This window comes from Microlunatus spumicola, from assembly GCF_039536445.1.
Taxonomy (GTDB): Bacteria; Actinomycetota; Actinomycetes; order Propionibacteriales; family Propionibacteriaceae; genus Microlunatus; species Microlunatus spumicola.
Genome location: NZ_BAAAYR010000002.1, coordinates 587,051 through 642,913 on the forward strand (window position 1 = coordinate 587,051; position 55,863 = coordinate 642,913).

The following is a 55,863-nucleotide window of genomic DNA, read 5'->3' on the forward strand; positions in this document are numbered from 1 at the left end:
GAGCTGGGCGTGCGCGACCAGCTCGCCCTCGGGGTAGACGGCCGTCCGACGGAACCCGACGACGTCGACGAGGAAGTCGATCATGGCGTGGGCGTCGTCGGCCTGGAACGCCGGCCAGACGGTCGGGGCGGGGGTCCGGGTGGTGGTGCCGTTCGTCTGCGTGGTCATGGCTCAAGCCTCACCGTTGCGGTGGCCGCCGGCTTGAACGTTCCGGAGCTCTTCGGCCAGCCACCCGGTGGGGCTCGTGCCGAGGTGCGCGCGGAACTCGCGGTCGAGGTGCGACTGGTCCGCATAGCCGGCCTCCGTGGCGAGGGCGGCGAACGTGACCGGGCGCCCGGTCCGGACCGACGCCGTCAGGCGCCCCATCGCCGCGTCGAAGCGGACCAGCCGCGCGACCCGCTTGGGGGAGAGCCCGAGCTCGGTGGAGAACAGGGTGCCGAGGTGGCGGTGGCTCAGCGCGACGTGCCGGGCGAGCCCGTCCAGGCGCTCCCGGCCCCCGGTGCGCCGCAGCCAGCGCCACGCCTCCGCGAGCTCGGGGCGGACCGAGGCCGAGGCGGGCGCGCGCTCCACCCGGTCGCGGACGTACGCCTCGAGCACGACGAACCGCTCGGGCCAGGTCGGCGTCTCGACCAGGCGCTGCCGCAGGGCCTCGACCTGCGGCCCGAGCACGTCGACGCCGGAGACGCGACCCTGGTCGAGCTCGGACGTCCGCACGCCCAGCAGCCGGCGCGCGGCCAGCGGGTGCACGGTCAGCTGGATGCCCGCCTGCCGCCGCGGCATCCGGACGAACGCCGCCCGGGTGTGCAGCGGCCCGAGGACCACGTCCTCGCGGCGCTCGGCCGCCGTGCCCAGGTCCGCCTCGTCCTCCGACCACACCACCGGACCGTCGAGGCTGAGGATGAACGTCAGCCACGGCGCCGGGACGCCGCGGTGCAGCGCCTCCTCCGACGCCGTGCTCGCGTAGCCGACCGTGCTCCCCAGGACGCCGGGGAGCAGGTCGGCGTGCGCGTACGACGAGGTGCCGACCGCCTCCGCGCTCACTCCCTCATCGTCGTGGCTGAGGAGCGTTCTGACTAGGCGGACAGCTCCTTCACCAGCGCCTCGCCGAAGGCGGGGATGTCGTCGGGCTTGCGGCTGGTGATGAGGACGAAGGGGTCCATCGGGCAGCGGAACACCTCTTCGTCGCGCCAGTCGCCGCCCGCGTTGGCGATGTCGGTGTGCAGCGACGGCCAGCTCGTCAGCGTCTTGCCGCGCACGACGCCCGCCTCGACGAGCGTCCACGGGCCGTGGCAGATCGCGCCGACCGGCTTGCCGCTCTCGGCGAAGCGCCTCACGAACCCGACCGCGTCCTGGTCCAGGCGCAGCTTGTCGGGGTTCGTCGTCCCGCCGGGCAGCACCAGCAGGTCGTAGTCGGCCGGGTCGGCGTCGCTCACCGCGAGGTCCGCGTCGAACGTGTCGCCCTTCTCGACGTCGTTGTTGAACGCCTGGATGATGTCCTTCTCGGGGGCCAGCAGCACGACCCGGGCGCCGGCCTCGATCAGCGCGTCGCGCGGCCCGGTCAGCTCGACCTGCTCCACGCCCGCGTTCGCCATCAGGAACGCCACCGTGCGTCCGCTCAGCTCGTCCGCCATGTTCGTCGGTCCTCTCGTCGATGGAAGTGCTCTCGAGGTGGGTTACCCAGATCGGCGCGCAGCCCGCCGGAACTGTCAGAGGTCGTCGCCAGACTGGGTGGGTGAGCACCACGACCGCACCACCGCTGCTCGACGTCCGGCGGATCTACGCCGAGCCGGCAGCCCTGGCCTCCCCGCGCGGCCAGCAGGTCGTCGGCCGCTGGCCGGGCGCCGAGCTCGTGGAGGTCGCCAGCCACTGGCAGATCCCCGAGCTGCACGGCGACGAGGCCAACGTGCGGCGCTGGGTCCGGATCAAGCGCGAGGCGCTCGTCCTGGGCGTCCTCAAGTCGCTGCGGGCGCGGCCGAACGGGCGCTCGGCCGACTTCATCGCGCCGTCGACGAGCAACGGCTGCGCGATGGCCTGCGCCTACTGCTACGTCCCGCGGCACAAGGGCTACAGCAACCCGGTCACGGTCTTCACGAACATCGAGCAGATCACCGGCTACCTCGCCCGCCACGTCCGGCGGCAGGGGCCGAAGACCGAGCCCAACCAGTGCGACCCGACCGCCTGGGTCTACGACCTCGGCGAGAACAGCGACTGCAGCGTCGACGCGCTGATCAGCGACAACGTGGCCGACCTCGTGGCCACGTTCCGCGGGCTGCCGGACGCCAAGGCGTCCTTCGCGACCAAGTACGTGAACCGCGACCTCCTGACCTGGGACCCGCAGGGGCGGACGCGGGTGCGCTTCTCGCTGATGCCGGAGGCGACGGCGAAGCTGCTCGACATCCGCACCAGCCCGGTGGCGGAGCGGCTGGCCGCGATCGACGACTTCGTCGAGGCGGGCTACGAGGTGCACGTGAACTTCTCGCCGGTCGTGGTCGAGGACGGCTGGCTGGCCCGCTGGGCCGACCTGCTCGACGCGCTCGGCGACGCGACCTCCGAGGCCACCAAGGCCCAGCTGGCCTGCGAGGTCATCTTCCTCACGCACAACGAGCAGCTGCACGAGGTCAACCTCGGCTGGCACCCCAAGGCCGAGGACCTGCTCTGGCAGCCGGCGATCCAGGAGCCGAAGCGCTCCCAGAACGGCGCCGTGAACGTCCGGTACGCCTGGCGCGACAAGCAGCGCCACGTCGAGCAGCTGCTGGCGCTGATCGCCGAGCGGGCGCCCTGGTGCACCGTCCGCTACGCCTTCTGAGCCCGCCCCTTAGCCTGAGCCGGTGACCGACGACGTCCAACGGTTCCGGGCCGCGCACGTCGTCACCCCGGGCGGGGTGCTCGACGACGCCGTCGTGGAGGTCCGGGGCGACCGCGTCGCCGCGGTCTACCCGAACAACGGCGACGAGCGCGCCGAGCGCCTGGGCGGCTGGGTCGTCCCCGGCTTCGTCGACCCGCACGTGCACGGCGGGGGCGGCCACGACTACGCGTCGGGCGACGCCGAGGAGATCCTCGTGGCGCGCGACTTCCACGCCGCCCACGGCACGACCACGACCTTCGCGAGCCTCGTCGCCGCCCCGCTCGAGGACCTCGAGGCCCAGCTCGGCGTGCTCGCCGACCTCGTCGAGGACGGGCAGCTGGCCGGGATCCACCTCGAGGGCCCGTTCCTCTCGCCCGACCAGGCGGGGGCCCACGAACCGGCCTTCCTCCGTCCGCCGCACCCCGCGGCGGTCGAGCGCCTGCTCGACGCGGGCCGCGGGCACCTCCGCATGGTCACCCTCGCACCCGAGCTGGACGGCGGGATCGACGCCGTACGCCGCCTCGTCGCCGCGGGCGTGCACGTCGCGGTCGGCCACACGACCGCCGACGACGACCTGGTGGCCCGCGCGCTCGACGCGGGCGCCGACGTCGGCACCCACGTCTTCAACGCCATGCGGCCCGTCCACCACCGTCGTCCCGGACCGGTCCCGCGGCTGCTGACCGACCCGCGGGTCGCGGCCGAGCTCATCGCCGACGGCTTCCACGTGGTCGAGGAGGTGCTCCGGATGGCGCTCGCCGCGGCCGGGCCGGACGGCGTCGTGCTCGTCACCGACGCGATGGTCGCGGCCGGGATGCCCGACGGTCCGTACCGCCTCGGCAGCCTCGACGTCCGCGTCGTCGACGGCCAGGCGCGCCTCGTCACCGAGGACGGGACGCCCGGCTCGATCGCCGGCTCCACGCTGACCACGGCGCAGGCCTTCGCGCGGGTCGTCGCCATCACCGGCGACCTGGCGGCGGCCGCCCGCGCCGCCTCCACGAACGCCGCCCGGCACTTCGGGCTCGACGCCGGCACGGTCGAGGCGGGCGGGCCCGCCGACCTCTGCCTGGTCGACGACGACGGCGGCCTGCAGCGCGTGATGCGCCGGGGCCGCTGGCTGGAGACCGCGTGACCGGCCCGGTCGAGGTCGACGTCCGCGCAGCGCTGGCGGCCGGAGACCTGCCGCAGCGGGTGGACGCGCTCGGCTTCAGCGCCGAGGACGCCGCCGAGGTCCGGGCGGCCGCCGCCCGCGTCCTCGACCGCCCGGACGACCTCGCCGCCGTGGAGCAGGCGGCCGGACGACTCGTCGCCGGCGTCGGCGTCCTGCCCCCGCGGGACGGAACGGCCGTGTGGCAGGGGCTGCCGGCCGACGACCAGGGCGTGCTGCCGTTGCTCGCGCTGCTGGCGACGGCCCCGGTCGTGGCCCGCTTCCACGCGAGCCGGGGCGTCCCGGCCGACGTCTCGGCGGCGACGCTCGCCGACCTGGGCCAGCAGACCCGCGTGCACCGGCTCGTGCACGGCGGCTTCGGGCTCGGGACCCACGCGTGGGAGGCGGGCTACGTCTGGTCGGGCGCGCTCTACCGGCTCGGGCGGCTGCAGTTCGACCTCGAGCGGCAGGCCACCGTCGACGGGACGGACCAGGAGTGGGTGCTGTCCACCCACATCCCGCGCGGCGAGCGGCTGCGGCCCGCGGACGTCGACGCCTCGCTCGCCGCGGCCCTCCCGTTCTTCGCCGCGCACTTCGCGGAGGTCCCGGCCCAGGACGTCCACTGCCGCAGCTGGATGCTCGACGCCCGCATCCCCGACCTGCTGCCCGGGTCCAACCTGGCGGCGTTCCAGCAGCGCTGGCGGACGTACGGGATGCCCGGCCTCGGCGACGAGGACGCGCTGTTCTTCGGCTTCGCCCGCCGGGACGCACCCGACCTCCAGACGGTGCCGGCCGAGACGTCGCTGCAGCGGGCCATCGCGTCGGTCTGGCGTTCCGGGAACCACTGGCTCGTGGTCGACGGACGGCTCGCTCGATGACGACGCCGACGAGCACCGGGGTCGACGTGCTGCCCACGCTGCTGCCCGGCTTCTCCGGCACCACGCTCCCGGACTGGGTCCGGCGCCGGCTACGGGAGGGCCTCGGCGGCGTGTGCCTGTTCGCACGGAACATCACGGACCACGACCAGCTCGCTGCCCTGAACGCGGAGATCCTCGCGGCCAACCCGCGCGCCGTCGTCGCCCTCGACGAGGAGGGCGGTGACGTCACCCGGCTCTTCGCCGACGTCGGCTCGCCCTACCCCGGCAACGCGGTGCTCGGCCGCCTCGACGACCTGGCGGCGACCGAGGCCGTCGCGGCGGAGGTCGGGCGGGCGCTGCGGCGTACGGGCTGCACGCTCACCTTCGCGCCCGACGTTGACGTGAACAACGACCCCGACAACCCGGTCATCGGCGTCCGCAGCTTCGGCGACGACGCCGTCCTCGTCGCCCGGCACGGTGCCGCGTGGACGCGCGGGGTCCAGGCCACCGGGATCGGGGCGACGGCCAAGCACTTCCCGGGCCACGGCGACACCGCCACCGACTCGCACCTGTCGCTGCCGGTCGTGGACCGGTCGCTCGACGAGCTGCGGGAACGCGAGCTCGTGCCGTTCGCGGCGGCGGTCCGGGCCGGGACGGTCGCGGTGATGACCTCCCACATCCTCCTGCCGCAGGTCGACCCGGACGTGCCGGCGACCTTCAGCCGCGCGGTGGCGACGGGGCTGCTGCGCGAGGAGCTCGGGTTCACGGGGGTGCTGGTCACCGACGCCCTCGACATGGCCGGCGCCTCGAGCCCTGGGGGCACCCCGGAGAGCGCGGTGCGCGCGCTTGCCGCCGGCTGCGACCTGCTCTGCCTGGGCAACGACAACACCGACGCGCAGGTCGAGGCGATCGTGCGGGCCGTACGCGCGGCGGTGGCCGACGGGAGCCTGGACGCCGGCCGCGTCGCCGAGGCGGTCGGGCGGGTGCACGCGATGGCCGACACCCTGACCGCGGCGCGGGCCGCGCGGCCCGAGCCGCCGGCGGTCGCCGACGAGGTCGCCGACGACCGGCTCGCCGCGACCTTCGACGTGTCCCCGTCGGCGGTCGCCTGGCGGGACCGTGCGGGTGGCCGGTTCGGCGTGGTGCGGCTCGAGGAGCAGCCGAACATCGCGGTCGGCGTGCTGCCCTGGGGCCCCGACCTCGCCGACCACGACGAGGTCGTGCTGCGTCCCGGCGACGTCCTCGACCCCGGTGCGCTCGTGGACGGTCCCGTGCTCGTCCTTGGCCGCGACGTCCACCGGCACCCCGAGGCGCGGGCGACGGTCGACCGGCTGCGGTCGGTCCGCGACGTCCTCGTCGTCGACCTCGGCTGGCCCTCGCCCGACCGCGCGTACGCCGACGTCGCCACCTTCGGCGCCTCCCGACGCGTCGGCCGGGCGCTGCTGGCCTGGTTGCGGGAGGGCTGAGCCGCTCAGCCGGCGGCCAGGACCCGCGCCTCGGCCCGGCGCCAGGCCAGCGGCCCGGTGCCGTACACGCGCTTGAACGCCGTGCTGAACGTGAAGGGGCTCGTGTAGCCGACGGCCCTGCTGACCGCGGCCACGGTCTCGTCGGTGTCGCGCAGCCGGTCGGCGGCGACGGCGAGGCGCCAGCCGGTCAGGTAGCCCATCGGGGGCTCGCCGACGGCGTCCGCGAACCGCCGGGCGAGGGCCGCCCGGGACAGGCCGACGGCGCCGGCCAGGGACGCGACCGTCCAGGGCCGCGCCGGCTCCTCGTGGAGCAGGGCCAGCGCCGCCCGGACGAGCGGGTCGTCGCCGCCCAGCCACGCCGGGACCCCGGCGGTCGAGGCCGACCACTCCCGGCAGGCCGCGACGACGAGCGCGTCGAGGAGCCGGTCGAGCAGCCCGGCCTGGCCCGGCTCCTCGGCGACGACCTCGGTCGCCAGCACGTCGACCAGGGCGGTGAGCAGCGGTGAGCGGTCCGGTCCGGGGCGCAGCAGGACCGTCGACGGCAGCGCGCCCAGCAGCCGTGCCCCGACCTCCCCGGCCCGCTCGTACGTGCCCACGAGCATCGTGTCGGGACCGTCGCCGGCGTTGCCCCACGAGCGCACGCCCTGCCGCATCGGCAGCTCCAGGCTCGTCCCGTCCGGCGTCTCGCACCGCCCGCCGGGGTGGATGAGCGCCTGCGGCTCCGTCCCGGCCCGGTCCGCGACGACGTACGGCCCGGGACCGCGGACGAGCACCACGTCGCCGGCCATGAGGTCGAGCGCCGGACCGCCGTCGGGGGTCAGCGTCGCCGCGCCGCCCGTCAGCGCCAGCACGGTCAGCGGCGCCTCGTCCTGCACCCGGACCGACCAGGGCGGGGCCATGACGACCCGCAGCAGGAACGCGTCCAGCGCCCGCGGGGCGCGGACGAGGTCGGTGAGCGGGTCCACGGACCGAGCGTAGACGCAGACGAAGGAAAATGAGTGCCCAGAGCATGGATCGTCTCGTGGAACTCGGGCTTGATGGTTCCCATGACGACACCCACCGCTCCTGTCCTCCTCCTCGGCGGCACCGGCCGCACCGGCCGACGCGTCGCGGACCGCCTCCGGGCGCACGGCCGCCCGGTCCGCACCGGCTCCCGCCGCGGCGACCCGCCGTTCGCCTGGGACGAGCCCGGGGGCTGGGACGCGCTGCTCGCCGGGACGCAGGCCGCGTACGTGGCCTACGCGCCGGACCTCGCCCTGCCGGAGGCGGAGGGGCAGCTGCGGCGGCTGGGTGCCGCGGCGGCCGACGCCGGCCTCGAGCGGCTCGTGCTGCTGTCCGGTCGCGGAGAGCCCGCGGCCGCCCGCAGCGAGGCGGCCCTGCGCGAGGGCGGGTGCCCGGTCGCGGTGGTGCGGTCGAGCTGGTTCGCGCAGGACTTCAGCGAGCACTTCCTCCTCGGCCCCGTCCTCGAGGGCGTCGTCGCGCTGCCGACGGCCGGACGCCCGGAGGTCGCCGAGGGGTTCGTCGACGTCGACGACGTGGCGGACGTGGTGACCGCGCTGCTGCTGCGGCCCGACCCGTCCGCGGAGACCGTCGAGCTCTCCGGGCCCGCGCTCGTGACCTTCGCGGAGGCGGCGACCCTGATCGCCCGGGCGACCGGGCGTCCGCTCGCGTACGTGCCCCTCGACGTCGACGGCTTCGTGGCCGGCGCCGTGGCAGGCGGCGTCCCGCCCGAGGAGGCCCGACCGCTCGGGCAGCTCTTCGCGGAGGTGCTCGACGGGCGCAACGAGCACCTGACCGACGGCGTCGCGCGGGTGCTCGGCCGGCCGCCCCGGGCCTTCGCCGACGTCGTCCGCGACCTCGCGGCGACCGGCGTGTGGGACCTCGACGGCACGGCGGTGGCGTCGTGACGACCGGGGCCGGGACCCTGCTCGCCGCGCTGGCCGCCCTCGGAGCGGCTCTCGTCGCCGGCGTGCTGCTCGCCTTCTCCGCCTTCGTCATGCGGGCCCTGGACGCGCTGGCACCCGCCGACGCCGTCCGGGCCATGCAGGAGATCAACCGGCTCGCGCCCGGGCCCGGCCTGCTCGTGCCGCTGATGGGGACGGCCCTGCTCTGCGTGGCGCTCACGGTCCTCGCGGTGCTGTCGCTCGCCACCGGCCCCTCGGCCCGCGGCTGGCTGGTGCTGGTCGGCTGCGTGCTCTACCTCGTGGCCTTCGCGATCACCGCCGGCTACCACGTCCCGGCCAACGACGCCCTGGCCCTGGTCGACCCCGCCGCCGGGGGGACGAGGGAGGTCTGGCGGGCGTACGCGAGGCCGTGGGTGCTGCTGAACCACGTCCGGACCGCCGCGGCCGCCCTCGGCGCCGCGGCCCTGCTCGCGAGCCTCGTCGACCGGTGACGGGTGGGCCGCGCTGCGGTCCCCGCAGCGGGCCCACTAGGGTCGGCAGCGCGATGGAAGTGGTGATCATGCCCTCGGGCACCGAGGTCGGCCTGCTGGCGGCCCGGAAGATCACGCGTCTCGTGGGCGCGCGCCCGGACGCGGTGCTGGGGCTGGCGACCGGGTCGTCGCCGCTCGCGATCTACGCCGCGCTCGCCGCGCACGTCCGCGAGGGCACGCTCGACACGAGCCGGGTCTCCGCCTTCGCGCTCGACGAGTACGTCGGCATCCCGGCCGACCACCCCGAGTCGTACGCCTCCGTCATCGACCGCGAGGTCACCGTCCCGCTGCACCTCGACCCCGAGCGCGTCCAGGTCCCCGACGGCCGGGCGACCGACCTGGAGGCGGCCGGCCGGCGCTACGAGGAGGCGATCCGGGCCGCCGGCGGCGTCGACCTGCAGATCCTGGGCATCGGCGCGAACGGGCACGTGGGGTTCAACGAGCCGACGTCGTCCTTCGCCTCGCGGACGCGCATCAAGACCCTCACCGAGCGCACCCGCGCCGACAACGCGCGCTTCTTCGCCTCCCCGGACGAGGTCCCCACGCACTGCCTGACGCAGGGGCTGGGCACGATCATGGACGCCCGCTCGCTGCTGCTCGTGGCCCAGGGGTCGCAGAAGGCGGCGGCCGTCGCGGCGGCGGTCGAGGGCCCGGTGACGAGCATGTGCCCGGCCTCGATCCTGCAGCACCACCCGCACGCCACGGTCATGGTCGACGAGGCGGCGGCCGCCGACCTGCAGCTCGCCGACTACTACCGCTGGACCTACGCGCACAAGCCGGCCTGGCAGCAGTTCTGAGGCTCCGGCCGGGACCCCGGCTCAGGACGCGAGGGCGCCGACCGGGTCGAGCAGCACGCGCTGCCACACGGTCTCGGCGGCGCCGAGCAGCACCGCGTCGTCCCCGAGCTCGGGCAGGACGACCCTGACCTGCTCGGCCGGGGCCGCGAGGGCGCCGTCCAGCAGGGCGCGCTGCACCCGCGTCGATACCCGGGGGTAGACCTCGCGCAGCAGCCCGCCGAGCACGATGAGGCGGGGGTTGAAGACGTTCACGACGGTCGCGAGGCCGGCGCCGAGGTGCCGGGCGACCCGGTCGAGGCGGGCGGTCACCTCGGGGCCGGGCGCGTGCAGCGCCTCGACCAGCGCCGCGCGCGAGGCGCCCAGGTCCAGGCCGAGCGCCCGCGCGACGGCGTGCCGGCCGATCTCGGTCTCCCAGCAGCCGTGCGAACCGCAGCGGCAGAGCCGGCCGGCGGGGCCCGCCACGGCCATGTGTCCGAGCTCGCCCGCGTAGCCGCCGGCGCCGGCCAGCGGGCGGCCGTCGATGATCACGCCGCTGCCGACCCCGACCTCGCCCTCGACGAAGACCACGTCGGCGCAGCCCCGCGCGACCCCGCGCAGGTGCTCGGCGAGCGCGCCCGCGTCGCCGTCGTTGACGACCTGCACGCGCGTCCCGGGCAGCCGGGACGCCAGCAGCTCGCCGAGGGCGACGTCGCGCCAGCTGAGGTTCGGGGCAAAGCGGACAGCGCCGTCGTCGTGCCGGGTGACGCCGGGGACGGCGACCCCGAGACCGAGGACCCGGCCGGGCGCCGTGGCCACGAGCTCGGCCACGGTCTCCGCGAGGAGGTCGGCCGCGGCCTCGGGCCCGCGGTCGGGCAGCGGCCGGCTGTCGCGGCGGAGGACGGTGCCGCCGAGCCCGACGAGCGCGACCTCGACCTGGTCGATCCGCACCTCGGCGGCGAGCACCTGGACGCCGAGGGGGCAGGGACGCACGACGGGGGAGGGCCGGCCGCGGCTGGCGGGGACGGCGGGGGCGCCGGTGGTGGACTGCTCCACGACCCCGAGCCGGCCGAGCTCGCCGACGAGGCCGGCGACGGTGCTGCGGGTGAGCCCCAGACGCTCGGTCAGCTCGGCCCGGCGCATCGGCCCGTCGAGGTGCAGGTGGCGGAGCAGGACGGCGAGGTTGGTGCGCCGTACGTCGGGGGAGCCGGCGAGGGTCTCGCGGGCGTTCATCGGAGACCCTCGGGGCGGTGCGTCGGGCGGTGCCCGGAGGTCGGGAGCCCGCCGGACCCTGACCGGCTGCGTGCCGACCAGGGTCCGGCAGGCACGGCTATCTCCCGGACGCCGCGGCTCGTCGGCGCGAGATCGCGTCGACGCTCGCCGCGAGCAGCAGGACCAGCCCGGTGACGATGAACTGGATCTCCGCCCGCTGGGTGATCAGGGGCAGGCCGTTCTGGATGACCGCGATCACCAGGCCGCCGATGATGGCGTCGATGATGCGGCCCTTGCCGCCGAAGAGCGACGTGCCGCCGATGACGGCCGCGCCGACCGCGAGCAGCAGCGTCGAGGCGCCACCCGTCGAGGGCGAGACCGAGTTGGCCCGCGAGGCCAGCAGCACGCCGCCGAACGCCGCCAGCGTCGAGCTGATCATGAAGCAGGCGATCTTGATCCGGTTGACGTTGATGCCGGAGCGGCGGGCCGCCTCGGCGTTGCCGCCGACGGCGTACACGTGCTGGCCGAACCGCGTGCGCTTGAGCACGAAGCTCAGCACGACCACGAACACGATGGCGATCGGGACGATCAGGGGCACGCCCTTGAGCGACTTGATCGCCGGGTTGACCGCACGCTCGAGGTTGAAGAGGAAGACCAGCAGGCCCAGGAGCACGGCGAGCACGGCGATCCGCAGCGCGGGCAGCGCCACCGAGGGCGACGGCAGTCCGGCCTTGCTCCGACGCGCACGGCCGAGCACCTCGACGAGCGCGTAGCCCACGACGACCACGAACCACATCACCCAGCCGACGACGGGCGAGAGGTTCTCGTTCATCAGCGACAGGATGAACGGGTCGCGCAGCGGGACGGTGCCACCGGTGCCGATGACGGTCAGCAGCACGCCCTGCAGCGCCAGGAAGGCGGACAGCGTGACGACGAAGGACGGGATGCCCAGCCTCGCCACCAGCAACCCGATCAGCAGGCCGATCACCAGCCCGACGACCAGGGCCGCGAGGAGCGCGGCCGGCCACGGCCAGCCCTTGAGGGTCAGCAGGACGGCCAGGGTGCCGGCGCCGACGCCCGCGGTGTAGCCGGCCGACAGGTCGATCTCGCCGAGGAGCAGCACGAACACCAGGCCCATGGCGATGAAGATGACCGCCGCGCTCTGGTTGAGCAGGTTCGCCCAGTTGAGCTTGGTGGCGAAGGTGTCGGGCCGCAGGATCGTGAAGAGCACGACGAGGAAGACGAAGCCGGCGATGGCCGGCAGCGAGCCGACGTCGCCGCCGCGGACGCGGGTGAGGTAGTCGCGGGCCGCGCTGCCGAGGGTCGCGCGCTCCGGGACGTCCTCCGTCGACGCGGCCGGCTGGGTGGTGGTGCTCATCGCAGCACCTCTCTGTCGGCGGCGAGACCGAGCTCGCCGCTGCGTCCGGTGGTGATGAGCTCGACGATCTGGCCGGTCGTGACGTCGTCGGCGCGGACCGTCGCGGCCAGCTGGCCGAGGTAGAGCGCGGCGACGGTGTCGGCGACCTGCTTGACGTCGTTCATGTTGTGCGAGATCAGGATCACGGCGAGGCCGCTGTCGGCCAGCCGGCGCACCAGGTTGAGCACCTGCTCGGTCTGGGCGACGCCCAGCGCGGCGGTCGGCTCGTCGAGGATGACCAGCTTGCTGTTCCACAGCACGGCCCGCGCGATGGCGACGGTCTGCCGCTGGCCGCCGGAGAGCCGGGACACGGAGGTCCGGACCGACTTCAGCGTGCGGACGGAGAGGCCCTTCAGCGTCTCCTGCGCCCGCCGCTCCATCGTGGTCTCGTCCATGACGATCCCGTTGACCTCCTCGCGGCCGAGGAACATGTTGTGGACCACGTCGAGGTTGTCGCAGAGCGCGAGGTCCTGGTAGACGACCTCGATGCCGAGGTCGCTCGCCGCCTTGGGCGAGTTCACGTTCACCTCGCGGCCCTCGAAGAGGTACGTGCCGCCGTCGAAGGTGTAGGTGCCGGCGATGCCCTTGACCAGGGTCGACTTGCCGGCGCCGTTGTCACCGACGAGCGCGGTGACCTGGCCGAGGTAGCAGTCGAGGTCGACGCCCTTGAGGACGTCCACCGCCCCGAAGCTCTTGGTGATGCCCCGCAGGCTGAGCAGCGGCTGCTGGCCGTCGCCCGACGGGCTGACGGTTCCGGTCGTCATCGGTCCTCCAGAAGATGGGTGGTTCGGGCACGGCCCCGGGGCGTGTCTCCCGACTCCAACGGGCACAGGCGTGGCCCCGCATCCCGACCGGCGGCGGCGGAGTCGCTCAGCGCAGCCCGCTGCGCTTTCGCTCCTCCGTCTTGCCGGACCGGGCGCGGATGCCGCGCCTGCGCCTGCTGGAGATCGGGAGACACGCCCCGGCCGCCCCGCCTCACGAGGAGGCGGGACGACCAGGGCCGGTGGTGTGCTGGGTCAGGAGATGCCCGCGGTGGAGCACGCCTTCTTCAGCTCGGCGGTGGTGCAGACCTTGGCGGCGGTGGTGAAGCCGTCGTCGATGACCGCCTTGACGTTGTCCTTGGTGATCGCCTGCGGGTCGAGCAGGATCGCCTTCTTGCTGGCGCCGGCCTTCGGGTCGTCGAAGGTCTGCGTCGCGAGCGCGTCGGCGCCGGCCACGTCGCCCTTGGCGAGCGCGATGCCGAGCTTGGCGGCCGCGTCGGCCTCCTTGTTCACGGCCTTGTAGACGGTGTTGCACTGGGTGCCGAGCAGGATGCGCTGCAGGCCCTCGTCGGTGGCGTCCTGGCCGCTGACCGGGACCTTGCCGGCGAGGCCGTTGCGGTTGAGGACCGAGATCACGGCACCCGCGAGGCCGTCGTTCGCCGCGGCGACCGCGTCGACCTTGCCGTCCTGCTTCGTGTAGAGCTGCTCGAAGAGCCGGCCGCCCTCCTCGTTGCTCCACTCCGGCACGGCCTGCTCGGCCACGACGTCGTAGCCGGCGTCCTTGATGACCTTGTCGTAGCCCTGCTTGAACAGCGTGGCGTTGTTGTCGGTGGGCGAGCCGTCGAGCTCGACGACCTTGGCCGCGGGCTTGTTGTCGGCCTTGATGCAGCTGACGAGACCCTCGCCGATGGCCGTGCCGACCTTGACGTTGTCGAAGGAGACGTAGTACTTCGCGCCGCCGCCGAGGTTCGCGCGGTCGTAGTCGATGACCGGGATGCCCGCGTCGGTCGCCTTCTTGATGACGGCGGTGCCCGAGTCGGGGTCGAGGCTCGTGATGATGAGCGCCTTGACGCCCGCGCTGATCATGCCGTCGGCGATGGTCTGGAACTGGGTGGCGTCACCCTGCGCGTTCTGGATGTCGGACTGGACGCCCGCGTCGGCGAAGGCCTTGGTGAAGAACGGCCGGTCGGCGGTCTCCCAGCGGGCCGAGGACTCGGTGTCGGGCAGGATCACGCCGATCTTGCCGGTGACGGCCGCGGACGCGCCGCCGGAGGCTGCGGGCTGACCCGCGTCGGAACCGCCGCCGCAGCCGGCGAGGGTGAGGGCCGCGGCCGCGGCGAGCGTGCCGATGCCGAGCAGGTGCTTCTTCATAGATCAAGGACCTTTCGCGGCCAGCCGTCGGCTGACCCAGAGGGCGCGCACCCGATCGGGTGTGCTGGACGTGCCCGTCTGTCCTCGCGAGCGCCGGTCGTGCCGGGAGCTCGTGGCTCCTGGTCGGGTGGCGCGGACCGCATCGACGTTGACGGGTTTATGTAGTGAGCGAGAACTTAACAGCCCTGCGCACCGGATCGGTGGGCTCGGAGCGTCACGTCTTGATAACTGTTGCCGAAAGGTTTCGCCGCGCCTCTGGCGTCGCTGCCCCTCGATGGGATATGTCGCCGGGGAGCCGATTCTGGCCGGGGTGCGGCCGCGGTCAGGCCGACTCGGCCAGGAACCTCAGCCGCCCGTTGACCGCGTCGGGCTCCAGGGCCCGGGCGACCGCCAGCAGGGCGGCGCCGGTGGCCCCGCTGCGCTCGTCCGCGCGTCCCTCGACGACCTGCAGGTCGTTGGTGGCGAGCGGCGACGAGTACGAGTAGACCGACTCCCGCACGCCCGTCAGCAGGTGCTGGCCGGTCAGGCGTCCGCCGACCACGACGACGCTCGGGTTGAGCATGCTCACCGCGTACGCGATCGCCCGTCCGAGCGTGCGGCCGGCGGCGCGGAGCAGGTTCACGGCCTCCGGCGTGCCGGCCTGGACGAGGTCCATCGCATCGCGGGTCGTCGACACGTCGAAGCCCGCGGCCCGCAGGTCCCGGACGATGCTCCAGCCCGCCGCGAGGGACTCGACGCACCCGGTGGCGCCGCAGCGGCAGAGCGGGCCGTCGTCCGGGCGGAGGCGGACGTGCCCGATGTCGCCGGCCGCGCCCTGCGCCCCGCGGAAGAGCGTGCCCGAGCTGATGACCGCGCTGCCGATGCCGGTGCCGGCCTTGACGTAGAGGACGTCGTCGTAGGAGCGCCAGTCGCGGAGGTGCTCGGCGTAGCCGAGGGCGTTCACGTCGTTCTCGACCACCGTGGGCACGTCCAGCCTCGCGCGCACGAGCTTCTCGATGTCGTGGCCGTCCCAGCCCTCCATCACCGACGGCGAGGTCACCCGGCCCCGCGCGTGGTCGACCAGGGCCGGCACCGAGAGCCCCACGCCGAGCAGGTCGTCGGGCGCGCGGCCGGTGTCGGCCAGCAGCTCAAGCCCGGTCGCGGTGACCCAGCCGAGCACGGCGGGCGCACCCGCGCTGACCGGCATCGAGCCCAGGCGCTCGGCCACGACCGCGCCCGTGAGGTCGGTGAGCAGCACGCGGACGTGGTCCTCGCCGACGTCCGCGGCCAGCACGGCGTAGCGGCCGGTGTCGAGGGCGAGGACGCGGGAGGGCCGCCCGCCCGACGGCTTGGCCAGCTCGCCCTCGCGGATGAGCCCGGCCCGGAAGAGGACCTCCAGGCGCTCGGACATCGTGGCGCGCGACAGCCCCGTACGACGGGTCAGGGCGCCCCGCGTCCGGGCCTCGCCCGAGGCGATGTAGCCGAGCACCTCGCCGACGCTGGTCCCCACGCTCAGGCGGGCCATGCTGTCTCCATCCGCCCGTTCCTACCCCACCGCGGGGCTCGGCCCCGGGTCGTCGAGGCTCACGACGAGCGTGGCCCTCGTCCGCGTCGACGCGACCAGCTCGGCGTTGCGGCCGTCGCTGCCGGTCGACCGCTCCCACGCCTCCTCGGCGCTCCGGCCGAACCGCCGGTGCCGGGCCACGAGCCGCTCCAGCCGGACGTCCTCGCCGGGCTCGAGGAACCAGCACTGGTCGAGCAGCGGCCGGACCTGGGCCCAGTCGCCGTCCTCGGCGAGGAGGTAGTTGCCCTCGGTCACGACCAGCGGGACCTCCGCGGGGACGGGGAAGGCGGAGCCGATCGACTCCTCCAGCCCGCGGTCGAACACGGGGGCGTAGACCACCGCGTCCGTACGGTCGCGCAGCCGCCGGAGCAGGTGCAGGTAGCCGGCGACGTCGAAGGTGTCGATCGCCCCCTTGCGCTCGCGCCGGCCGAGCCGGGTCAGCTCGTCGTCGCGGAGGTGGAAGCCGTCCATGCTCACGAGGACGGCGTCGTCGCCGAGGGCCGCGACCACCGCCTCGGCGAGGGTCGACTTGCCGGCGCCGGGAGCGCCGGTGACGCCGAGGAAGGCGCGGCGGCCCGGCGTCACCAGGCTGCGGGCGAGGGCGACGAGCTGCTCCGTGGTGCGCCGCTCGACGGTGGGGGTCGCCATCGACCCTCCTTCCTGCTTAGGGCGGCTACTAGACATAAGTCCCGCCGGGCTGTAGGAATACCGACTAAACACCACCTGGAGGTTCTTGTGCAACGACGCCTGTTCCCTCGCCACCCCGCTCTCGTGCCGCTCGCGCTCGCCGCGGCGGCCACCCTCGCCCTGGCCGGCTGCGGCGGTTCGTCCGCCACGCCGGACGCGGGCTCCAGCTCGGGCGGGGGCGGCGACAAGCCCGTCTCCGTCACCCTGATCACGAAGGACTCGATCAACCCGTTCTGGATCGCCATGCAGAACGGCGCCAAGCAGGCGTCCGAGTCCAACAACGTCAAGCTGACGATCGCCGCGGGCAAGGAGGACGGTGACGAGGCCGGCCAGGTGGAGGCCATCGAGGCGGCCGTCACGCGCGGCGACCAGGGCATCCTGATCACCCCGAACGGCCCCGGCATCAACACGGCGATCAACAACGCCCGCCAGCAGGGGCTCTACGTGATCGCGCTCGACACGCCCCCGGACCCCGCGGACACCGTCGACATCACCTTCGCCACGGACAACTTCAAGGCCGGCGAGGCGATCGGCAAGTGGACCGCCGCGCAGCTCGACGGCAAGAAGGCCACGATCGCGCTGCTCGACGCCTTCAACGACAAGGTCATTTCGGTCGACTACAACCGTGACCAGGGTTTCCTGACCGGCATGGGCATCGACGTCAAGGACCCGAAGAAGAACGGCGACGAGGACAAGACCGGCAGCTACACGGGCGGCAAGGGCGGCGAGTACCAGATCGTCTGCAACGAGCCCACCAAGGGCGCGCAGGACGGCGGCAAGTCGGCGATGGAGGCCTGCCTCTCCAAGAGCAGCGACATCAACGTCGTCTACACGCTGAACGAGCCCGGTGCCGCCGGTGCGGCCGACGCGCTCAAGGCGGCCAACAAGACCGGGACGCTGATCGTCTCCGTCGACGGTGGCTGCCAGGGCGTGGAGAACGTGCAGAACGGCACGATCGGCGCCACCTCGCAGCAGTACCCGCTGAAGATGGCCCAGCTCGGCGTGGAGGCGATCGCCAAGATCGCCCGCGGCGGCGAGAAGCCGGCCGTGACGCCGGGCCTCGACTTCTACGACACGGGCGTCAAGCTCGTGACCGACAAGAAGGTCGACGGCCTCGACAGCATCGACACCACCGAGGGCCTGAGCCTCTGCTGGGGCGAGAAGTAGGACCCACCTGAGAGGGCGGGGACGGGCGCGAGCCCGTCCCCGCCCTCTCGGCGTCCCGGGCGGCGGTCAGCGGTGCCGGCCGGCCTGGCCCGCCTGGCCGAAGACGCGCATCCGCTCCGCCACCATCTCCTGCATCGCCACCCGGCCGCGCCGCTCGTAGAGCGCCGGGTCGACGTTCAGCCCGTCCTCGGCGAGCTGGCTGCGGACCGCGGCCGAGAAGGCCATGTGCGAGTCCATGCCCTGGTTGATCTTGCGGACCCCCAGCTGAGTGGACCGGGCCTTCTCGGCCTCGGGCACGCCCCACGACTCGGGCAGCGTGCCGCCGTGGGCGTTGATCACCTCGCGGAGGTCGGCCGGCAGCGACGACGAGCCGTGCATGACCAGGTGGGTGCCGGGCACGCGGGCCGCGATCTCGCTGATCAGGTCCATGTGGAGCACGGTGCCGTCGGGCGGCGACGTGAACTTGTACGCCCCGTGCGAGGTGCCGATGGCCACCGCCAGCGCGTCCACGTGGGTGCGGCGCACGAACTCCTCCGCCTCGTCCGGGTCGGCCAGCACGATCGCCTTGTGCTCGCCGCCGTCCTCGGAACCGCCGATGGTCCCGAGCTCGCCCTCGACCGACACGCCGCGCGCGGCCGCGTACGCCTGCACCTTCGCCGTCACCGCGACGTTCTCCTCGAACGTCGCGTGGGTGACCCGGTCCTCGGCCAGGCTGCCGTCGATCATGACGCTGGTGAAGCCCGCGTCGATGGCGCGTACGCAGTCGTCGTAGGTGGGCCCGTGGTCGAGGTGGAGGACGACCGGGACGTCGGGGTAGCGGCCGACCGCCGTCTGCATGGCGGCCCAGAAGAGCTCGTCCGTGCCGTGGGCCGAGGCGCCGACGATGGTCTGCACGATGACGGGGGAGTCCGTCTCGCGCGCCGCCTCCAGCACCGCCTCGACCTGGACCAGGTCGGTGACGTTGAAGGCGCCGACGCCGTAGCCGCCGTCCTTCGCCGCGTCGAGCGCCGCGCGCAGGGTGATCAGTGCCATCTCGTCCGTCCGTCCTGCCGCAGACCGGAGGGCCAGCCATTCTGACGTCCGTTGTCTGACAACGAAGGACAGACTAGAGGACGGCGCTGCTAGGGTCCCCGGGTGACCCCGGTTCCGCAGACCCTGCTGGGTCTCGACCTGGGCACGTCCGCGCTCAAGGCCACGCTGGTCGGGCTGGACGGCAGCCGGGTGGCGGGCGGCTCGGTCCGCTCGCCGTTCGCGCCGACCCCGACGACCACCCCGACCCCGTCGGCGGGGACGACCGGGACGCGCGTCGACGACCTGCTCACGTCCGTGGACGCGCTGCTCGCCGACCTGGCGCCCTGGCTGCCCGGGGTCGTCGGGGTCGGGGTGGCCGGGCTCGGGGAGTCGGGCGGCTGGGTCGGCCCGGACGGGGTCGCCGACGTCCCGATGCTGGTCTGGCACGACCGCTACGGCCGGGCCACGGCCGACCTGCTCGTCGCCACGCTCGGCCAGGAGGAGCTGGTGCGGCGCACCGGCCGGCGCGCCCGGTCCTGGACGACGCTGAGCAAGATCGGCTGGCTGGCCGACCGGGGCGTCCGCCCGACGGGACGCTGGACCGGCGCGGCGGGCCTGGTCGTGTGGGCGCTGACCGGGGAGGTCGCGCAGGAACCGTCGCTGGCCGCCACCAGCGGCGCCTTCGACCCGACCACCGGCCGCTACGACGACGACCTGCTCGCGCTGGTCGGGGTGACCGTCGACTGGGCGCCGGTCGTCCGCGCCGGCACCCGCGTCGGCGTCGTCACCGCGGCCGCCGCGGGGCGCACGGGCCTGCCGGACGGCGTGCCGGTGACGATCGCCGGGCACGACCACCCGGTCGGCGTCGTGGGGGCCGGTGCGCGGCCGGAGATGGTGACGGACTCGATGGGCACCGGCGAGCCGCTCCTCGTGGGCTGGGACGCCGCGAGGCCGGTCCCGGCCCTGGACGACCTGCCGGGCCACCTCACGCTCACCGGCTGGCCCGGGCGGTCGGCGCTGATGCTGCTCTGGGAGCACCTGCGCCCGGGCCGCGGGCTGGAGGGCCTGGCCGGGCTGCTGGAGCTCCCGCGCGCGGAGCTCGAGCGGCGGGCGGAGGACCGGCCCGCGCGCCGACCGCTCGACGCCGCCGTCCTCCTCGGGCTCGAGGACGGCCTGCTCGGGCCCGACGACCTGCCCCGGCACCTCCTCGACGACCCGGGCCAGGCCTGGGCCGACGCCCTGGACGGCTACGCCGAGCAGGCGGCGGTCGGAGAGGCGCGGCTGCGGGACCTCGGCGGGGCGGACGGGCCCACCCTGCTCACCGGGGGCGGCACCCGGTCGCCGCGCTGGGTCCGGGCGAAGCGTGAGCGGTCGACCCACGGCCTCGTGGTGGTCGACGACCCCGAGTCCGTCGCGCGCGGTGCCGCCCTGCTGGCCGGGGTCGCCGCGGGCTGCTGGACCGCGGACCACCTCCCGACGCCTCCGGGTGGTCGTCCGTGACCGGACCGGGCCGCGACCGGCCGCCCGTCGAGCGGGCCGGCCTGCGGCGCCCACCGCGGCTCCTCGACGTCGCCGCGCACGCGGGCGTCTCGGCCAAGACGGTGTCGCGCGTGCTGAACGACGAGGCGTACGTGAAGGCGGACATGCGCGAGCGGGTGCTCGCCTCCGTCCGCGCGCTCGGCTACGTCGGCGACGCGGCGGCGATCGGGCTGCGGACGCGACGGTCGGGCTTCGTCGGGCTGATCATCCCGGACGTCCGCAACGGCTTCTTCGGCCTGCTGACCCGCGCGATCGAGGAGCGGTTGACGGAGGCCAGCCCGGCGCTGCTGCTCGGGGACTCCGACGAGGACGTGGACCAGGAGGAGCGCTACCTGCGGCTGTTCCGCCAGCAGCGGGTGGACGGGCTGATCGTGCTGCCGTGCGGTGCCCCGAGCCTGCCCGACGCGGTCTCGGAGATCCCGACGGTCGTCCTCGACCGGACCGTGCCGAGCGTCCGCGGGATCGCCGACCACGTCCTCCCCGCGAACCGCAGGGCCGCCGAGGCGCTCGTGTCGCACATGGTCCAGCACCACCGCCTGGAGCGGGTCGCGCTCGTGGCGGGGGACCGGTCGCTGTCGAACGTCCGCGACCGGCAGGACGGCTACCGCCGGGTGCTGCGCGCCGCCGGCCTGGCGACGCACGTGAGCGACGGCCACACCACCCCCGACGACGCGGCGGCCGGCGCGTACGCGCTCTTCTCCACCCTGGAGCCGCCGTTCGGGGTGTTCACGACGAACAACCGGATGTTCTGGGGGGCCCTCGCGGCGATCGAGCGGCTGGGCCTGACCATCCCGCGCGACGTCGTCGTGACGACCATCGACTCGATCGGCGAGGCGACCGTGACGGGCCTGCGGCCCACGCAGGCCGTGGTGCCGGTGGCGACGGTCGCCGCCCGGACGATGCAGCTGCTCGCGGAACGCACCCGGGACCCGTCCCTGCCGCCCCGCCGCGTCACGGTCGACCTCGACCTCGAGCACGGGACGACCTGCGGCTGCGTGCCGCTGACCGGCTCGCCGCTGATGGTCGGGTCGATGCCGCCCGGACCGGCCTAGACCGGCGCGGGCGCGGCGGCGAGCACCTGGTCGCGCAGCCGGACGAAGGTCGCCGCGTCGACCGTCGCCCCGGTGTGGCGCAGGGCCAGCACGGCGGCGCCGACCAGGCCGTCCGGCACGGCGACGACGGGGGCGCCCCCGGCCGGGGGCACGAGGTCGCGGGCGAGCGACGCGGGTGCGGCGAGGATGCCCCGGACCACCACGCTGCCGCCGACGACCACCGGGCCCTCGAGCTCGGGCACCCGGACGGCGTCGACGAGGTCGGCGAGCGCCCGGGACGCGGCCACGACGATCGCCCGCGCCGTCGGGTCGTCGGGGACGGCGAAGGCGAGCGGTGCGAGCTCGGCCAGCGCGACGGGGCGTCGGGCGTACACGGCGGACACGACCTGCCGGATCGCCGACGCCCGTCCGGCGGCGCCGTCCGGGTCGGCGCTGCCGGTGCCGACGCCGAGGGCGTCCAGCACGAGCGGGGTGAGGGCGGTCGGCCCGGTCTGGCCGTCCAGCGCGGCGACCACGGCCCGCGCGACCTCGCGGCCGATCCAGAAGCCGCCGCCGGCGTCACCGAGCAACCAGCCGCGGCCGCCGACCACGCGGTCGAGCTCGCCGTCCACGACCCGCGCCGCGACCGTCCCCGTGCCGGCGATCAGGGCGTAGCCGTCGGGCGACGGCGTCCCCGAGCAGAAGAGCGCCAGCAGGTCGTGGTCGAGCACGACCCGCCGCACCCCGTACGCGGCCAGCCGCGCGGTCACCTCCTCGCGGAACGTCTCGGTCTGCTCGCCGGCCATCGCGACGACGGCGACGTCGGCCGACCCGGCCACGGCCAGGGCCGCTCCCGCGGCACCCCCGATCGCGTCCGCGGCCGGCACGATGCCCGCCGCCGTCGGGTTGCCCGCCGGTCCGCGCCCGTAGCCGAGGACCTCCCCGGCGCCGGTCACGGCGACCGCCCGGGTGCTGGTGCCCCCGGCGTCGAGGGCGAGCAGCGTCATCGGACGTCCGCCTGGAGCTTCATGCGGCGATTCTCTCCGGTCGCCACCGCCCGGCTCCCGCGCGGCCGCCCGTTAGCGTCGCCGGATGCCTCTCGCTCCGCTGGCCCTGGTCCCCCGTCCCACGTCGGTCCGGCGGGAGGACGGCGCGTACGTGCTCCCGTCCGACCTCGCCGTCGCCGGCACGCCGGCCTGGGCCGCCGTCGTCCGCCGGCTGCTCGCGCCCGGGACCGGTCTCGACCTGCCGCTGTCCGAGCAGGGGGCCCTGCGGCTGGTGCGCGACCCGGGGCTCGCCGAGGAGGCCTACCGGCTGCGGGTCGCCGAGGACGGCATCACCCTCACCGCGGCCACGGAGCGCGGCCTCAACTGGGCCGTGCAGACGCTGCGCCAGCTGCTGCCGCCCAGCGTGCTGCTCCCGGCCCCGACCGGCGAGCGGCTGAGCGTGCCGTTCGTGGTCGTCGAGGACGGGCCGCGCTTCGGGTGGCGCGGGGTGATGCTCGACGTCGGCCGCCACTTCTTCGCGCTGCCCGACCTGTTCCGCGTCGTCGACCTGCTGGCGCTGCACAAGCACAACGTCCTCCACCTGCACCTCACCGAGGACCAGGGCTGGCGCTTCCCCGTCCCGGGCCTGCCGCGGCTCACCGAGGTCGGCGGCTGGCGCGCCGAGACGCGGCGGCCGCACGACGCCGAGGGGGACGGCACCCCGCACGGCGGCTCCTACACGGCCGACCAGCTGCGCGCGCTCGTCGCGTACGCCGGCCAGCGCGGCATCACGGTCGTCCCCGAGATCGACCTGCCCGGGCACGCGCTGGCGCTCCTGGCCGCCTACCCGGAGCTGGGCAACGACCCGGCGGCGGGCTACCGGACCGCCACGACCTTCGGGGTCTTCGACGAGGTGCTGAACGTCAGCGACGAGACGCTGGACCGCGTCCTGGAGGTCTACGCCGCGCTGCTGGACGTCTTCCCCGGCCCGTACGTCCACGTCGGCGGCGACGAGTGCCCCCGGACCGAGTGGCTGGCCAGCCCGGCGGCGCGGGCCCTGGCCGCCGAGCGCGGGCTCGCCGACGTGACCCACCTGCAGCGGTGGTTCACCGAGCGGCTGCGCGACTGGCTCGCCGCCCGCGGGCGCCGGCTCGTGGGCTGGGACGAGATCTGCGACGAGGGCCCGCTCGAGGGCGCCGTGGCGATGGCCTGGCGCGGCGCCGAGCACGGTGTGGCCGCCGCCGCGGCGGGCATGGGCGTCGTGATGGCTCCGTACTCGCACACGTACCTCGACTTCTACCCCGGTGCCGGGGCGGAGGAGCCGTACGCGATCGGCGGCCTCACCACGACCGAGACCGTCTACGGCTTCGAGCCGCTGGCCGGCGTGCCGCCGGAGAGCGCGGACCGGGTCCTCGGCACCCAGTGCCAGCTGTGGACCGAGTACGTGCCGAGCCTGCGGCGCGCGGAGTACCAGCTCTTCCCCCGGGCGTCCGCGCACGCCGAGGTGGCCTGGTCGGCGCCCGAGGGCCGGTCGTGGCCCGAGTTCGCGGAACGGCTCGACGTCCACCTCGGCCGGCTCGACGCGCTCGGCGTGAACTTCCGGCCCGAGGCGGGCCCGCACCCCTGGCAGCAGGGCGGTTCGGGGAGCCTGCGCCGTCCGATCGATCCGGTCGATCCGGCGGCGACGGCGGCGACGGCATGACAGTCCGGGAGGCGGTCCCCGTGGTCGTCCTCTCCGTGCAGGTCGGCGGGCCCAGGGCCTACCCCTGGCTCGGCCGCCCGATCGTCACGAGCATCGTCAAGCACCCCGTCGCGGGTCGGGTCCGGGTCCACGCCCACCACCTGGAGGGCGACGAGCAGGCCGACCCGAACGCCCACGGCGGGGCCGACAAGGCCGTCCACGCGTACGCCCGCGAGGACCTGGACTGGTGGGCGGCCGAGCTCGGGCACCCGCTGGCGAACGGGACGTTCGGCGAGAACCTGACCACCTCCGGGCTGGACCTGACCCACGCCGTCATCGGCCAGACGTGGCGGGTGGGGACGGCGGTCCTGCAGGTCACCGAGCCGCGCACCCCCTGCTGGAAGCTCGGCTTCCGGATGGGGGACCCCGGCTTCCCGCGGCGGATGGCAGCCGCTCGCCGCCCGGGGGTGCTGCTGCGCGTCCTCGAGGAGGGCGCGCTCGGCCCGGGCGACGCGGTCACCCTCGAACGACCACCGGCGCACGGGATCACGGCCGCCGACATCACCCGGGTCTACCTCCGCGAGTCCCGCGACCTCTCGGTGATCGACGCCGCGCCGGAGCTGGCCGCGCACTGGCGGACCTGGGCCGGCCACCGCACGGTCTGGCACGAGGAGGACGAGCGGCGCGGCAGGACCCGCCCCGCGACCTCCGAGGGCTGACGCCCGTCGCGGGGCAGAATTTCAGCGAACGTTCATCCCCACTGATGTTTCGGTTCTGTTGCGTTCTGCGGTCTATCGGGCCCAGGTGCTTGCCGACCGCTCGGCCCACGCTCTAACGTGAGAGCGAATTTCAGTCCGAGCGGAAGTTGGCGATAGTCATTCTCACGTCCGAGCGTGCCGCGCAGACGCGCGAGCAGTCGCCCGCGGTCGCCGACCGCATCCGGGCGCTGCACTCGGACATGCCCGCGGCCCTCGCCCGCGTCGCCGACTACCTCCTGCTGCACCCGCAGGCGCCGCTCACCCTGTCGATCGGCGAGCTGGCCGAGCAGGCCGGGACCTCCGCCGCCTCGGTCACGCGCTTTTGCCGGATGGTCGGCTACGCCGGCTACGTCGAGATGCGGGTCGGCATCGCGACGGACGTCGGCCGGAGCACGGCGCGGGAGTCGTGGGCCACGGAGATCGGCCGCGAGTTCGGCCCGGACGACACGCCGGAGCTGCTGCTCGCGCGCCTGATCGGCAGCCACACGAAGTCGCTGCGGGAGGCCACGTCCGCGATCGACCTCGAGGTGATGAGCGAGGTCTCCGGACGGATCGCGCGCAGCGGCCAGGTCGACGTCTACGGCGTGGGCGGCAGCGCGATGCTGGCCGCCGAGCTCCAGGGCCGGCTCTACCGGATCGGCGTGCCGGCCTTCGCCTGGGCGGACGCGCACCTCGGACTGGTCAGCGCCGCCATCCAGGGGCCGGGCACGGTCGCGATCGGGATCTCCACCACCGGCCGGACCGAGGAGACCATCGAGATGCTCGCCGAGGCGGGCCGCGCCGGGGCCTTCACCGTCGCCATCACGAACAACCCCGGCTCCCCGCTCGACGAGCTGGCCGACCGCAGCATCGTCACCTCCGTCTACGAGCAGGCGCTGCAGCCCGACGACCTCTCCGCCAAGCACGGGCAGCTGCTCGTGCTCGACCTGCTCTACCTCCTCGTCGCGCAGGAGGACTTCGACCGCTCCAGCGACAAGCTCGCGGCCTCCGCGCTGGCCGTCGCCTCGCACCGCCGGCCCCGTCGCACCCCGGGCCGCGGCGGCGGGCAGGACCACGCGTGACGCCCCCTCCTTCCACCCACCAGGACACCGACGCAAGGGACACGATGGACTTCAGCCAGGCCGTGCACGGCTTCGCCGAGCAGGTGAGCACGCGGCTCGACAAGATCACCGCGCTCGCCGCGGACGGCGGGCTCGACGCCGCCGTCGAGCTCATGACCACCACGATCGAGTCGGGCGGTGTGATCCACGCCTTCGGCACCGGGCACTCCGAGGCGTTCGCCATGGAGATCGCCGGCCGGGCGGGCGGGCTCATCCCCACCAACAAGATCGCCCTGCGCGACCTCGTCCTGCGCGGCAGCCTCACCACCGACCAGCTCGGCGGCTCGAGCCTGGAGCGCAACCCGGACAACGTGCAGGAGCTGTGGGAGCTCTCCGGCATCCAGGCCGGGGACCTGCTCATGATCGCGTCGAACTCCGGCGTGAACGGCTCGATCGTCGGGCTGGCGCTGCTGGCCAAGGAGCACGGCATCCCGCTCGTCGTCGTCACCTCGCTCGAGCACACGATGGCCGTCCCGCTCAAGCACCCGAGCGGCAAGCGGCTGTCCGACGTCGGCGACGTGGTGATCGACAACCTCGCCCCGTACGGCGACGCCACCCTCGAGCTCTCGGGCGGGGTCCCCGTCGGCGCCGTCTCCTCGATCACGGCGGCCTACGTCGCGCAGCTCCTCACCATCGGCGTCTCCGAGCGGATCTCCGCCGACGGCCGCCGCCCGCCGCTCTACCTCTCCGCGAACATCCCCGGCGGCGACGAGCACAACTCCGCGCTCGAGCAGCTCTACGCCGGCCGCATCCACCGCGGCACCTAGACCCCCGCACGACCGCAGCACCGCACCACCCGCAGGACCGCACGACCGCACGACCCGCAGCACCGCACGGCACGTGACCACCCGCAACGCACCGGAGGACCAACCCATGAAGACGCAGTCCCAGACGCTCTCGTCCCTGCACAGGCGCGACTTCCTGCGCGGCGGTCTCGCCGTCGCCGCGCTCGCGACCTCCGGCCTCGCCGGCTGCGCCGCCTCCGGCACCGGCTCGACCCCGGCGGCGAGCTCCGCCGCGGGCCCGACCAGCGCGGAGAACCCCTTCGGCCTGGCCGCGAACAGCAGCACCGAGGCCGTGATCTTCAAGGGCGGCTACGGCATCGAGTACGCGGAGTTCGCGGGCAAGGCCATGCAGACCAAGCAGTCCGGTTCGACGGTCAAGGTCGACGCCGCGACCAACATCGCCCAGACCCTGCAGCCGCGCTTCGTCGCCGGCAACCCGCCGGACGTCATCGACAACTCGGGCGCGGGCCTGATCGGCATCAACACCATCCGCGACCAGCTGGCCGACCTCACCGACGTGATCAACGCCAACAACTACGAGGGCACCAAGATCGCGGACACCCTCTACCCGGGCGTCACCGCGCCGGGCACGTTCGACGGCAAGTTCGTCCAGCTGAACTACGTCCTCACGGTGTACGCGCTCTGGTACTCCGCGTCGCTCTTCGAGTCGGAGGGCTGGACGGTCCCGAAGACCTACGACGAGATGTACGAGCTCGGCGGCCAGGCCAAGGCCAAGGGCAAGTTCCTGCTCGGCTGGGGCAAGGAGGCCGCGACCTACTACCAGACGATGGCGATCGCCTCGGCGATCAAGCAGGGCGGCGACGAGGTGCGCCTCGCGCTGGAGAACCTCAAGCCCGACGCCTGGTCGATGCAGCCGGTCCAGGACGTGTTCAACGGCCTGAAGAAGATCATCGACGCCGGCTACGTCAAGAAGGGCGGCGCGGGCACGCAGTTCACGGCCGCGCAGGCGCAGTGGAGCAACGACCAGGACTTCATCCTCTACCCCTCGGGCGGCTGGATCGAGAACGAGATGAAGACCCAGACCAAGGACGACTTCAAGATGACCGGGGCCCCCGAGCCCACGGTCAGCAGCACCTCGGCGATGCCGTGGGAGGCGCTGCACTCGACGGCGGGCGAGGGCTACATCGTCCCGGCGCAGGGCAAGAACGTCGCCGGCGGCAAGGAGTTCCTCCGCGCGATGCTGTCCAAGGACGCGGCGACCAACTTCGCCAAGACCACCTTCAGCTCGAGCATCGTCAAGGGCCTCATCCCCGAGGACGGCTTCGGCTCGACGGCGCTGCAGTCGCAGGTCAAGATGCTCGACGCCGCCGGCACGAACGTCTTCACCTGGAACTTCGTCGACCTCTACGGCACGAACACCGACCAGCTCGTGCTGTGGAACGCCTTCCTGCAGGGCGGCTCCGACGTCGCGACGCTGACCAAGGGCCTGCAGTCGATCACCGACAAGATCGCCAAGGACGACTCGATCAAGAAGGTCCCGGTGTCGTGACGGCCGTTGGTCCGGTCGCCCCCGTCGAGGGGGCGGCCACCTCGGTCGGGCTGCGGCACGGCCTGCGCCAGCTGGGTTCCCCGCGGTGGCGCAAGCGGAACCTGACCTTCGACCGGATCAGCTTCTTCGCGGTCTTCCTGGTCGTCCCGCTCGTCGCCTACATCGCCTTCGTGGTGTCGCCGTTCGTGCAGGCCGCGTACTTCTCGCTGACCAGCTGGACGGGCTTCTCCCCGGAGATCCCGTTCGTCGGCCTCGCGAACTACGCCAAGCTGCTCGACGACGACATCTTCCTGAAGGCCGTCGGCAACAGCGTGGTCTTCGCGCTGGTGCTGCCGACCGTGACGCTGGCGCTGGCGATGTTCTTCGCCACGCTGGTGACGGTCGGCGGCTCCAGCCGCGGCAACGTGCGGGGGCTGGCCGGGTCGAGCTTCTACCGGATCGTGTCGTTCTTCCCGTACGTCATCCCGGCCATCGTCATCGGCCTGATCTGGTCGCAGATCTACGACCCCAACAGCGGCATCCTCAACGGTGTCCTGACGGGCGTGGGCCTCGACCAGTTCCAGTCGTACGCCTGGCTGGGCGAGGTCGGCGCGGCCAAGCTCGCGGTCATGTTCGTCATCGTGTGGGGCCTGGTCGGCTTCTACATGGTGCTGTTCATCGCCGCGATCAAGGGCATCCCCGCGGAGATCTTCGAGGCGGCCCGCGTGGACGGCGTCGGACGGTTCCGCACGACGATCTCGATCACCATCCCGCTCGTGCGGGACAACATCCAGACCGCGTACATCTACATGGGCATCCTCGCCCTGGACGCCTTCGTCTACATGGCCGCGCTCGAGCCGGGCGGCGGTCCCGACAACTCCACCCTGGTCATGTCGCAGCAGCTGTTCACGACGGCCTTCACCAAGGGCCAGTTCGGCTACGCCTGCGCCATGGGCGTCGTGCTCGCGGTGATCACGCTGGCGTACGCGGGGCTGGTCTTCCTGGTCATCCGGCTCACCGGTGGACGCGACGAGGTGGCGGAATGACGACGACGCAGGCTCCCCCGGGGGCCACCGACGTGACCGCGGGACGGACGGCGCCGGAGGCGGCGCGCACCCCGGGCCGCTCGACCGGCGACACCGCGGTGACCGCCGGCTCGCACGCCGTGCTGATCATCTGGTCGCTGCTCGTGATCGTGCCGCTGCTATGGGTGGTCATGAGCTCGTTCAAGACCAGCTCGGAGATCTTCGCGTCGCCGTTCGCGCTGCCCGAGCGGCTGCGGTTCGACAACTACGCGAACGCGTGGACGACGGCCGGGATCGGCAGCTTCTTCCTCAACTCGGTCATCGTCGTCTTCGGCGCGCTGATCGTGACGATGCTGTTCGGCTCGATGTCGGCGTACGTGCTCGCGCGGTTCCCGTTCCCGGGCAACCGCTTCATCTACTACCTGATGCTGGCCGGGCTGACCTTCCCGATCTTCCTGGCGATCGTGCCGCTGTTCTTCGTGCTGCGCGGGGCCGGGCTGCTCAACACCCTGCCCGGGCTGATCCTCGTGTACGCGGCGTTCGCGTTCCCGTTCACGGTGTTCTTCCTCTACTCGTTCTTCCGCTCGCTGTCGTCCTCGATCGCCGAGGCGGCCGCGCTGGACGGGGCGGGGGAGTGGCGGACCTTCTTCTCGGTGATGCTGCCGATGGCCCGGCCGGGGCTCGCCACCGTCGCGATCCTGAACTTCGTGGGGCTGTGGAACCAGTTCCTGCTCCCGGTCGCGCTGAACACGAACCCGGACAACTACGTGCTCACCCAGGGCATGGCGTCGTTCGCCTCGCAGGCCGGCTACTCGGTCGACTTCGGCGCCCTCTTCGCCGCCGTCGTGATCACGGTCGTCCCGGTGCTGGTGGTCTACCTGATCTTCCAGCGCCAGCTGCAGGGTTCCGTGTCGCAGGGGACCAACAAGTAGTCGCACCGCAGCACGCCCCCTGAGCTTGTCGAAGGGCAGAACGCCCCCTGAGCCCGTCGAAGGGCAGAACGCCCCCTGAGCCTGTCGAAGGGCCTCGAAGAGGTCGGCTTCTCCTCACGAAGAGAGCCAACCCCTGCGGGGCCCTTCGACAGGCTCAGGGGGCGTTCTCGTGTGGGCCCTTCGACAGGCTCAGGGGGCGTTCTCGTGTGGGCCCTTCGACAGGCTCAGGGGGCGTTCTCGTGTGGGCCCTTCGACAGGCTCAGGGGGAGTCCTGCGTCTCGGCGTCCTGGGTCAGCCCTCGAGCCAGAGGGGCACGACCGAGGCGACGACGAGGGCCGCGAGGGTGACGTTCAGGGCGCGCCAGTGGCACGGCCTCGTCAGGAGCCGGGCGACGGCGCCGCCGAGCGAGCACCAGAGCAGCTGGGACAGGCTCGCGCAGACCAGGAAGGCACTGCCGAGCAGCGCGGCGAGCCGGACCGGTCCGTCGACCTGGGCGGCGAACGCCCCCGCCGCGCTCAGGGTGATCGCCCAGGCCTTGGGGTTCAGCCAGAGCAGCAGCACGCCCGTGCGGAACCGCCGCGGCTCAGCCAGCGTCGTGCTGCCCGGCGCGCCGCTGCGGCCGATGGTCCACGCCAGCCACAGCAGGTAGACCGAGCCCAGGACCCGGACGACCAGCTCGAGGTGCGGCACCTCGAAGAGGACGCCGGCCAGCCCGAGGGAGGCGGCGACGGCCAGCGTCGTCAGCCCCGCGGCGATGCCGAGCAGGAGCGGCAGCGAGCGCCGGACCCCGAACTGGACGCCCGAGGCGGTGGCGAGCGTCGTCGCCCCGCCGGGCGAGACGGTGGCGACGAGGACGAAGACGAGGACGGGCAGCAGCACGCGTCCACGGTCCTCGGACGGACGCTCGACCGACAGGTCCTTCTCACGGTAGAACGGTCGTCATGCCTTCAGACTCACGGCGGACGGCGCGTACGACGTCGTCCTCGGACCTGCTGGACGCCGCCAACCTCCAGATCCTCCGCGAGCTGCAGGCTGACCCGCGGGTGTCGATGTCCGAGCTCGCGCGGCGGGTGCGGCGGAGCCCGCCGGCGGTCACCGAGCGCGTCGACCGCCTCCGGCAGGCCGGCGTGATCGCGGGCTGGCGGCTCGAGGTCGACGCGGAGGCCGTCGGGCTGCCGATCACCGCGTACGCGCGGGCGAAGCCGGGTCCGGGTCAGCTCGGCCGGCTCGCCGCCCTGGCCCAGGAGACCCCGGAGGTCACCGAGTGCCACCGGATCACGGGGGACGACTGCTTCCTGATCAAGCTCCACGTGCGGTCGATGGGGCACCTGGCCGACGTCCTCGACCGCTTCTCGGTGCACGGCCAGCTGACGACCTCGATCGTCGTGTCGACCCCCGTCCCGCTACGAGGCGTGGCGCTGCCCGTCGCCGACGCGTGACCCGCGACCGGACGCCGCCCGCTCAGCCCCGCGGGATGCCGCCGAGGGCCGTCCCGTAGCCGTTCTTCCGCCCGGCCCCGGCGGCCTGGGTCCACTGGCCCTGCAGCGCGAGCGGGTTCTGCGGGTTCTCGGTGTCGTAGACGGCGGCACGACCCCGGCCGGAGTCAGCGCCGGGAGCGCCCACGACGACCTGGTTGCTCGCCCGGGTCGCCGCGGTCCCGAAGTGCGCGTCCTTCTGCGGGTCCGGCATGCCGGCGACGGAGGGGAACGAGATGCGCGGCGAGCCCGAGGCGATGTGCTTGAACGCCAGCAGCGCGCCGGCGCCCGTGACCCCGGCGACCTTCCTGCCCGGCATGCCGGCCAGGACGCGGACCGAGGTCGGGGCGTAGCCCAGCGGCACCCAGACCGCGAGGCTGGCCCCGAGCCGGTCCCCGCGCTGCGGGCTCCCGGGGAAGCCGTCCGTGGCCAGGCTGACGGCGTCGCCGTCGCGCAGCGACTGGACGAGCCCGGCGTCGGTCCTGCCGTCCAGGTCCTCTCCGGGCACGCCGATCCAGCCGCCGGCGAGGGAGGAACCGAAGGCGTCGCCCTTCTCGGCCGCGCCCGCGAAACCCTTGGTGTCCTGCGTGACCAGCTCGAAGCCCTGCCCGTCGTCGCGCCTGCCGGTGAGCACGGCACCCGCCCGGGCGTGCCCGTCCACCTTGCGCCCGGGGAGCCCGTACGCGCCCCGGCCGAGGTCGATCGCCGCGCCCAGGTGGTCGCCCCTGCCCGGCTTGCCCGGCACGCCGGGCGAGTCGAGCGTCCGCTCCAGCCGCACCTCCGGGCGGACGTTCAGCAGGGTCGTCATGATCACCACCGCGCCGGCGTCCTTGACCCCGTGGACGTCCTTGTCCGGCGCCCCGACGCCGATCCGGCCGTCGAACCCGTCCGAGTCCCACCACGAGTCGGCGTCGAAGTCCAGCACCGCGCCGAAGTGCGCGCCGGCCTGGGCCGACCCGGGGACGCCGGCGGAGGACTGGGTGAGGGTCTGGTTGTAGACGAGGCCCTGCGGCGAGCCGAGGAAGGTCGCGATGCCTCCCGCGTCGTCGGCCTTGCCCACGTCGAGCCCGGGCACGCCGACGACCAGGTCGTCGTAGACGTCGCCGTTCAGGTGGGCGACGGTGACCGCCGCCCCGAAGCGGTCGCCCGTGTGCGGGGTCGGCAGCTGCAGCTCCTGCGTGCCCTCGACGGCGTCGCAGGCGTAGCGCACCTCGACGGTGCCGGCCCTCGACCGCCCGCCGCGCTCCGCCCCGGGCGCGCCCACGACCACGTCGTTGGCCGCGGGGAGCCCGGCGAAGCTGACGGAGCTCTGGGACTTGTCGCCGCCGTCGGAGAGGCCGCAGCCGAGCACCGGCTGGAGGTTCGTGGGCGGGGCGGCGGCCCGCGGAGCGGCGGCGGCGGTCCCGGCGGGGACCGCGGCCGCCAGGCACAGGGCGAGGACCGCCCACGAGGAGGACCTGGGCATGGGGGCGACTCCGGTGTCGTGGGCGGAACCGCACTGTAAGCGGGTGCGGTGCGCCGCGGAAGTCCCCCCTCCGGGCTACACGGGCGGGCCGGGCTCCGCGTCGGTCCGCGCCTCGATCGCGCTCAGGACCGAGCTCATGTCGTCGCGTGCGTGGCCGAGGTCCACGCTCTCGCCGTAGAGCGCGGCAGCGGCGTCGAGCAGGGGTGTCGCGAGCCCGGCGGCCCGGGCCTCGGCGGCGATCAGCCGGGCGTTGGCGTACGCGTCCTCGGTCGCGGCCTGGACGCCGAACTCGTGCGCGACGAGCTTGGGCACCTTGACCCGCGTGAGGTCGCTGGCCATCTGCCCGGCGTCGATCGCGGCGCCGAAGGTCGTCAGGTCGAGCCCCTGCCGGTCGGCGAAGTGCACGGCCTCGGCGAGCCCGGCCATGGTGACGTCGAGGTAGACGTTGACCGCGAGCTTCATCATCAGCCCGCTCCCGACACCGCCGCAGTCCAGCTGCGCCCGGCACGTCGGGGCGAGCACGCCCCGGACCTCCGCGACGTCGTCGGGGTCGCCGCCGAGCAGGGCGACGAGCGCCCCGGCCTCGGCCGGCCGGCGGGACCCGGAGACCGGCGCCTCGACGTAGCGCCCGCCGGCCGCGGCGACGTCGGCGGCGAGCGCGCGGGAGTGGGCGGGGCTGTTCGACGCCGTCGACACGACCAGGTGGTCCCGGACCAGCCGGGCGAACCCCGGCGTGCCCCGCTGCAGCACCGCGTCGAGGACGGCCTCGCCGACGAGCATCAGGACGACCGTCCGGGCGCGGTCGAACACCTCCTCGACGTCGGCCGCGACCACGGCTCCCGCCGCGCGCAGCGGCTCGGCCCGCTCGGGCGTGCGGTTCCAGACGACGAGGCTCGTGCCCGCGCGGGCCAGGTTCAGGGCCATCGGCTGGCCCATCACGCCGAGCCCGACGAAGCCGACCGGGCCGTCCGGCGGGACGTCAGCCACGGCGGACCTCCCGTGAGGTGGTCGACCGGTCAGCGTCGTCGGGCAGCACGCCCCGACCGTACGAGGACCAGCCCGGCCGACGCCAGGGCCGCGCCGAGCAGCAGGAGCGCGAGGTCCGGCCCGCCGGTGGAGGCGAGCGCGGGGTCGGACCCCCCGCCGTCGGAGGAACCGTCCCCGGAGGTCGAGCCGCCGCCGGCGACCCGCTCGAGCAGGACGAACCCGAGCCCGTCGACGTCCGCGTCGGACACCGCGAACGGCAGGGTCTCCGAGCCCTCGGCCGCGTAGCCCTCCGGCGGGTCGACCACGGCGCTCCACCCCTCGTCGGGCAGGAGACCGTCGACCCGCCACGTCCCGTCCTCCCCGGTGGTGGAGGTCGCGAACGGCTCGCCGTCCGGGTCGAGGACGGTGACGGTCACGTCGGGGAAGGCCATCCCGGCCTCGTCCGTGACCAGGCCCTCCGCCGCGTACGTCGCGGGGGCCGGGGGCAGCCGCAGGACGAAGTCGACGTCGTCGGCCGGGCCGCCCCGCTCGGGCACGGTCAGCCGGCCGCTCGCGTCCCCGACGACCTCCGCGCCCGCGAACGGCTCGACCGTCGCCGTGTAGCTGCCGGGCGGCAGGTCGTCGACCGACCAGCGGCCCCGGGCGTCCGTGGTCGCCACGCGCTCGGTGCCGCCGGGACCCGTCACGACGACGCGGACCCCGGGACGCCCGTCGCCGCCCTCGACGGTGAGGGTGCCGCCCGCGCTGCCGCGCGGGTCGGCGGTGACGGTGAAGTCCTGGTCCACCACCGGTGTCTCGGTGTCGGCGGGCACCGCGAACGCCAGGGGGCCGGACACCGTCGTCCCGTCCGGCGGCGTCGCCGTGAGGGTGTAGCCGTCGCCGACCGGGACCTCGTCGAAGACGTACGCGCCGTCCGCGTCGGTGACCGCCGTCCGGTCCGGGCCCGGCCCGCTCAGCCGCACCTCGACCCCGGGCAGCGGGGTGCCGTCCGGGTCGCGCACGGTGCCGCCGACGGCCACGGGCACGAGCGCCCGCAGCGCGAAGTCGGCGACCTGGTCGTCGTCGCCGAGGTCGACGGCCCGGGTCAGCGGCAGGTCGGAGGTGAGGCCGTCGGGACGTTCGAGCGTGACCCGGTAGCCGTCGTACGTGGCCAGGTCCCCGAAGCGGTAGCGCCCGTCCGCGTCCGTGGTGGTCTCGCCGACCTGGCGCCCGTCGGGCGCGAGCAGGCGGACCGTCAGACCCTCCTCGGCGTCGCCGGGAGCCGTCACCGTGCCGCGCAGCGTGCGGGAGAGCGCGGCGAACCAGGTCTGGTAGACGGGGAAGCCGGCCCGGCGGGTGAAGACGAGGGTCAGCGTGGACAGCGGCACCCGCGGCTCGAACCAGGCGGCCGCCCCGTTGGTGTCGACCGCCCCGACGTTGCCGGTGAGCGTGCCCGTGGTCGGGTCCCAGCGGGGGACGTCTTCGTTCGCGGCGCAGCCGCCCGTGCCGCAGGAGTTGAACGTGGACCGGAAGCCGAGGTCGTCGACCGCGACCGGGGTCCCGCCCGGGCCAGCGGCGGAGACCGTCACCGCGTCGGCGTCGACGTCGCCGAGCACGAAGGTCCAGCCGGTCGACGGGGTCGGCGCGTCGAAGGCGTACGTCGTGGTCGAGGCGCCGGGCACCCCGGCCCCGTTCGCCGTGTAGGGGCGGAGGTTCAGGTAGGGGCGGCCCCTGCTCTGCCCGTAGCGCCCGCCCACGTCGGAGGATGCGGGCAGGAAGGTCGATGCCCCGGACTGGCGACCCACCGCGGAACCGCCGGCCGAGTCGCTCGTGATCGTGGCGGCGGGGAAGCCGGCGGCCCGCTGGCGCAGCGTCCCGGTCCAGCCGTTCGCGGAACCCTCGAAGGTCAGGTCGGCCCAGCCGGCGGACGCGGCCGTCGCGCTCGTCGCCGGCACCAGGAGCCACCCGAGCAGCCCGACGAGGGCGAGCAGGACCGTGGCCCGTGCCCGGGGGATTTGCACGAGAGGCAGCACATCACGGACGCGAGCGCCGCACAATGGTCCGGTGACGACCGAGGCACCGGAGCGGGGGACGCGGGACGCCCGCGCGCGCCGGGCCCGCCGCCGTCGGCCTTCGGCGCTCACGACCCTCGGCGTCGCCCTGCTGGTGGCCGGGCTGGCCTGCCTCGGCTGGGTGGGCTACCAGTACGTGGGCACCAACGTGGTGGCCGAGCGGACGTTCGACCAGCAGACCCAGGGCCTGCGCGAGCAGTGGCGTTCCGCGCCGCCTCCTGCTCCGCCGGCGGGGGACCCCGGCGTGGCCACCGGACGGACCGCGGAGGTGCCCGGCTCGGCCATCGCCCTGCTGCGGGTGCCGCGCTTCGGCGACACCTACGAGGTCCCGGTCGTCGCGGGCACCGACCTGCGCGACCTCTCCCGCGGCGTCGGGCACTACGACGAGACGGCCGCGCCCGGCGAGGTCGGGAACTTCGCGGTCGCCGGCCACCGGGTCACCCATGGCGAGCCGTTCGCCAAGCTGCTGACGCTGCGCAAGGGCGACCGGGTCGTGGTCGAGACGCGGGCGGCGGTGTTCACGTACGTGATGGACACGTCGCCGGCCGACCTCACGGTGGAGGAGACCGCCGGCTGGGTGCTCGACCCGGTCCCCGACCAGCCCGGGGCGGACCCGACCCGGGCGCTCATCACCCTCACCACGTGCCAGGACCTCTTCCACTCACCGGACCGGTCGGTCGGCTTCGGGCACCTCGAGAGCACCCGGAACAAGTAGCGCGTAGTCCTCCAGCTCGATGTCGGTCGCGAACCGGTCCGAGAGCCGCATCAGCGGCGCGAAGAGGAACGAGGTGGAGAACAGCAGGTTCCGCAGGCGCATCCCCAGCCGGGTCCGCGGCGCCAGGATCCTGCCCGCGTTCACCTTCTGCGAGACCTGGGCGTAGCGACGGAACCCCGCCTCGTAGCGCGCGAACGCGACCGCGTGGTCGCCGTCGGCGCGGAGGAGCTCGCCGGCCAGCACGTACGCGCCGACGACCGCCAGCCCGGTGCCGAAGCCGCCGAGCGTGTTGCCGTACGCGGCGTCGCCCAGCAGCGCGACCCGGCCGCTGGTGTAGCGGTCCATCGTCACCCGGCTGATCGAGTCGAGGTAGAACTCGCGCGCCTCCGGGAGCCGGGCGAGCAGCTCGGGCACGCGCCAGCCCGCTCCGCGGTAGGCGTCGGCGACCAGCCGCTGCTGCTGGGCGACGTCGTCGCGGTCGTACGCGAGCGGCGGGGAGGCGAAGACGAAGAAGGCGGGGGCCTTGGGGCCGCCGGTGGCCGCCGTCCGGCCCGGCTCGCTGTAGAGCTCCGACCCGCCCTCGACGTCCAGCTCGGCGAGCGCGTAGTGGTAGCCGAGGTGGCGCACGTAGTCCGTCTCCGGACCGAAGGCCAGCCGGCGGACGTTCGAGTGGAGCCCGTCCGCCCCCACCACGAGGTCGAACGTCTGCGGCCCGCCCCGCTCGAAGGTCACGTCGACGCCGGTCGGCGTCTCGGTCAGCGAGGTGATCGAGTCGCCGAAGACGTAGGTCGTCGTGGCGGCCGTGCGGTCGAGGAGGATCTGCGCCAGGTCGCCGCGGACGATCTCGACGTCGCCCCCGGTGAACTCCGCGGGCACCGTCGCGATCCGGCGGCCCGCCGCGTCCACCACGGTGCCGTCCTCGGAGCCGGTGCGCGCCGCCCGGACCTCGTCGAGGATGCCCATGCGCTCGAGGACGGTGCGGTGCGTCTCGCCCTTGAAGTCCACGGCCTGCCCGCCACGACGCAGCGCGGGGGCCTTCTCGACCACCGTGACGTCGAAGCCGTACCGGGTGAGCCAGAGGGCGAGGGCGGGGCCGGCGATGCTGGCGCCGGAGATCAGGACGCGGGTGCTCTTCACGTCGACGACGCTAGGAGGGCGCGCTGGCAGCGGGCTGACGCGCCGCTGGCACGGGTCAGCGCAGCAGCAGGTCGACCGCGGTCGCCATCGCGCGGCGGTGGTCCGCCCGCGCCTCGACCTGGTGCTTCAGGCCGATCGAGGTGCTGACGAGGGTCCGGGCGAGCGGGACGGCGTCCTGCGGACGCTCGACGGCGAGGGCCTGCGTGACCAGCTCCGCGAACCGCCGGGGCGCGGTCTCCACGACCGGACCCAGCAGGTCGGGGTTGGCGTCGATCACGGCGGTGACGTCGCGGGCCCCGGGGCCGACGTAGCGGCCCGCCCACACGTCGAACGCCTCGACCAGGCGCTCCCGCAGCGGGCGCCTGGTCGCGCCCAGCACGGTCTCGATCTCCGCGAGGTCGTGCTCGAGCGCCCGCGTCACGGCCGCGCGGAACAGGGCGTCCTTGGTGGGGAAGTGGAAGTAGAGGCCGGGCCGGGAGATGCGGGCCTCGCGGGCGACCTCGTCCATCGAGGTCTTCCGGTAGCCGAAGCGGGCGAAGGTCAGCAGGGCGGACTCCAGGACCGCGTCCCGCCGGTCCGAAGCGGTGGACGACGGGGCCTCCGGCGGGGTTCTGCTCACGGGCCGATCGTACGCCGACAGTGGACGGACTATACGGATAGTGCCTGGTCTGTATGGTCGAGCACATGCCTGCCGCTCCCTTGATCACGACCGCCTTCACCGCCGCCAGCACCGCCGACGACGTGCTCGAGGAGGTCGACCTCACCGGGCTCCGGGCCGTGGTCACAGGCGCCTCGTCCGGGCTGGGCGCCGAGACCGCCCGCGCGCTGACCGCGGCCGGTGCGGACGTGACGCTGGCGGTGCGGGACCTCGCCGCCGGTTCCGCGCGCGCGGCGCGGATCGCGGCGTCCACCGGACGCGCTGCCCCGCGGGTGGCCCGGCTCGACCTCGCCGACCAGAGCAGCGTGCGGGGGTTCGTCGAGGCCTGGGCGGGTCCGCTGCACCTGCTCGTCAACAACGCCGGGGTGGTCACGGCCGGGCTCGAGCGCACGCGGGAGGGCTGGGAGCTCCAGCTCGCGACCAACCACCTCGGGCACTTCGCCCTGACCGTCGGCCTGCGCGACGCGCTGGCCCGCGGGGCGGCCGAGCGCGACGGTGCGCGGGTCGTCGCGGTCAGCTCGACCGCGCACATGCGCGCCGGCATCGACTTCGACGACCTCCAGCTCGAGCGGCGGGCGTACGACCCGCAGATCGCCTACGCGCAGTCGAAGACCGCGAACGCCCTGCTCGCCGTGGAGGCGACGCGGCGCTGGGCGTCCGAGGGGATCGTGGCCAACGCGGCGAACCCCGGGGGTGTCGCGACCAGGCTGCAGCGCAGCTTCAGCCCGGGGCAGCGCGCCTCCCTCGACGCCGCCGAGGCCGCCGGGGTGTTCAGCTGGAAGACGGTCGGCCAGGGAGCGGCCACGATCGTCGTCGCCGCGGTCGCCCCCGAGCTCGCCCGCACGGGCGGCCACTACCTCGACGACGGGCGGGAGGCGTACGTCGTGGCGGACGACGCCGACCTCGCGGACCACCCGCACGGGGTCAAGGCGTGGGCGCTCGACCCCGTCGCCGCCGAGCGGCTCTGGACGGTCTCGGCCGACCTGGTCGCGGGCCGCTGACGGCCGTCGGCGTCCGGCGGTCCGTCGTCGGATGTCCACTTCGGGACGTGGCCGCTAGGTGACACCGGTCAGGTCTGTCGCGACGGGCGGGCGCGCCGTACGTTCGTGGTGAGCGGCGAGACGGTCGAACCCCCGAGCGTCCGTCTCGCCGCTCCTCACCCGGTCAGGCCGTGACCTCGAACGTCGCCGTCAGGTCGGCGGCCGAGCTGCCGCCCACCCAGACGTCGAAGGTCGAGGCGTCGAGGACCCAGTCCCGCTCGGCCGCGTTCCAGTAGCGGCGGTGGTCCGGGGTGACCGGGAAGGTCACCGTCCGCGTCTGCCCCGCCCCCACGGCCACCCGCTCGAAGCCCTTGAGCTCGCGCACCGGTCGCGACGCCCGGCCGTGCTGCTGGTGCAGGTAGAGCTGGACCACCTCGTCGGCGTCGAGGTCTCCGGTGTTCGTCACCTCGACGGAGACGCTGACGGTCCCGTCGACCCCGACCGAGGTGGCGTCGAGCGCCAGCCCCGCGTACGTGAACGAGGAGTACGACAGCCCGTGGCCGAAGGGGAACAGCGGCGTGCTCTCCTCGTCCCAGTAGCGGCGCCCCTGGTTCTGGGGCTCGTGGGAGACGGTGTGGGCGTAGAAGAGCGGGACCTGCCCCACGGTCCGCGGCCAGGTGAAGGGGAGCTTGCCGCCCGGGACCGCGTCGCCGACGAGCAGGTTGGCCACGGCCGCGCCGCCCTGGGTGCCCGGGTACCAGACGTCGAGGATCGCCGGCACGTGCTCGGCCGCCCACCGCAGGTCGAGCGGGCGGCCGTTCATGACCACGGCCACCGTCGGCGTGCCCGTGGCGACGACCGCCTGGAGCAGCTCCAGCTGCCGGCCCGGGAGCTCCAGCGAGGAGCGGGACGCGGCCTCGCCGATCATGTTCTGCCACTCGCCGACGACGACCACCGCGACCTCCGCGGCGGCCGCGAGGTCCACGGCCTCCTGCAGCTCGGCCTCGTCGTCGAAGTCGACGGGGTCGACCGGGGCGTTGTCGCCCCACATGTCGAACATCGACGGGAAGGTCCGCTGCCCGGGCCGGACGCCCGGGAGGAAGTCGACCTGGACGCCGTCGCCGAGCCGGTCGCGCAGGCCGGCCAGGATCGTCACCGTCTCGTCGTTGTCCTGGTCGAAGACCCACGGCCCGATCGTGTCGCGCCGCGAGTCCGCCAGGGGACCGAGCACGGCGACGGTGCCGAGCGCCGCGGGGTCGAGCGGCAGCAGCCCGCCCTCGTTGCGCAGCAGCACGGCCGAGCGTTCCGCGGCGAGGCGGGCCACGTCGCGGTGGGCCGGGTCGGCGAGCACCTCGGCGGCGCGCGCCTCGTCGACGTACGGGTCCTCGAACAGGCCGAGCCGGATCTTCGTCGCCAGCACCCGGCGGACGCAGACGTCCAGCGCGGCCTCGTCGACGAGCCCGGCGGCGACCGCCTCGGGCAGGTGCGCGTACGCGGGGTCGGTGACCGCCATCTCGAGGTCGAGGCCGGTGCCGAGGGCCCGGGCGGCCGCGTCCGTGAGGTCGGTGGCGAAGCCGTGCGTGAGCAGGCTGCGCACGGCGTTCGCGTCGCTGACCAGGAAGCCGTCGAACCCGAGCTCGCCGCGCAGCACGTCGGCGAGCAGCCAGTGGTTGCCGGTGGCCGGGACGCCGTTGAGGTCCATGTAGGCCGTCATGACGTTCCCGGCGCCGGCCTCGAGGGCGGCGCGGAAGGGCGGGAGGTAGATGTTCCAGAAGTCGTGGTCGGAGAGGCTGACCTCGTCGTAGTCACGGCCGCCGGCGGCCGCGCCGTAGCCCGCGAAGTGCTTGGGCCCGGCGATGACGCGCTCCGGGGCGCCGATCGCGCCGCCCTGGAACCCGCGCACCTGCGCGGCGGCGACGGCCGCGCCGAGGAACGGGTCCTCGCCGGCGCCCTCGACGATCCGGCCCCAGCGCGGGTCGCGGGCGATGTCGACCATCGGCGCGAACGTCCAGTGGATGCCGACGGCGCGGGCCTCGCGGGCCGCGACGGCCTGGCTGCGCTCGATGGTCGGCGGGTCCCACGAGGCGGCGAGGGCGATCGGCACCGGCAGGATCGTGCGCAGGCCGTGGATGACGTCGAAGCCGAAGAGCAGCGGGATCCCGAGGCGGCTGCCCTCCGCCGCGAGGCGCTGCAGCCGGTTGGTCTGCGCCGGGTCGGTGACGAAGAGCAGCGACCCCGCCCCGCCCCGGCCGAGCGCCTGCTCGACGTCGCCGGGCTGGTCGTCGCCGACCCCGATCCCAGCGCCGACCTCCGGGTCGGCGAGCGACCCGAAGTAGAAGAGCTGGGTCAGCTGGCCCGCCTTCTCCTCGAGGCTCAGCTGCGCCAGCAGCTCCTCGACCCGGGCGTCCACCGCGCCCTGGTCCGTGTCCGCCGTGCTCGGTGCCATCGCGCGTCTCCCTCGTCGCCGGATGCTGCTGGAGGACCCATCGTGCCAACCCCCGCGGGCCGTCACGGAGGCGGGCGACGGCCCGCATCCCTGCCCCCACACGGATGCTGAACTAAGACTGAGAAGTTTGGGTTTCTGTCTTAGGATGGTGCGCAGTGCGACGGGGCGACGCGCGACTGGCCGCATCTTTGAAGGGACACACCTCGTGGAAGGTGTCTGGAGCTACCTCCGGCGCAAGCCGCTGCAGCGTCGCGTGACCGTCCTGATGACCATCGCCGTGGCGGTCGCCATCCTCCTCTCGAACGTCGCGGGCTACGTCGCCCTGCGCACCACGCTCTTCCAGGCCTCCCAGTCCATCGCCCTCAGCATCGCCAACGACCTGGTCGCCCCGGCCTCGGCGAGCATCCGGCAGTCGGGCCAGCTGAGCACCGAGGTCCAGCAGGCCGGCGGGGTCATCGTCGAGGCCGTCGGTGCCGACGGCACCGTCGCCCGCGTGCCCGGCGAGGTCAACGCCCTGGTGATCGAGCCCGGCGACCTCGCGTCGGCGGTGGCCGACGGCCCCACCGGGCGCCGGATGGGCGTCGACGACGCCGGCCGCCCGTACGTGGTCGTGTCGGTCCCGCTCGGCACCACCGGCTACGCCCTGGTCGTCGCCCGGCCCCTGGCGACCGTCCTCGGGATCCTCGAGACCGAACGGCTGATCCTGCTCCTCGTCATCGGCGCCAGCATCCTCGCGGCGGCGGTCATCTCGGGCTTCGTCGCCCGCTCGAGCCTGCGGCCGGTCCGCCAGCTCACGGCGGCCGTCGAGCACGTGACCGACACCAAGGACTTCCAGCCCATCTCCGTCCGCTACGTCGCCGGCGACCTCGCGACCCTCGCGGCGGCCTTCAACCAGCTGCTCCGCTCGGTCACCCGGATGCGCGAGCGGCAGTCACGCCTCGTCGCGGACGCCGGTCACGAGCTGCGCACGCCGCTGACGAGCCTCACCACCAACGTGGACCTCCTCGCCCGGGACCTGAACGCGGACCACCTGACCACGGCCCAGAAGGGCGCGATCCTCGGCGACGTCCGCGCGCAGCTCGCCGAGCTGACCGACCTCGTCGGCGACCTCGTGCAGCTGTCCCGCGACGACTCGGCCGGCGCCTTCCGCCCGGTCGACCTCCGCGACGTCGTCGGTGCGGCGGTCGAGCGCGTCCGGCGCCGGGCGGGGGACCGGGTGCTCGACGTGCAGCTCGACGAGCTCCACATGGTCGGCGACCCCGACGGTCTCGAGCGCACGGTGACCAACCTGCTCGACAACGCGGTGAAGTGGAGCCCGGCCGGCAGCACCGTCCGGGTGCGGCTGCAGGGCAACCGGCTCCGCGTCTCCGACTCCGGTCCCGGCATCCCCGAGGCCGACCTCCCCTACGTCTTCGACCGCTTCTTCCGGGGCGAGACCGCCCGCAAGACGCACGGCACGGGCCTCGGCCTGTCGATCGTGGCCAAGACGGTCGAGGACCACGGGGGGACCGTGACGGCCGGACGCAGCGACGACGGCGGCGCGGAGTTCACCGTGCAGCTCCCCGGCGTCACCAGCCGTGAGGCGCTGCCCGGCGTGCTCGTCCCGTCCGCCTGAGGCTGGCCGGCACCTCCGTGCACGTCTGCCCGAACGACGGCCCCCGCCGGTGAAGAGGACCTGGACCTACCTCTGGGACCACCCGCTGCAGCGTCGCATCTCGCTCCTCACCACGGTCGCGGTCGCCCTGGCCGTCATCCTCTTCAGCGCGGTCGGCTACCTCACGCTGCGCGTGACCCTGCACCGCACGTCCGAGTCGATCGCGCTCGCCGTCGCCCGCGACCTGGCGCCCGCGGCCACCGACGACCTCCTCGGCACCGGGCGGCTCTCGCCCGACCTGCGCCAGGCCGGCGGGGTCGTCGTCGAGGCGGTCGACGCCCAGGGCCGCGTGCTGCGGCTCGACGGCCAGGTCGACGAGCTCGTCCTGAGCCCCCGCGACCGGACGGCCGCCGGGCCGGAGGGCCGGACGACGCGACGGTCCGGCACCGCGGCGTCGGGGCACCCGTACGCGATCGTGTCCGTCCCGCTGCCGGGGACGTCGTACGCCCTCGTGGTCGGCCGGACGCTCGCGCCGGTGGAGGAGATCCTGCGGGTGCAGCGGCTCATCCTGCTCACCATCAGCCTGGCCAGCATCGTCGCGGCGGCGGTCGCCGGCTTCCTCGTCGGCCGGGCCGGGCTGCGGCCGGTGCGGCAGCTCACCGAGGCCGTCGAGCACGTGACGGCGACCCAGGACCTGCAGCCGGTCTCCGTCCGCTACGCCCGGGGCGACCTCGCGACCCTGGCCGCCTCGTTCAACCTGATGCTGGCCTCGCTGACCCGCACCCGGAACCGCCAGGCGCGCCTCGTGGCCGACGCGGGCCACGAGCTGCGGACCCCGCTCACCAGCCTCCGCACCAACGTCGACCTGCTCGCCTCGGACGTGCGGCGCGACCGCCTCACCGTCGACGCGCGGGAGGCGGTCCTGGCCGACCTGCAGGGCCAGCTCGGCGAGCTGAACGACATGATCGGCGACCTCGTCCACGTGACCCGCGAGGACGGCGCGGCGTCGGTCGCCCCGCTCGACGTCCGCGACGTCGTGGGGACCTCGGTCGAGCGGGTCCAGCGCCGCGCCCAGGGCGTGACCTTCGACGTGGACCTCGACCCGCTCTTCGTCGTGGCCAACGCGGAGGCGCTCGGTCGGGCCGTCACGAACCTGCTCGACAACGCCGTCAAGTGGAGCCCGCCCGGCGCGACCGTGCGGGTGCGGCTCGAGGGCAACCGGCTCCGGGTGTCGGACGCCGGCCCGGGCATCCCGGAGGCCGATCTGCCCTACGTGTTCGACCGCTTCTTCCGCGGCGAGTCGGCCCGCAGGACCAAGGGCACCGGCCTCGGCCTGGCCATCGTGGCCAAGGCCGTCGAGGAGATGGGCGGCACCGTGTCCGCGGGCCGCTCGGCCGAGGGCGGTGCCGAGCTCACGCTGCAGCTGCCGGGCGTCACCAGCCGCGAGGCCGTCTCCAGCCTGCTCGTCCCGGCTGCGTCCTAGCCCCCGACGACCGGGACCGGCTCACCAGCCCGTGTCGAGCAGCGAGTTGACCATGACCGCCCAGCCGGCGGTCAGGACGAGGGCCACGGCGGCGGTCCGCCGGTCGCGGACCAGGGCCAGGGCGACGTACGCGGCGACGCCGAAGGTCAGCCAGATCCGCTCGGTCTCCGCCTTGGACATCGCCGACAGGTCCGCCACCAGGGCCGCGGCGGTGCCGGCCGCGCTCAGCAGCGCCACCACGACGTCCTGCGTCCAGCCGAGCCGGCGCGAGCGGAGCAGCACGCCGACCGCGCGCACCACCCCGTACGCGAGCAGCGGCGACCAGGCGACCAGCCAGGCGGCGAGGTTGGCCCAGACGAAGTAGGAGTACGGCCGGTCCGACGCCGTCTGCTGGTAGTAGCGGACCCGCAGCCGGGCGAGCCCCTCGAACCAGCTGAAGCCGAACGCGAAGTGGGCCGCGGCCACGAGGGCCACGCCGGCGGTGCTGACCAGCCACGGCCGCAGCACCGCGCGCAGACCGACGCCGCGGGCGGTGACGACGACGGCGGCGAGCACGACGAGCCCGAACAGGACCAGGCCGTAGTTCAGGTAGATCGCCGCGCCGAGCAGCACGCCCCCGGCCAGGCTCGAGCCGAGCCGCGGGCGCCCGTGCGCGAGGTTCGCGCCGCGGCAGGCCAGGGCGAGCCCGCCGACCGCGACCCCCGCGAACAGCCCGTCCGCCGACACCGCCATCCAGACGGCGCCGGGGAGCAGGGCCGCGAACGGCACCAGCCGGCGCGCGGCGTCCGGCGCCCCGAGCTCGCGGAGGACGACCGGCAGCCCGACCGCCGCGGCAGAGGACACGAGGATGCAGAGCAGCCCGGCCCAGAAGCCGCCGCCCAGCCCGACCTGGGCGAGCACCCAGAAGAGCAGGGTCGCGAGCGGCGGGTGCGCGGCGACGTGGGTCGTCCAGGCGTTGGTGCCGTCGACGTCGCCGCCGAAGGCGATGTAGTGGCTGAACGTCCGCAGGAACTCGCCCGGCCCGGTGATCCGCGGCAGGTCGTGCAGGTACTCGTTGGGGTTGGTGAGCACCTCCGTCCAGCCCTTGGCCAGGCCGTCGATCATGACCAGCGAGACCATCCAGGCGAGGGCGAGCAGCCACCCGGCCAGCAGCAGGTGGCCCCACCGCAGCCGCGGTGCATTGCGCTGCAGGAGGAGCGCGAGCAGCAGGCAGAGCACGGTCAGCGGGGTGCCGACGCCGACGTGCGGGTGCCAGAAGGCGAGCAGCGGCGGGTAGGGCAGCACGATGGGCAGACCGCGGGCGTTCAGGTCCTGCCCGACGAGCATCGAGAGCCGGATCAGCACCAGCGCGGCCACGACGGCCACCAGCGCCGTCCAGCGCCGGCCCGGGGCGGCGAGGTCGGGCAGCACGTCCTGCGTACGGGGCGGGCGTGCGGCGGTTCCGGCGACGCTCGGACGGGGCACGGGTCTCATCTCGTCGCAGCGGCTCGGGGCGTCCCGCGCGGACCCGGGAACGGGCCCAGCCTATATTTCGTCGTGAGCGACCGATCTCGTGCCGCTGCTCGGACCGACATCCCCCGGAAGGCCCGACCCTGTCCCGTCGTACGCACGGCTGCGCGCCGTGACCGATCCCGTCCCCGGCGCCCTGGACGTCACCGTCGTGCTGCCCTGCCTGGACGAGGCGGCCGCCCTGCCCGGCGTGCTGGCCGCGGTCCCGGCGGGCTGGCAGGCCCTGGTGGTCGACAACGGCTCGTCCGACGGCAGCCCGGAGCTGGCCGCCCGTCTCGGCGCCCGCGTGGTGCACGAGGCCCGGCGCGGCTACGGGGCCCCCGTGCACACCGGCATCGAGGCCGCCACGACCGAGCTGGTCGCGGTGATCGACTGCGACGGTTCGCTGGACCCGGCCGAGCTCGTCGGCCCGGCCGGCCTGGTCGCCCGCGGCGAGGCCGACCTCGTGGTCGGGCGCCGCCGGGTCGTCCAGTCCCGGTCGTGGCCCTGGCACGCACGCGCCGGGAACGCGGTCCTGGCCGGGCTGATCCGCGCGTCGACCGGCGTCGCGGTCCACGACATCGCCCCCGTCCGCGTCGCCCGCCGCCAGGCGCTGCTCGACCTCGGCATCACGGACCGGCGGTTCGGCTACCCGCTGGAGACCGTGCTCGCCGCCGCGCACGCCGGCTGGCGCGTCGTCGAGGTCGACGTCACCTACCGGCGCCGGACCCTCGGCGGGCGGTCGAAGGTGAGCGGCTCGGTCCGCGGGACGCTGCGCGTGCTGCACGACTTCACCGAGGTGCTCCGGCGCCGGCGCCGACCGCCGGCACGGGAGGTTCATCCGAACCCGCCGACGACTCCGAACCCTCTGACGTGACGCCCCCAGCACCGTCGGTCCCCGCCCGCCCGCCGGCGGCCACGTTCGTGGTCCTGGCCAAGGCGCCGGTGCCCGGGCTGGTCAAGACCCGGCTGACCTCCGCCTACTCCGACCACGAGGCCGCCGCGCTCGCCGCGGCCGCGCTGCTCGACAGCCTCGACGCCGTACGGGCCGCCGTCGCGCTCGCCGGGCCGGGGGAGCGCCGCCTCGTCTGCGCGCTCACCGGTGACCTGGACGCCGCGGCCGCACCGGTCGCGCTGGGCGCCGGGCTGGAGGAGTTCCGGGTGGTGGCCCAGCGCGGCGAGGGCCTCGGCGAACGCATCGCGCACGCCCACGCCGACGCCGCGGCGAGCGGGAACGAGGACGCGGCCGCTGACCTGGACGGGGCGACGGTGCAGATCGGCATGGACACCCCGCAGGTCGACCCGGCGGTGCTGGCTGCCGCCGCCGACCGCGTCACGGTGCCGGACGGGCCCGACGCGGTCCTCGGGGCGGCGGCGGACGGGGGCTGGTGGCTGCTCGCGCTGCGCCGGGCCGCCGACGCACGGCTCGTCGCGCCCGTCCCGATGTCGACGCCGGAGACCGGCCGGCTGACCCGCCGCGCCCTGGAGGACGCGGGGCTGCGGGTCGAGGCGGCGCCGGTGCTGTCCGACGTGGACGAGCCGGGCGACGTGGTGCGGGTGGCCGCGAGCTGCCCGGACAGCCGGTTCGCCGCGCTGGCCGGCGTGCTGGGCGGCCGGGCGGCGGTGGCCTCGTGACGCAGCCCGAGGCCTTCTTCGAGCCCGGCTTCGCCGAGGGGCGTGCCCAGCTGCACACGCGCGACGGGGGGATCTGGGAGCTGCCGGTCCCGCGCTGGTCGGCCGACGCCGGTCCCGGCGACCTCCGGCTGCTCGCCCGCTGCTCCGGCGCCACGCTCGACGTCGGCTGCGGCCCGGGCCGGATGGCGGCGGCCCTCTCCGGCCGCGGAGTCCGCGCGCTCGGCGTCGACGTCTCGCCGTCGGCCGTCGCGATGGCCCGCTCGCGCGGGGCGACCGCGCTGAACCGCGACATCTTCTCCCTCGGCGGCGGGCGCCGATGGCAGCACATCCTGCTCGTGGACGGCAACGTCGGGATCGGCGGAGACCCCGTCCGCCTGCTCTGGCGCTGCCGCGACCTGCTGCTGCCCGGCGGCACGGTCCTGGTCGACGTCGCCGCGCCCGGCGAGGGCCTGCGCGTGACGACCGCGCGGCTCGTCGGCGCGGCCGGTGCCGGCGGCTGGTTCGCCTGGGCGGTGCTCGGCTTCGACGCGCTCGAGGTCGTCGCTGCCGCGGCCGGTCTCCGGGTGGCCGAGACCTGGTTCATCGAGGACGAGCAGCGCTGGCAGGCCGAGCTCGTGCACGCCGACGCGTGGGCCGCGCCGGGGCGGGTCGCATGAGGGTCCTGCTGACCGGCGGGGCCGGCTTCATCGGGACGCACGTCCGCCGCCGCCTCGAGGCCGCCGGGCACGAGCCGGTGGTCTTCGACCGCGCGGTCGACCCGCTCGACGACGTCCGCGACCTCGACCGCGTACGGGGCGCGCTGACGGGCTGCGACGCGCTCGCGCACCTCGCCGCCAAGGTCGGGCTGGGCCTCGACATCGACGACATCGACGACTACAGCAGCCACAACGACGTCGGGACGGCCGTCGTGCTCCGGGCCGCGGCCAACGTCGGGGTGGGGCGGGTCGCGTACGCGTCCTCGATGGTCGTCTACGGCGAGGGCGCCTACACCTGCCCGGTGCACGGGCCGACGAGCCCGCCGCCGCGGCGGGTGGCCGACCTCGACGCCGGCCGCTTCGACCCGCTCTGCCCGCGCTGCGGCTCCGACCTGGTGCCCGGCCTGGTGCCCGAGAGCGCCCCGATGGACCCGCGGAACGTCTACGCCGCCACCAAGACCCACGGTGAGCACCTGGCCGCGGCCTGGTCGCGGGAGACGGAGGGTTCGGTGGCGGCGCTGCGGTTCCACAACGTCTACGGACCCGGCATGCCGCGCAACACCCCGTACGCGGGCGTCGCGTCGCTCTTCGCCAGCGCGATCAACCGTGGCGAGGCGCCGCGCGTCTACGAGGACGGCGGGCAGCGGCGCAACTTCGTGCACGTGGACGACGTCGCGGCGGCCGTCGTCGCCGCGCTCGAGGCGGAGCTCGCCCCGGGCGTGACGCCGCTCAACGTCGGGTCGCCGGACGTCACGACCGTCGGCGGCATGGCGTCGATCCTCAGCCGCGAGCTCGGCGGCCTCGAGCCCGTCGTCACGGGGCAGTACCGGCTCGGCGACGTCCGGCACATCACCGCCGACTGCACCGCGGCCGAGCGGGTCCTGGGCTGGCGGGCCGTCCAGCCGCTGAGCAGCATCGCCGAGCTGGGGCGCTGAGGCCCCGCCGCCGCGGTTCGGCGGCCGGGCTCACTGCAGGTGGTCCAGGTCCCGGCGCAGCTCGCGCTTGGTGTGGGTCAGCAGCTCGTGCACGGCGTCCTCGATCTTGCCGTGGGTGGCTCCGCCGGCGAGGTCGTGCTTGCCCGCCGCCAGCGCGGGGTCGATCGTGATCCCGTCGTTGAAGAGGTCGACGAGCCGCGGGTCCACGTAGGAGCTGCGCGCGACCGCCGGGGTGTTGCCGAGGTAGGTCGACACCGCCTTCATGACCGAGCTGACCGCCCTCTTCTTCTTCGAGTCGCTGAGCTGCGGCTCGAAGCGCTCGGCCAGCTCGACGGCGGCGATCACGGTGCCGTGCCAGGTGCGGAAGTCCTTGGCCGACACCTCGCCCTCGACGATGTCCTTGATGTAGGCGTTGATCTCGGTCGACGTGACGTCGTGCCACGCGCCGTCCTCGCCCTGGTACGCGAGCAGCTCGGGGTTGTCGTCGTCGCGCTCCACGAGTGCCCGGACGGCCTCGTTCACCGGCTGGTCGACGAGCGCGATGTAGCGCTCCTTGCCCGACTTGGCGATGTAGTCGAAGACCACCTGCTTGCCCTCGAAGGACACGTGCTCGCGCCGGATGGTGGCGAGGCCGTAGCTGTGGTTCTCCTCGGCGTACGCCTCCCCGCCGATCCGGAAGAAGCCCAGGTCGAGCAGCCGGAAGGCCGCCCCCAGGGCCCGCTCCCGCGGCATGCCGTCGAGGCGGAGGTGCTTGCCGGCGCGTCGGCGTGCGGTCGGCAGGTTCTGCGCGGCCTCGAGGACGCGCTCGTGCTTGGCGGCGTCCCGCTTGATCCGCCAGTACTCGTGGTAACGGTACTGCCGCCGGCCGGCCTCGTCGGTGCCGACGGCCTGGATGTGGCCGTTGGGCAGCGGGCAGATCCAGACCTCCTCCCAGGCCGGGGGGATGACGAGCGAGATGCAGCGCTCGGCGTCGGGTCCGGTGAGCTCGGCGCCCTCGAGGTCGAGGTAGACGAAGTCCCTGGTGGGGTCCGGGGGGACGCGTCGACGCGTCCAGCCGGGCTTGGACGGGGACACGGTGCGTAGGCGGACCACGTGCCCTTGTTACCCGGTGATCCCCAGCCGTACGCGACCGCCGGGCCGCCGGTCCGGCCCGGGACGTCGTGACGCCGGGAACTGTCGGAGGGCCCGCCTAGGTTGGGCGGCATGAGCGACACCGCATCGACCGCCAACCGCGACCAGGACTCGACCGCACCCGAGGGCGAGTTCACCTCCGAGACCAGCCAGGCCGCCGCCGAGGAGACCTCCGAGGTCCAGGCCTCCCCCGAGCACAACGAGGAGGTGCTCGGCGCCTCGGGTTCCGGGGACCCGTCCCTGGAGAAGGACCCCAGCGAGTGGGTGACCGGCGGCGACCCGATCACCTCCGCGCAGAAGAGCTACCTCGACACCCTCGCCCGCCAGGCCGGCGAGGAGATCCCCGCCGACATCACCAAGGGCGAGGCCTCCGAGCAGATCGAGCGGCTCCGCAAGGAGACCGGCAAGGACTGATCTTCCGGGTTTCCGGAGCGCCAGCGACGGGAACCCATGCGGGCGTGTGGGGGTCGTCCTCACGGAGACGCCTGCTGGGTTCCCGGAGCGGTAGCGACGGGCATCCACGCGCGGGTCTGCGTCTCGACCTGCACCTCGGGTTTCCGGAGCGCTAGCGACGGGAACCCACGCGGGGGGTGTGGGGGGTCGTCCCCCCACATAGACAGAGTGCGACGGGGTAAGAAGGTCTCATGGTGCGATTCGGCTACACCCTCATGACCGAGCAGAGCGGCCCCAAGCAGATCGTCGAGTACGGGGCGCGGGCCGAGCAGGTCGGCTTCGACTTCGAGGTCTCCAGCGACCACTACTCCCCGTGGCTGGCGTCGCAGGGCCACGCCGGCTACGCGTGGACGATGCTCGGGGCCGTGGCGGCCCTGACGTCGACGGTGGAGCTGATGACGTACGTGACGTCGCCGATCCAGCGCTACCACCCGGCCGTGGTGGCGCAGAAGGCGGCGACGCTGCAGATCATCAGCGACGGCCGCTTCACCCTGGGCCTCGGCTCGGGGGAGAACCTCAACGAGCACATCACCGGGGAGGGCTGGGCGCCGGTCGCGCAGCGCCAGGACATGCTCGAGGAGGCGACGACGATCATCCGCGAGCTGCTGACCGGTGAGTTGGTGACGTGGGGCGGCGAGTACTTCCGGGTCGACTCCGCGCGCGTCTGGGACGTCCCCGACGGCGGCGTGCCGATCGGCATGGCGGTCTCGGGGCCCAAGTCGATCGAGCGCTTCGCGCCGCTCGGCGACCACCTGATCGCCGTCGAGCCGGACGCCGACGCGGTCAAGGCCTGGGACAAGGAGAAGGGCGGCCTCCTCTCCAGCGGCAAGGGCTCCCGCAAGATCGGCCAGATCCCGATCTGCTGGGGGCTCGACAAGGACGCGGCGATCGCCAAGGCGCACGACCAGTTCCGCTGGTTCGGCGGGGGCTGGGCCGTGAACGCGGACCTGCCGACCCCGCACGGCTTCGCCGGCGCGACGCAGTTCGTCCGTCCGGAGGACGTCGCGGAGTCCATCCCCTGCGGCCCCGACGTCGACAAGATCGTCGAGGCCGTGAGCGCGTACTGGGAGGCCGGCTTCACCGACATCGCCCTGGTCCAGGTCGGCGACGAGGGCCAGCGCGAGTTCCTCGACACCGCGGCCGAGCCGATCCTCGCGGCGCTGCGCGAGGCCGCCCCCAAGAGCTAGCCCGAGCGGTACCCCCGCCCACCGAGCGGTACGTGTTCCCGGTCCCCAGGCCTCCTCGACCGGGAAGGCGTACCGCTCGCGCGCTCTCAGGAGACGTGGGGGAGGGTCTAGCGATCGGGGCGGAGGCCCACCTCGAAGGCGAAGAGCACGAGGCCCACGCGGTCGCGGGCACCGAGCTTGGACAGCAGCCGGCCGACGTGGGTCTTGACCGTGCCCTCGGCCATGTAGAGCCGGGCGCCGATCTCGGTGTTGGTCGCGCCGGCGGCGATCTCGCGGAGCACCTCGACCTCGCGGGCGGTCAGCTCGCCGAGGCGGTCGTCGTCGCGGCCCGGCGGCTCGCCCGGCAGCGTCGGGACCACGTGGTCGAGGAGCCGGCGGGTCGCGCTGGGCGCCATCACGGCGTCGCCGGCGGCCACGTCGCGGATGGCCGAGAGCAGCTCGTCGGGCCGGGCGTCCTTGAGCAGGAACCCGCTCGCCCCGGCCTTGAGCGCGGCGAAGACGTACTCGTCGAGGTCGAAGGTCGTCAGCACGACGACGCGGGCCGGGTTGCCCTCGGCGAGCAGCCGGCGGGTCGCCTCCACCCCGTCGAGCACCGGCATCCGCACGTCCATCAGCACCACGTCGGCCGGCGTGGTCCGCAGCCGGGCGAGCGCCTCCCGCCCGTCCGAGGCCTCCCCGACGACCTCGAGGTCGTCCTCGGCCTCGATGAGCATCCGGAACCCGCTGCGCACGAGCGCCTGGTCGTCGACCAGGAACACCCGGGTCACCACGACACCGCCTGCGGCAGTGGGAGCGTGTCGGACCGGTCGGCCTGGCGCTCGTACGGGATCCGCGCCCGGACGACGAACCCTCCGACCGGCCCGGGGCCGGCGGTGAGCTCGCCCTCGTGCAGGCTCACCCGCTCCGCCATGCCGCGCAGCCCGTGACCCTGACCGTCCGGCACGCTGGCCGTCCCTCCGTCGTCGGTGACCTCGATCTCCACCGCGTCCGCGGTGCACGCCAGCACGACCCGGGCCCGTGCCCCGGGCCCGGCGTGCTTGAGCACGTTCGTGAGCGACTCCTGGACCACCCGGTACGCGGTGAGCCCGACCGCCGGCGCCAGCGGCGGTGCCGTACCGAAGGTCGTCAGCTCGAAGCGGTCGCTGGTCCGCTGCACCAGGTCGGCGATGTCGGCCAGGCCCGGCTGCGGCCCGTACTCCGCCGAACCCTCGCGCCCCTCGCGCAGGACCCCGAGGATCCGGCGCGTCTCGGTGAGCGCCTCGCGCCCGGTCTCGGCGATGGTGCCGAGCACCTCGCCGGCCCGCTCCGGGTGCCGCGCGGCGAGCGCGCGCCCGCCCTCGGCCTGCACGACGATGACCGACAGCGAGTGGGCCACGATGTCGTGCAGCTCCCGGGCGATGCGGTTCCGCTCGTCCACGGTCGCGGCGCGGGCACGCTGCTCCTGCTCCGACTCGAGCAGCCGGACGCGCTCGGCCTCGGAACGCTCCTGCCTGCTCGCGCTGTCCTCCGACTCGCGCAGCTTGCGCCCCACGACGTGCGCGGCGGACACGACGGCGAAGCAGGCGACGACGCTGACGAGGAAGACGGTGATGTCGCTGATGGCCGGACCGCGGAGGGCCCAGCGCGCCGGCCCGAGGAACGAGCCCACGACCGCGACCGCCCAGGCGAGCCGGGCGAGGGTGCGGCCGCTCCAGCGGGCGAGCGTGTAGACGAGCACCGGCACGGAGATGATGCCGGCGGCGGAGGGGACGGAGCTGACGGCCAGCGCGAGCAGGCAGCCGCCCGTCATCACCGCGAGCGCCGCGGCCGGGAACGTCCGCCGCACGAGCAGCGGCAGCGTGATCACCAGCGACGCCATGCCGAGCGCGCGCTCGCCGACCGCGAGCGTGTAGCCCAGGGCCACCAGGGTGACGAGGGCGCACAGCGTCAGGTCGTACGCGAAGTGGCGGTCGCGCACGAGGCGTTCAGCGGGAGGCATGGCGCTCCGACCCTACGAGGACCGTCGCCGCCGCGCATCCGACCACGGTGCCGCGTCGGGTCGGCCGCAGGTCCCGCGGACGGCCGCGGCGCCACCTCGCCGCTACGCTGCAGCGATGAGCTGGAAGGTGGCCGCGGTCGTCGGCGCGTGCGCGGGTGGGGTCGTCTGGGTGGTGCGTCGTCGCGCCCGGCAGACCTCCGAGGCGGGGGAGTGGGCGGCGGCGACCGACCCGGTCGCCCCGGCCGCCGTCTGACCCGACCCGGCCCCGTCGGCTCCGTCCCGACGCCTCGCGCTCCCCGCCGGGAGCGTCCTCGCCTGTCCCCCGCACGGGTGACCCGGCGCACGGAACGCTTGCGCACGCGCTCCCCGGTCCTGACCATGGGGACGTTCCCGGCCGCTCCTCGGCGGAGCGTCGACCGGACCTGCCCGTCCCCGGGGTGCTGCCACCCCAATATGACGAAGAGCAGAAAAATTAGGACGAAGCGGTACTTAGGCACCTAAGTTCTTGTTATGGTCCTCTCGCTCGGGGGAGCAGTCGTGGACGTCGGAGGACGCCACCGAACGAGGGACAGCGATGGACCGCCCCGGGCACGTCGACCGCGCGCAGCCGCGGGCCCGGCGTACGCGTGCGGCGGTCGGGCTCGCCTCAGCAGGCGACGGTGCCGCTCGCGGAACCGGTCCGGTCCGCGTCCTGCGCGACGGCGGTCAGCGCCTGGAGGCGTGCGACGACGTCGTTCAGGTGGGTGCTGAGCAGCCTTCTGGTGGCCTCGTCGAACGGCTCGACGACCGCGGCCTCGATCTCCGCCCGCAGCGTCGTCACCTCGCCCCGGATCCCCTTCGCCCGTTCGGTCAGCCAGACCGTCGTGCTGCGGCGGTCGCTGGCGTGGGGCCGGCGCCGGACCAGGTCGTCGCGCTCCATGCGCGCGAGGTTCAGGGTCATGGTCGACGCCTCGACGCCCGTCCGCTGGGCGAGCTCCGACGGCTGCAGGCCGTCGCGGCGGTAGAGCTCGAGGAGCACGGCGAGCTGCCCGGGCGAGACCCCCAGGTGCTCCAGCCGACGCCCCGTGAGCACGCCGATCAGGCGCGACGCCACCAGGATCTGCTGGTACGGGAGGTCGCCGGAGGGCTCGACTGCTCGGAGATCGTCCACGCCGGCCTGCCTCGGGTCGTGCTCCGGGCTGACCAGCCGGTGCGACGTCCACATCGTACGCAGATCAACCACCGCGCACCGCGCTTCGCCCGAGGGCGAGCGGGGCGCACCGACACGCCCGCCCCTGCGGCGGTTCCGGCACCCGGCAGACGCCCACGGTGCCTCGGGGGACCACCCTGCACGACCCCACCCGAAGGGAAGCACGA

General features: G+C 74.4%; 54 protein-coding genes (2 of these 54 only partly in view). 30 read left to right on the forward strand and 24 right to left on the reverse strand.

What is annotated here, in order from left to right:
- The 3 genes in view from ABD665_RS11685 to ABD665_RS11695 are tightly spaced (at most 32 nt apart) and all read right to left on the reverse strand, a layout consistent with a single transcriptional unit that may run on beyond the window.
- Positions 1 to 168 carry the 5' portion of a VOC family protein gene (locus ABD665_RS11685; RefSeq protein WP_204910509.1) on the reverse strand. The gene continues 249 nt to the left of window position 1, outside the view, so 168 of the gene's 417 nt are visible here — the first part of the coding sequence; it begins with the start codon at positions 166 to 168; the stop codon falls past the left edge of the window.
- 3 nt (positions 169 to 171) lie between these two features.
- Positions 172 to 1,041, reverse strand: coding sequence for a helix-turn-helix domain-containing protein (locus ABD665_RS11690; protein WP_204910508.1), 870 nt, complete (start codon positions 1,039 to 1,041; stop codon positions 172 to 174).
- Between the two features lie 32 nt (positions 1,042 to 1,073).
- Entirely contained in the window at positions 1,074 to 1,631 is a 558-nt protein-coding gene (locus tag ABD665_RS11695) for a DJ-1/PfpI/YhbO family deglycase/protease (protein ID WP_204910507.1), read from the reverse strand.
- Positions 1,632 to 1,732: 101 nt separating this feature from the next.
- Between ABD665_RS11695 and ABD665_RS11700 the strand changes: the two genes are divergently transcribed.
- From ABD665_RS11700 to nagZ, 4 genes are read left to right on the forward strand one after another with little or no spacing between them, the layout of a single operon-like run.
- Positions 1,733 to 2,806, forward strand: a complete 1,074-nt coding sequence (locus ABD665_RS11700) for a spore photoproduct lyase family protein (protein ID WP_344742394.1) — start codon at positions 1,733 to 1,735, stop codon at positions 2,804 to 2,806.
- Positions 2,807 to 2,828: 22 nt separating this feature from the next.
- Positions 2,829 to 3,974, forward strand: a complete 1,146-nt coding sequence (nagA, locus tag ABD665_RS11705; RefSeq protein ID WP_204910505.1) for an N-acetylglucosamine-6-phosphate deacetylase — start codon at positions 2,829 to 2,831, stop codon at positions 3,972 to 3,974.
- Positions 3,971 to 4,867: an acyltransferase domain-containing protein gene (locus ABD665_RS11710; RefSeq protein ID WP_204910504.1), complete on the forward strand. Its 897-nt coding sequence runs from the start codon at positions 3,971 to 3,973 to the stop codon at positions 4,865 to 4,867. The genes nagA and ABD665_RS11710 overlap by 4 nt, the downstream gene beginning before the upstream one ends.
- On the forward strand, positions 4,864 to 6,312 hold the full coding sequence (nagZ, locus tag ABD665_RS11715; protein ID WP_204910503.1) for a beta-N-acetylhexosaminidase: 1,449 nt from the start codon (positions 4,864 to 4,866) through the stop codon (positions 6,310 to 6,312). The genes ABD665_RS11710 and nagZ overlap by 4 nt, the downstream gene beginning before the upstream one ends.
- A 5-nt stretch (positions 6,313 to 6,317) precedes the next feature.
- On the opposite strand, the gene ABD665_RS11720 is transcribed toward nagZ, so the two are convergent.
- On the reverse strand, positions 6,318 to 7,277 hold the full coding sequence (locus ABD665_RS11720; protein WP_204910502.1) for a cupin domain-containing protein: 960 nt from the start codon (positions 7,275 to 7,277) through the stop codon (positions 6,318 to 6,320).
- Positions 7,278 to 7,358: 81 nt separating this feature from the next.
- Here ABD665_RS11720 and ABD665_RS11725 point away from each other — a divergent pair, with 81 nt between their 5' ends.
- From ABD665_RS11725 to nagB, 3 genes are read left to right on the forward strand one after another with little or no spacing between them, the layout of a single operon-like run.
- Positions 7,359 to 8,219, forward strand: coding sequence for a Rossmann-fold NAD(P)-binding domain-containing protein (locus tag ABD665_RS11725; RefSeq protein WP_344742395.1), 861 nt, complete (start codon positions 7,359 to 7,361; stop codon positions 8,217 to 8,219).
- A complete protein-coding gene (locus ABD665_RS11730) occupies positions 8,216 to 8,707 on the forward strand; it encodes an anthrone oxygenase family protein (protein WP_204910501.1) in 492 nt (163 codons plus the stop codon). The genes ABD665_RS11725 and ABD665_RS11730 overlap by 4 nt, the downstream gene beginning before the upstream one ends.
- Positions 8,708 to 8,760: 53 nt before the next feature.
- Positions 8,761 to 9,543, forward strand: a complete 783-nt coding sequence (gene nagB / locus ABD665_RS11735; protein WP_204910500.1) for a glucosamine-6-phosphate deaminase — start codon at positions 8,761 to 8,763, stop codon at positions 9,541 to 9,543.
- A 21-nt stretch (positions 9,544 to 9,564) separates the two neighbouring features.
- On the opposite strand, the gene ABD665_RS11740 is transcribed toward nagB, so the two are convergent.
- The 6 genes from ABD665_RS11740 to ABD665_RS11765 form a co-directional block, all read right to left on the reverse strand.
- The gene (locus ABD665_RS11740; protein WP_204910499.1) at positions 9,565 to 10,752 is read right to left on the reverse strand and encodes an ROK family protein; all 1,188 of its coding nucleotides are present in this window, start codon (positions 10,750 to 10,752) and stop codon (positions 9,565 to 9,567) included.
- A 97-nt stretch (positions 10,753 to 10,849) separates the two neighbouring features.
- A complete protein-coding gene (locus ABD665_RS11745) occupies positions 10,850 to 12,109 on the reverse strand; it encodes an ABC transporter permease subunit (protein WP_204910498.1) in 1,260 nt (419 codons plus the stop codon).
- Entirely contained in the window at positions 12,106 to 12,912 is an 807-nt protein-coding gene (locus ABD665_RS11750; protein ID WP_204910497.1) for an ATP-binding cassette domain-containing protein, read from the reverse strand. Before ABD665_RS11750 ends, ABD665_RS11745 begins: the two co-directional genes overlap by 4 nt.
- A 252-nt stretch (positions 12,913 to 13,164) precedes the next feature.
- Positions 13,165 to 14,280 (reverse strand): substrate-binding domain-containing protein, encoded by a 1,116-nt coding sequence (locus ABD665_RS11755; protein WP_204910496.1) that lies wholly within the window; start codon positions 14,278 to 14,280, stop codon positions 13,165 to 13,167.
- A gap of 322 nt (positions 14,281 to 14,602) precedes the next feature.
- Entirely contained in the window at positions 14,603 to 15,784 is a 1,182-nt protein-coding gene (locus tag ABD665_RS11760) for an ROK family protein (RefSeq protein ID WP_204910495.1), read from the reverse strand.
- 21 nt (positions 15,785 to 15,805) lie between these two features.
- Positions 15,806 to 16,471 carry a nucleoside/nucleotide kinase family protein gene (locus tag ABD665_RS11765; RefSeq protein WP_204910494.1) on the reverse strand — a complete coding sequence of 222 codons (666 nt, stop codon included), beginning with the start codon at positions 16,469 to 16,471 and terminating at the stop codon, positions 15,806 to 15,808.
- A gap of 123 nt (positions 16,472 to 16,594) precedes the next feature.
- On the opposite strand from ABD665_RS11765, the gene ABD665_RS11770 reads away from it, so the two are divergent.
- A complete protein-coding gene (locus ABD665_RS11770) occupies positions 16,595 to 17,677 on the forward strand; it encodes a substrate-binding domain-containing protein (RefSeq protein ID WP_204910493.1) in 1,083 nt (360 codons plus the stop codon).
- A 66-nt stretch (positions 17,678 to 17,743) separates the two neighbouring features.
- Here the strand turns inward: ABD665_RS11770 and ABD665_RS11775 are convergent, their stop codons facing one another.
- On the reverse strand, positions 17,744 to 18,709 hold the full coding sequence (locus ABD665_RS11775) for a ketose-bisphosphate aldolase (RefSeq protein ID WP_204910492.1): 966 nt from the start codon (positions 18,707 to 18,709) through the stop codon (positions 17,744 to 17,746).
- Positions 18,710 to 18,811: 102 nt separating this feature from the next.
- On the opposite strand from ABD665_RS11775, the gene ABD665_RS11780 reads away from it, so the two are divergent.
- The gene (locus ABD665_RS11780) at positions 18,812 to 20,188 is read left to right on the forward strand and encodes an FGGY family carbohydrate kinase (RefSeq protein ID WP_204910491.1); all 1,377 of its coding nucleotides are present in this window, start codon (positions 18,812 to 18,814) and stop codon (positions 20,186 to 20,188) included.
- Positions 20,185 to 21,279: a substrate-binding domain-containing protein gene (locus ABD665_RS11785; protein WP_204910490.1), complete on the forward strand. Its 1,095-nt coding sequence runs from the start codon at positions 20,185 to 20,187 to the stop codon at positions 21,277 to 21,279. The genes ABD665_RS11780 and ABD665_RS11785 overlap by 4 nt, the downstream gene beginning before the upstream one ends.
- On the opposite strand, the gene ABD665_RS11790 is transcribed toward ABD665_RS11785, so the two are convergent.
- Positions 21,276 to 22,265: a BadF/BadG/BcrA/BcrD ATPase family protein gene (locus ABD665_RS11790; RefSeq protein WP_204910489.1), complete on the reverse strand. Its 990-nt coding sequence runs from the start codon at positions 22,263 to 22,265 to the stop codon at positions 21,276 to 21,278. The genes ABD665_RS11785 and ABD665_RS11790 overlap by 4 nt on opposite strands.
- An 85-nt stretch (positions 22,266 to 22,350) precedes the next feature.
- On the opposite strand from ABD665_RS11790, the gene ABD665_RS11795 reads away from it, so the two are divergent.
- From ABD665_RS11795 to ABD665_RS11825, 7 genes are all read left to right on the forward strand, one after another.
- Positions 22,351 to 23,946: a family 20 glycosylhydrolase gene (locus tag ABD665_RS11795; RefSeq protein WP_204910488.1), complete on the forward strand. Its 1,596-nt coding sequence runs from the start codon at positions 22,351 to 22,353 to the stop codon at positions 23,944 to 23,946.
- Positions 23,947 to 23,966: 20 nt separating this feature from the next.
- On the forward strand, positions 23,967 to 24,644 hold the full coding sequence (locus ABD665_RS11800; protein ID WP_204910487.1) for an MOSC domain-containing protein: 678 nt from the start codon (positions 23,967 to 23,969) through the stop codon (positions 24,642 to 24,644).
- A gap of 146 nt (positions 24,645 to 24,790) precedes the next feature.
- Positions 24,791 to 25,744, forward strand: a complete 954-nt coding sequence (locus ABD665_RS11805; protein WP_204910486.1) for an SIS domain-containing protein — start codon at positions 24,791 to 24,793, stop codon at positions 25,742 to 25,744.
- A 44-nt stretch (positions 25,745 to 25,788) separates the two neighbouring features.
- Positions 25,789 to 26,550 carry a sugar isomerase domain-containing protein gene (locus tag ABD665_RS11810; RefSeq protein ID WP_204910485.1) on the forward strand — a complete coding sequence of 254 codons (762 nt, stop codon included), beginning with the start codon at positions 25,789 to 25,791 and terminating at the stop codon, positions 26,548 to 26,550.
- 106 nt (positions 26,551 to 26,656) lie between these two features.
- Positions 26,657 to 28,078: an N-acetylglucosamine/diacetylchitobiose ABC transporter substrate-binding protein gene (gene ngcE / locus ABD665_RS11815; RefSeq protein ID WP_204910484.1), complete on the forward strand. Its 1,422-nt coding sequence runs from the start codon at positions 26,657 to 26,659 to the stop codon at positions 28,076 to 28,078.
- Positions 28,075 to 29,103, forward strand: coding sequence for a carbohydrate ABC transporter permease (locus tag ABD665_RS11820; RefSeq protein ID WP_344742396.1), 1,029 nt, complete (start codon positions 28,075 to 28,077; stop codon positions 29,101 to 29,103). The genes ngcE and ABD665_RS11820 overlap by 4 nt, the downstream gene beginning before the upstream one ends.
- Positions 29,100 to 30,014 (forward strand): ABC transporter permease subunit, encoded by a 915-nt coding sequence (locus tag ABD665_RS11825; protein WP_204910483.1) that lies wholly within the window; start codon positions 29,100 to 29,102, stop codon positions 30,012 to 30,014. Before ABD665_RS11820 ends, ABD665_RS11825 begins: the two co-directional genes overlap by 4 nt.
- Positions 30,015 to 30,305: 291 nt before the next feature.
- On the opposite strand, the gene ABD665_RS11830 is transcribed toward ABD665_RS11825, so the two are convergent.
- A complete protein-coding gene (locus ABD665_RS11830) occupies positions 30,306 to 30,893 on the reverse strand; it encodes a LysE family transporter (protein ID WP_204910482.1) in 588 nt (195 codons plus the stop codon).
- A gap of 62 nt (positions 30,894 to 30,955) precedes the next feature.
- Here ABD665_RS11830 and ABD665_RS11835 point away from each other — a divergent pair, with 62 nt between their 5' ends.
- Positions 30,956 to 31,453, forward strand: coding sequence for a winged helix-turn-helix transcriptional regulator (locus ABD665_RS11835; protein WP_204910481.1), 498 nt, complete (start codon positions 30,956 to 30,958; stop codon positions 31,451 to 31,453).
- A 22-nt stretch (positions 31,454 to 31,475) separates the two neighbouring features.
- Here ABD665_RS11835 and ABD665_RS11840 read toward each other — a convergent pair whose 3' ends face one another.
- The 3 genes from ABD665_RS11840 to ABD665_RS11850 form a co-directional block, all read right to left on the reverse strand.
- Complete coding sequence (locus tag ABD665_RS11840; RefSeq protein ID WP_204910480.1) at positions 31,476 to 32,954, reverse strand: hypothetical protein; 1,479 nt, start codon at positions 32,952 to 32,954, stop codon at positions 31,476 to 31,478.
- Between the two features lie 75 nt (positions 32,955 to 33,029).
- Positions 33,030 to 33,941 (reverse strand): NAD(P)-binding domain-containing protein, encoded by a 912-nt coding sequence (locus ABD665_RS11845; protein WP_204910479.1) that lies wholly within the window; start codon positions 33,939 to 33,941, stop codon positions 33,030 to 33,032.
- Positions 33,942 to 33,970: 29 nt separating this feature from the next.
- Positions 33,971 to 35,941: a carboxypeptidase regulatory-like domain-containing protein gene (locus ABD665_RS11850; protein ID WP_204910478.1), complete on the reverse strand. Its 1,971-nt coding sequence runs from the start codon at positions 35,939 to 35,941 to the stop codon at positions 33,971 to 33,973.
- A gap of 43 nt (positions 35,942 to 35,984) precedes the next feature.
- On the opposite strand from ABD665_RS11850, the gene ABD665_RS11855 reads away from it, so the two are divergent.
- Positions 35,985 to 36,707 (forward strand): class E sortase, encoded by a 723-nt coding sequence (locus ABD665_RS11855; RefSeq protein WP_204910477.1) that lies wholly within the window; start codon positions 35,985 to 35,987, stop codon positions 36,705 to 36,707.
- Here ABD665_RS11855 and ABD665_RS11860 read toward each other — a convergent pair.
- A complete protein-coding gene (locus tag ABD665_RS11860; RefSeq protein WP_204910476.1) occupies positions 36,654 to 37,844 on the reverse strand; it encodes an FAD-dependent monooxygenase in 1,191 nt (396 codons plus the stop codon). The two genes, ABD665_RS11855 and ABD665_RS11860, sit on opposite strands and share 54 nt — an antisense overlap.
- A 55-nt stretch (positions 37,845 to 37,899) precedes the next feature.
- The gene (locus ABD665_RS11865; protein ID WP_204910475.1) at positions 37,900 to 38,463 is read right to left on the reverse strand and encodes a TetR family transcriptional regulator; all 564 of its coding nucleotides are present in this window, start codon (positions 38,461 to 38,463) and stop codon (positions 37,900 to 37,902) included.
- A gap of 65 nt (positions 38,464 to 38,528) precedes the next feature.
- Between ABD665_RS11865 and ABD665_RS11870 the strand changes: the two genes are divergently transcribed.
- On the forward strand, positions 38,529 to 39,503 hold the full coding sequence (locus tag ABD665_RS11870; RefSeq protein ID WP_204910474.1) for an SDR family NAD(P)-dependent oxidoreductase: 975 nt from the start codon (positions 38,529 to 38,531) through the stop codon (positions 39,501 to 39,503).
- A 163-nt stretch (positions 39,504 to 39,666) separates the two neighbouring features.
- Here ABD665_RS11870 and ABD665_RS11875 read toward each other — a convergent pair whose 3' ends face one another.
- Complete coding sequence (locus ABD665_RS11875; protein WP_204910473.1) at positions 39,667 to 41,928, reverse strand: glycoside hydrolase family 3 N-terminal domain-containing protein; 2,262 nt, start codon at positions 41,926 to 41,928, stop codon at positions 39,667 to 39,669.
- Positions 41,929 to 42,133: 205 nt separating this feature from the next.
- Here ABD665_RS11875 and ABD665_RS11880 point away from each other — a divergent pair, with 205 nt between their 5' ends.
- Both ABD665_RS11880 and ABD665_RS11885 read left to right on the forward strand, forming a co-directional pair.
- The gene (locus tag ABD665_RS11880; protein ID WP_204910472.1) at positions 42,134 to 43,543 is read left to right on the forward strand and encodes an ATP-binding protein; all 1,410 of its coding nucleotides are present in this window, start codon (positions 42,134 to 42,136) and stop codon (positions 43,541 to 43,543) included.
- Positions 43,544 to 43,592: 49 nt separating this feature from the next.
- Complete coding sequence (locus tag ABD665_RS11885) at positions 43,593 to 45,005, forward strand: ATP-binding protein (RefSeq protein ID WP_204910471.1); 1,413 nt, start codon at positions 43,593 to 43,595, stop codon at positions 45,003 to 45,005.
- 21 nt (positions 45,006 to 45,026) lie between these two features.
- On the opposite strand, the gene ABD665_RS11890 is transcribed toward ABD665_RS11885, so the two are convergent.
- Positions 45,027 to 46,469, reverse strand: coding sequence for a hypothetical protein (locus ABD665_RS11890; RefSeq protein ID WP_204910470.1), 1,443 nt, complete (start codon positions 46,467 to 46,469; stop codon positions 45,027 to 45,029).
- A gap of 157 nt (positions 46,470 to 46,626) precedes the next feature.
- On the opposite strand from ABD665_RS11890, the gene ABD665_RS11895 reads away from it, so the two are divergent.
- Genes ABD665_RS11895 through ABD665_RS11910 form a run of 4 tightly spaced genes read left to right on the forward strand, consistent with a single transcriptional unit; the run spans position 46,627 to position 49,758 of the window.
- Positions 46,627 to 47,370, forward strand: coding sequence for a glycosyltransferase family 2 protein (locus ABD665_RS11895; protein ID WP_344742397.1), 744 nt, complete (start codon positions 46,627 to 46,629; stop codon positions 47,368 to 47,370).
- The gene (locus ABD665_RS11900) at positions 47,367 to 48,128 is read left to right on the forward strand and encodes a DUF2064 domain-containing protein (protein ID WP_204910469.1); all 762 of its coding nucleotides are present in this window, start codon (positions 47,367 to 47,369) and stop codon (positions 48,126 to 48,128) included. The genes ABD665_RS11895 and ABD665_RS11900 overlap by 4 nt, the downstream gene beginning before the upstream one ends.
- The gene (locus ABD665_RS11905) at positions 48,125 to 48,784 is read left to right on the forward strand and encodes a methyltransferase domain-containing protein (RefSeq protein ID WP_204910468.1); all 660 of its coding nucleotides are present in this window, start codon (positions 48,125 to 48,127) and stop codon (positions 48,782 to 48,784) included. Before ABD665_RS11900 ends, ABD665_RS11905 begins: the two co-directional genes overlap by 4 nt.
- Positions 48,781 to 49,758, forward strand: a complete 978-nt coding sequence (locus ABD665_RS11910) for an NAD-dependent epimerase/dehydratase family protein (protein ID WP_204910467.1) — start codon at positions 48,781 to 48,783, stop codon at positions 49,756 to 49,758. The genes ABD665_RS11905 and ABD665_RS11910 overlap by 4 nt, the downstream gene beginning before the upstream one ends.
- 30 nt (positions 49,759 to 49,788) lie before the next feature.
- Here ABD665_RS11910 and ABD665_RS11915 read toward each other — a convergent pair whose 3' ends face one another.
- Entirely contained in the window at positions 49,789 to 50,850 is a 1,062-nt protein-coding gene (locus ABD665_RS11915) for a DNA topoisomerase IB (protein ID WP_204910466.1), read from the reverse strand.
- Positions 50,851 to 50,961: 111 nt separating this feature from the next.
- On the opposite strand from ABD665_RS11915, the gene ABD665_RS11920 reads away from it, so the two are divergent.
- Entirely contained in the window at positions 50,962 to 51,303 is a 342-nt protein-coding gene (locus ABD665_RS11920; protein WP_204910465.1) for a DUF3072 domain-containing protein, read from the forward strand.
- Between the two features lie 230 nt (positions 51,304 to 51,533).
- Positions 51,534 to 52,529 (forward strand): TIGR03557 family F420-dependent LLM class oxidoreductase, encoded by a 996-nt coding sequence (locus ABD665_RS11925; RefSeq protein WP_204910464.1) that lies wholly within the window; start codon positions 51,534 to 51,536, stop codon positions 52,527 to 52,529.
- Between the two features lie 107 nt (positions 52,530 to 52,636).
- Here the strand turns inward: ABD665_RS11925 and ABD665_RS11930 are convergent, their stop codons facing one another.
- Entirely contained in the window at positions 52,637 to 53,296 is a 660-nt protein-coding gene (locus ABD665_RS11930; RefSeq protein WP_204913694.1) for a response regulator, read from the reverse strand.
- Complete coding sequence (locus ABD665_RS11935; RefSeq protein WP_204910463.1) at positions 53,293 to 54,507, reverse strand: histidine kinase; 1,215 nt, start codon at positions 54,505 to 54,507, stop codon at positions 53,293 to 53,295. Before ABD665_RS11935 ends, ABD665_RS11930 begins: the two co-directional genes overlap by 4 nt.
- 115 nt (positions 54,508 to 54,622) lie before the next feature.
- On the opposite strand from ABD665_RS11935, the gene ABD665_RS11940 reads away from it, so the two are divergent.
- Complete coding sequence (locus tag ABD665_RS11940; RefSeq protein WP_204910462.1) at positions 54,623 to 54,760, forward strand: hypothetical protein; 138 nt, start codon at positions 54,623 to 54,625, stop codon at positions 54,758 to 54,760.
- A 393-nt stretch (positions 54,761 to 55,153) separates the two neighbouring features.
- Here the strand turns inward: ABD665_RS11940 and ABD665_RS11945 are convergent, their stop codons facing one another.
- Entirely contained in the window at positions 55,154 to 55,657 is a 504-nt protein-coding gene (locus tag ABD665_RS11945; protein ID WP_204910461.1) for a MarR family transcriptional regulator, read from the reverse strand.
- Between the two features lie 205 nt (positions 55,658 to 55,862).
- On the opposite strand from ABD665_RS11945, the gene ABD665_RS11950 reads away from it, so the two are divergent.
- Position 55,863 carries a 1-nt sliver of an alternate-type signal peptide domain-containing protein gene (locus ABD665_RS11950; protein ID WP_204910460.1) on the forward strand. Its footprint extends 563 nt past the window's final position, so a 1-nt sliver of its 564-nt coding sequence is all that appears in the window; its start codon straddles the right edge of the window (only 1 of its three bases is visible, at position 55,863); its stop codon lies off the right edge, out of view.

What these genes read in the sequence shown, in the direction of transcription:
- ABD665_RS11695 (WP_204910507.1), bottom strand. Translation starts at nt 1,631, where the DNA reads ATGGCGGACGAGCTGAGCGGACGCACGGTGGCGTTCCTGATGGCGAAC.
- nagZ (WP_204910503.1), top strand. Translation starts at nt 4,864, where the DNA reads ATGACGACGCCGACGAGCACCGGGGTCGACGTGCTGCCCACGCTGCTG.
- ABD665_RS11725 (WP_344742395.1), top strand. Translation starts at nt 7,359, where the DNA reads ATGACGACACCCACCGCTCCTGTCCTCCTCCTCGGCGGCACCGGCCGC.
- nagB (WP_204910500.1), top strand. Translation starts at nt 8,761, where the DNA reads ATGGAAGTGGTGATCATGCCCTCGGGCACCGAGGTCGGCCTGCTGGCG.
- ABD665_RS11740 (WP_204910499.1), bottom strand. Translation starts at nt 10,752, where the DNA reads ATGAACGCCCGCGAGACCCTCGCCGGCTCCCCCGACGTACGGCGCACC.
- ABD665_RS11745 (WP_204910498.1), bottom strand. Translation starts at nt 12,109, where the DNA reads ATGAGCACCACCACCCAGCCGGCCGCGTCGACGGAGGACGTCCCGGAG.
- ABD665_RS11750 (WP_204910497.1), bottom strand. Translation starts at nt 12,912, where the DNA reads ATGACGACCGGAACCGTCAGCCCGTCGGGCGACGGCCAGCAGCCGCTG.
- ABD665_RS11755 (WP_204910496.1), bottom strand. Translation starts at nt 14,280, where the DNA reads ATGAAGAAGCACCTGCTCGGCATCGGCACGCTCGCCGCGGCCGCGGCC.
- ABD665_RS11760 (WP_204910495.1), bottom strand. Translation starts at nt 15,784, where the DNA reads ATGGCCCGCCTGAGCGTGGGGACCAGCGTCGGCGAGGTGCTCGGCTAC.
- ABD665_RS11765 (WP_204910494.1), bottom strand. Translation starts at nt 16,471, where the DNA reads ATGGCGACCCCCACCGTCGAGCGGCGCACCACGGAGCAGCTCGTCGCC.
- ABD665_RS11775 (WP_204910492.1), bottom strand. Translation starts at nt 18,709, where the DNA reads ATGGCACTGATCACCCTGCGCGCGGCGCTCGACGCGGCGAAGGACGGC.
- ABD665_RS11790 (WP_204910489.1), bottom strand. Translation starts at nt 22,265, where the DNA reads ATGACGCTGCTCGCCCTCGACGCCGGGGGCACCAGCACCCGGGCGGTC.
- ABD665_RS11795 (WP_204910488.1), top strand. Translation starts at nt 22,351, where the DNA reads ATGCCTCTCGCTCCGCTGGCCCTGGTCCCCCGTCCCACGTCGGTCCGG.
- ABD665_RS11810 (WP_204910485.1), top strand. Translation starts at nt 25,789, where the DNA reads ATGGACTTCAGCCAGGCCGTGCACGGCTTCGCCGAGCAGGTGAGCACG.
- ngcE (WP_204910484.1), top strand. Translation starts at nt 26,657, where the DNA reads ATGAAGACGCAGTCCCAGACGCTCTCGTCCCTGCACAGGCGCGACTTC.
- ABD665_RS11825 (WP_204910483.1), top strand. Translation starts at nt 29,100, where the DNA reads ATGACGACGACGCAGGCTCCCCCGGGGGCCACCGACGTGACCGCGGGA.
- ABD665_RS11835 (WP_204910481.1), top strand. Translation starts at nt 30,956, where the DNA reads ATGCCTTCAGACTCACGGCGGACGGCGCGTACGACGTCGTCCTCGGAC.
- ABD665_RS11840 (WP_204910480.1), bottom strand. Translation starts at nt 32,954, where the DNA reads ATGCCCAGGTCCTCCTCGTGGGCGGTCCTCGCCCTGTGCCTGGCGGCC.
- ABD665_RS11870 (WP_204910474.1), top strand. Translation starts at nt 38,529, where the DNA reads ATGCCTGCCGCTCCCTTGATCACGACCGCCTTCACCGCCGCCAGCACC.
- ABD665_RS11875 (WP_204910473.1), bottom strand. Translation starts at nt 41,928, where the DNA reads ATGGCACCGAGCACGGCGGACACGGACCAGGGCGCGGTGGACGCCCGG.
- ABD665_RS11910 (WP_204910467.1), top strand. Translation starts at nt 48,781, where the DNA reads ATGAGGGTCCTGCTGACCGGCGGGGCCGGCTTCATCGGGACGCACGTC.
- ABD665_RS11920 (WP_204910465.1), top strand. Translation starts at nt 50,962, where the DNA reads ATGAGCGACACCGCATCGACCGCCAACCGCGACCAGGACTCGACCGCA.
- ABD665_RS11925 (WP_204910464.1), top strand. Translation starts at nt 51,534, where the DNA reads ATGGTGCGATTCGGCTACACCCTCATGACCGAGCAGAGCGGCCCCAAG.
- ABD665_RS11935 (WP_204910463.1), bottom strand. Translation starts at nt 54,507, where the DNA reads ATGCCTCCCGCTGAACGCCTCGTGCGCGACCGCCACTTCGCGTACGAC.
- ABD665_RS11940 (WP_204910462.1), top strand. Translation starts at nt 54,623, where the DNA reads ATGAGCTGGAAGGTGGCCGCGGTCGTCGGCGCGTGCGCGGGTGGGGTC.